The following is a 56,828-nucleotide window of genomic DNA, read 5'->3' as shown; positions in this document are numbered from 1 at the left end:
GACGGCCTGCGGGCCGATCTCCACGACGTGAGTGGGCGCCTGCTGGGCGAGCAGGCTCCGCGCGGCGTCGGCGAACCGGACCGGGGCGGTGATCTGTTCGGCCCAGTACGGGGCGTAGAGCGGCTCGTTGGTGAGGCGGCCGTACACCGTCGAGTAGAACGGCACCTGGGCGGCGCCGCCGGGCGTCTTGCGCAGGACGGCCTCGAACTTGGGGACCACGGGCGCCATCAGCGGGGAGTGGAAGGCGTGCGAGACGGCCAGGTGGCGGCAGCGGATGCCGCGCTCGGCGAGGCGGGCCTCGATGCGGTGCAGCGCGGTCCGGTCGCCGGAGAGCACGATCGCCTTGGCGGCGTTGATGGCGCTGATGCCCACGTCCGGTTCCGCCGAGACCAGTTCGGCGGCCTCGTACGGGGTGATGCAGACCGCCATCATGCCGCCGCCCGGCGGCAGGTACTGCATGAAGGCGCCCCGCATGGACACCAGCTTCGCGGCGTCGGCCAGCGTCAGCGCGCCGGCGATCGTGGCGGCGGCGAACTCCCCCACGCCGTGGCCCAGGACGGCCGCCGGGCGCACCCCGGCCTCCTCCAGCGTCCGGGCCAGGGCGTACTCGACGGCGAACAGGGCGGGCTGGGTGAGCGCGGTGCGGTGGATGCGCGGGTCGTCGGAAAGGATCAGCTCGACCATGGACTCCTTGGTCCACGGGCGGATCGCCGCGTCGGCCTCGTCCAGAAAGGTGCGGTATCCGGTGGAGTTCAGATAGAGACCGGAGGTCATCCCGGGGTGCTGGGACCCCTGGCCCGTGAAGACGAACGCGGCCCTGACCTGGCCGGCGCCCCGGCCTGCGTCGCGCATCGCCAGAACGTTCGCGAGCTGACGCACCGTGGGGAACGCCCAGATGTCCTCCGGTTCGATCAGCGAACCGAACTCCTCCTCGATGTCTCCGTAAAGGCTGAGGGCCGCCACCGAGTCGAGGCCCTCCTCGGTCAGCGGCACGGTGTCCTCCACCGGGTGGCCGAGGTAGTGGGCGACCCTCTCGGTCAGCCATTCGCGGTGCGCGACGGCGAAGTCTTCCTGGGCGCCGGGGAATTGCTCCTGCATGGGTGTGCTCCCTGTCGGGCGGGGGGGTGGGGGGCGAGGTCAGGCGAGCGGCGAGGCGTAGAGGTCGTAGCTGCGGTGGTTGTGCAGCCGTGCGACGACCTCTTCGAGCACCAGCCGCTGCGCGGCGACGGGCCGGTCGGGCAGCGGCAGCCCGAGCCGTGCGACCAGCCGGTAGAGGACGGCGGTGACCCAGGCGGGAGCGGCGAGGAACGCATCCGGCCGGCCGGCGGGCGCGGAGCGTTGCTCGCGCCACACGCCGAGGCAGGCCGCCGCCGCGAGGACCAGGGTGTACCGGTCGGCGAGGCCGAAACTCTGCGGGCTGGACAGGGCCTCGCGGTCGCCCTCCGCGACGTTCTCGAACGCCTTCTTCAGCTCGGCGAGTTCACCGGTGAGGACTCGGGTGAGGAAGCGCAGGGCCGGGCCGCCCAGGCCGTCGCCGGCCCCGTCGATGGATCGCGGCTCCGCGGCTTCGAGGAGGTCGGTGCAGGCGACCAGGGTCGCGGCGAGCGGGTCGCCGTCGCCGAGCAGCACGGGCTGGGACAGGTCCAGCGGCGGCAGCTCCCGGTCCGGCCGGAACAGGTCCGGCGGCGGTTCGGGGTCGGCGAACCAGGCGTGCCGTGCGAAGTACGGGAGTTGAGGCAGGATGCTGACCTGCCGTCCGGCGCTGCCCGCGTGCCCCAGCGAGGTGACCGGCAGGTCGCGCCGCTGCTTCTGGAACATCGCGTACGCGCCGTCCTCGGCGAACGTCTCCTCCCCGAGCACCGAAGACATCTCGTCCATGCTCTCGGCCACGAGCTTCGGGGCGAGGTAGGCGGCCGCCGCCGCGTAGGCGCTCATCTGCCGGGGCAGCAGATGCAGCGCCCGGGTCGCGACCAGGGCGAGGCAGTCGATGATCAGCAGGTCGAGGAAGCCGCCCGTGAGCACGTCCCGCACATGCCGCACGTCCAGGGACGAACGGCCGTCCGCCCGGCTGCGGCTCGCGAACCGGGCGACGGTGCGCAGCGCTGTGTCGGCGCCCGCGAGGACGATGGACGGGATGAGACCGCGGATGAGCAGGGAGGAACGCAGCGAGAGCTCGTAGCCGTCGCCGACCCCTCCGAGGACGGCGCCGGGGGGCACGAGGCAGTCGGTGATCCGCAGTCCGCCGAACTCCGCGCTGCGCATGCCGGTCGTCGTGCGGCGGGCCAGGTTCTCCACGGAGCCGGCGGGCAGTTCGTCCCGGTCGAGCAGCAGGACGGTGTGGCTGCGCCCCCGGGCGGCTCCCTCGGTGCGGGCGAAGATGACCAGGCCGGTGGCGCGTGAGGCGTTGGCGATGGCGGACTTGCTGCCGTCGATGACCAGACCGTCCGGGACGACCCTGGCGGTGAACTCGTCGCGGACGAAGTCGTTCCCGTGGGCGACCTCGTGCCGGGCCACGGCGAGCCGCCTGCCGCTCAGGAGCAGCCGGGCGGCGAGGCGGCGCTGCGCGTCGTCGCCCGCCGTCCACACCGGGGTGGCGGCGAAGAAGCAGTTGAGTCCGTAGCCGAAACCGAGGGAGGCGTCCCGGCGGAACACCGGGCGCAGGAGCCGGCCGAGCAGGTCCATCCGCTCCAGCCTGCCCCCGACGTCCGCGGGCACGAACTCGGCGTTGAGGCCGAAGTCGTCGAGGACCTTCTCGGCCTCCGGCAGCACCGCGCCGGCCGCGTCGGCGGCGAGCAGGGCGGCCGCGCCGAGCGGGTTCCCGGGGTCGTCGAGAGAGCCGAACGCCAGCTCCAGGGCATCGATCCGGTCCTCTGCCGTCGTCATCGCCGGCTCCCGGCCGCCATCAGCTCCTCGACCTCGGGTTCCATCCGCTGGTGCAGCGGGGTGAGCTCGCCGCGCAGGAAGAGTCGTCGCATGGCCGCCCGTTCCACCTTGCCGCTCGTGGTCCGGCGGACCGTGCCCGGCCTGACGAGCACGACACCGGCGGTCCGTACCTCGTACTCCTCGCTGATCCGCTGCTGGACGGCGGCCGCGAGCCCGGCGAGGTCGATGTCGTAGCGGCTGCCGGAGCGCAGTTCCTGGATGATGACGATCTGTTCCCTGACGCCGGGCAGCGCGAAGGCGGTGGCCGCACCGAAGAGGCCGCTGACCTGCTGCGCCGTGCGCTCCAGGTCCTGCGGGTAGAGATTGCGTCCGGCGATGACGACCATGTCCTTGAGCCGGCCGGTGACATGGAGCAGGCCGTCCTGGAGGGCGCCGAGGTCACCGGTGCGCAGATAGCCGCTGCCGCCGCCGCGGATCCGGCAGTTGAACGCCGCGGCGGTCTCGGCCGGGCGGGCCCAGTAGCCGGGTCCGACGCTCTCGCCGCGGACCCAGATCTCGCCGATCCGGCCGTCCGGCACCTCGGCGCAGGTGTCCGGGTCCACGATCGCCACGTCGACGGAGGCGGGCGGGCCGCAGTGCGTGACGGTGCGGGCCGGGCCGACGGGGTCGGTCAGCCGGCCCTTCTCCAGGGCGGCGGCGTCAACGGCGCGTCCGGCGGGGGCCGTTCGCGTGCCCGAGACGATGAGGGTCGCTTCGGCCAGGCCGTAGCAGGGCGCCAGGGCCCCGGGGCGCAGCCCGGCGGGGGCGAACCGCTCGGCGAACGCGTCCAGCGTCGCGGCGTCTATGGGCTCGCCGCCGTTGACCGCGGTCTCCCAGCCGGACAGGTCGAGGCCCGCCAGCTGCGTGTCGTTGACGCGGCGCACGCACATCTCGTACGCGAAGTCGGGGGCGGCGCTGACGGTCAGGCCGTACCGCGAGACGGTCTCCAGCCAGTTCGCCGGACGCTTCACGAACGCGGTCGGGGTCAGCAGGACGGCGGTGCCGCCGAGCCACAGCGCGTGCAGCAACTGGCCGACGAGGCCCATGTCGTGGTGCAGGGGCAGCCAGCCGCCGAGCCGCGTGCCGGGGCGGGTACCGAGTGCCTCCTGGATGGCCCGCTGGTTGGCGAGCAGGCTGCGGTGGGTGACGATCACGCCGCGCGGGTCCCGGGTCGAGCCGGAGGTGTATTGGAGGTAGGCGACGGTGTCGGGGTCCGGCGCGAAGGGCTCCCAGGGCCCGGCGGCGGCCGCCGCGGCGGGGCCGTCGGCCGGCAGACAGACGACGTCGCCGTGTCCGGTGCGGGCGAGCAGCTGGGAGACGTCGGCCGCTTCCGTGGTGGAAGTGAGCACGCACGCCACAGCGGCTTCCTTCAGGATGCCGGCGAAGCGGTCGTCGTGGTGGCCGTGTCCGCCGGCCGGGGCGACGGGGACGGCGATCGCTCCCGAGTACAGGCAGGCGAGGAAGCTCGTGACGAACAGCGCGCGGGAGCGGTGTGCGATGAGCACCCGGTCCCCCGGGCCGACGTGCCGGCCGAGCACGGCCGCCAACTGGCGTGCCCGGCTGTCCAGTTGGCCGTAGGTGATCGTCTCGGGCCGCAAGGTGCCCTCATGCTCGGTGAGGAGGATCAACGCCTCCTGGTCCGGCGTCTCCGCTGCCTGGGCCTGGATGTGCTCCGTAAAGGTCTGGTGACCGCTCACGCCTCCCCCTCCCGTGCCGTGGCGCCGTCCCCGGGGACGGCCTACGGCCGGCTCTGCTGTCGGCGAGGCGGCGGTGTGCCCCTGGATGGGGCCTGCGCCTCGCCGGTGGATGTACGGCGAACCCGCGTTCACGGCGTGCCCCCGACAGCACGGGGCACGTGTCCGCCGCCCTTGACGGTCCAGCCCGCGTAGGCGGCCTTGGTCTCGTCGTCGGGCTCACCCGCGCGCCGCACGAGGGCGAGCAGCACGGCGGTCACGGCCGCCAGCTCGGCCTCGTCGGGCAGGCCGCGGACCACAGTGATACACATCTGGTTCACCATGAGGACACTGTGCGCGCACCCGCTAGAAGCGGGCTCGCGCCCCGGACGCACCGGAGCCGAGGACCTGATGGCCCCCGGCTCCGGTGCGGGTGGAGTGCCGCTGGTGTCAGACGACGACGCGTTCGTACGCGACGTGCCGGCCCCGTGCCACCTCGACGTCCGCGGTGCGGCGCAACTGCTCGGCCAGCGCACGGTGACCGCTGTCGGCCAGGGCCCGCTCGCAGTCCGCGGTGTCCCGCCACCACTGGATGGCCGTGTAGTTGTCGGGGCGGAGCGTCGAGCGCAGCAGATCGCCGCCGCCGAAGCCGCCGAGCCGGTCGAAGTGCTCATTGCTCTCGGCGAACAGCCGCTCGAACGAGGACGACGTGGCACCCAAGGTCCTGGCCTGGGTCAGGAGGACGTTCTCCGCTCCCACGACGGCGTCCTCCTTGAGCACCCGCTCCACGCTCACGGCCTGGTCCACCTCGGTGTTGACGAGCGGGCCGAGCTTTTTGACGTGGGTCTGGAAGGTGTCGTCGTGGACGGTGTCGAGGAAGCCCCGCATCGTCCGCCAGTGCCCGAGGTGGACGTACACGTCAGGGCGTTCGACGAGCTGGACGGTCACCAGGAAGTCGAAGCCCTCCCGCCTGCGCAGGTACTGGGAGTGATCCCGGAACTCGCGCTCGAACCATGCGGGGTCGCCCTTGACCTCGAACCGGTTGACCACCGTGAGCGGTGTGTCCTGACTACGACTGTGCACGCGCTTCCTCCGCGAACTGCTTGGCATGACGCAAAGTGGTGGAGCTGTTGGTCCCGAGCGCCTTGCGCACCAGGGCGCGGGCCTCGGCGAGCGTGGCGTCGGGGCCCAGCGCGGTGCGTACACCCCCCGGGTCCAGGGTCACGGTGTGCCACGACGTGGCCCGGACGCTGCCGTCACCCAGCGGTTCGATCACCCAGCGTCCGGTGTGGCCGCTCATCGCGACCGGCACCCTGAGCTGCTTGTAGACGATGACCTTGCGGTCCTCGAAGCAGACGCGGACCGAGGTGGTGTTGTGCGTCGATCCGTCCGGGCTCGCGGTGTCCATGTCCATGTGCTGGATGCCGGCCTCGTCCTCGGTGAGGTCGAGGCGGGCCACGTGCGGCAGCCGCTGGGGCCACAGGTCGGCGCGGTCCAGGAAGGCGAAGACGTCGCCGGCCGCGCCGAAGACGGTCTCGGAGTCGCTGAAGGTGAAGTGGAGTTCCTCGCGCGCGTCGGCCAGCTCGGCGGTGTTCTTGAGGGCGAGGAGCTCGGCGCGGCTGTTGCCGTCGACGGCCCGCTCGATGAGTTCCTCGGCGGCCGGGTCGCCGTCCACGGCACGGTAGTCGTGCAGCAGCGTGACACGGGTGGTGCCGTCCTCCAGCTCCTGGACGCGCCACTCGCCGCCCATCTCGGCGACGGGGGCGGCCGTGACCACCTGGCGGAAGGTGATGGTGCGGGCGGCCGGGTCCAGGACCCGGCGCGAGGTCCAGGTGCGCACCTTGTCGCCGGCGACGGCCCAGATGCGCAGGAGCTGCTCGCCGCCTCCGGCCGGGGCCTCCTCGAGCACCTCGACGTGCACGGTGGGGCCGAACACCTGTGGCCACTCGGCGACATCGGCCACCAGCGCGTACACGGCGGCGGGAGACGCGGCCACGGTGATGGAGTGCTCCGTGACGTGGAGCGCTGCGGTCTCGGACGTGGTGGTGGTCGGCGCCACGGCAAATTCCCTTCGGACTGTCCGCTGCAAGGCGGATCACAAGGTTGGCACGGGGTGATCGAGCGGGACTGGAGAACCGGTGGACCCGTGGTCAACTACCGGGCCCAGTCGGGGCGTTCGAGGATGTCGAGCACGGCACAGCCCCAGCTGTATCCGGCGCCCACGCTGACCAGGACGACCCGGTCGCCGGGCGCCGCGCGCCCGGAGACGGTCAGGTGGTCGAGGCCGGCGAACTGGTCGCCCGCGCCGAGGTGCCCGACCGTGCGGCTGTAGTCCCAGGTGGTGCGGGCGGGGTCGATGCCGAACGGCTTGTAGTAGATGGACGTCAGGCGCCGTTTGCCGAAGTGCGGCAGTACCACCCAGTCGGCTTCGGCGAGTTCGGAGCCGGCGTCGGCCAACGCCTGCTTGATCACCGTCTGCTGGCCGCTGTGGGCCCGGGAGATCGCGTACGACATTCCGGCGCGGCCGACGAAGGCACGCTTGGCCGCCTCGAAGTCGACGGGGATGCGGTGGCCGAACGGCGCCTTGGTGAAGGGGTCGTCGCCGCGGTGCAGCGGCTCGAGGTCGGGGTCCGCGTGCAGCGCGAGCGAGACGAGGCGGGCATAGCCGCCGCGCTTGGAGAGCACCAGCGAGGTGGCGCCGTCTGCGTAGGGCGTTCCGGGGTCGGTGTTCCAGCGGTCGATGCCCGGGGCGCAGAAGCGGTCGGCCGTGGTGATGAGGGCGTCGCTGTGGCCGTGGCCGGCGGTGAGGTAGGCGCTCGCCAGGTCGAGGGCGGCGAGCCCGCCGTTGGACATCTGCCGTATCTCGACGGCCTGACAGGTGTTGCCGAGTGCCTCGCGCTGGATGTACGAGGCGACCGGCCAGAGGTCCTGGCCCTGGTGATAGGTGTCCGCGTGCAGCAGGAGATCCACGTCGCCGCCCTGTGTGCCGGCCCGGCTCAGAGCGGTGCGTGCGGCGGCCGCGGCCATTTCGGCAGCCGACTCGTCGGGCGAGTGGGCCACCGACTCCATGCCGGTGGCCGCGGCCGTCCGGGGCGGGCAGGCCCCGGAGGCGACGGCGTCGGCGATCGTGATGCGGGTGGGAAGCCGTGTGGAGGTCCCCCGTATGTAGACGTCTTCCAGACGCACAGTCTCTCCAAGGAAGGTCAGGGGCGGGTCGGTTCGACCGAGGCCATGACGCGGTGGGCGGGCGCGTCCGGGGCCCGGCCCGGCGGTTCGTCGAGCAGGACGTAGTGGACGGCGTCGAGCAGCGCGTGCCAGCTGGCCGCTGTCGTGTTCGGGCCGACGCCGACGGTGCCCCAGCGGCGGCTGCCGGCCTGGTAGGAGATGAGGACGCGGGCGTCGGCGCTGCTGCCGGTCTCGCCGCTGAGCACGCGGACCCGGTAGTCGACCAGCTCCAGCCGGGACAGGGCCGGGAAGCAGGGGTCGAGAGCGGCGTGCAGCGCGGTGTCCAGAGCGTTGACCGGACCGTTGCCGTGTCCGGTCGCGGTGATGGTCCGGCCCTGGACGGACAGGCGCACGGTGGCCTCGGTGCGGACCTCGTCGTCGTGCGCGCCGGGGACGCCGTGGACGCCGTGGACACTGACGGACCACGACTCGACCTCGAACGGCTGGGGCCGCGGGGCGCCCGTCAGCTCCTCGCGCAGCAGCAGTTCGAACGAGGCGTCGGCGGACTCGAAGCTGTAGCCGGAGTTCTCCAGTTCCTTGACGCGGGTCGCGGCGCGGGCCACTTCGTCGGACCCCGCCTCGACGTCGTAGCCCAGCTCGCGCGCCTTGAGCTCGATGGAGGAGCGGCCGCCCATGTCGGAGACGAGCGTGCGCATCGCGTTGCCCACCAGTGCCGGGCGGGTGTGCTGGTAGAGGTCGGGGTCGACCCGCAGGGCCGAGGCGTGCAGTCCGGCCTTGTGCGTGAAGGCCGATTCGCCGATGTAGGGCGCGGCTCCGCTGCCGGGCAGTTCGGTCAGTTCGGCGATGGCCCGGCCGGTCGCGGCCAGGCCGGCCAGCCGCTCCAGCGGGACGACCTCGCGGCCGCGCTTGAGCACGAGGTTGGCGATGACGGTGAACAGGTCCGCGTTGCCGCACCGTTCGCCGTAGCCGTGGGCGGTGCCCTGGGCCTGGACGGCGCCGGCGTCGACGGCCGCCATGGTGTTGGCGACGGCGCAGCCGGTGTCGTTGTGGCAGTGGATGCCGAGCTGTACGCCGGTCAGGGCGCGGGTCTCGGCGACGACGGCCGCCACCTCGTCGGGCAGGGAGCCGCCGTTGGTGTCGCACAGGACGACGGTCTCCGCGCCGGCCTCGGCCGCGGTGCGTACGACGGCGAGGGCGTACTCGCGGTTGAGCTGATAGCCGTCGAAGTAGTGCTCCGCGTCGACGAAGACCCGCCGCCCCGCGTGCACCAGGTGGCGTACGGTGCCGCCGATCATGGCGAGGTTCTCGGCGAGGGTGGTGCGCAGCGCGTCGCGGACATGGCCCGTGTGGCTCTTGGCGACGAGGGTCACCACGGGGGTCTCGGCCGCGAGCAGGGCTCGTACCTGCGGGTCGACGGATGCCGGGACGCCGGCCCTGCGGGTGGCTCCGAACGCGGCCAGCACGGCGTGCTTCAGGTCGAGTTCGGTGCGGGCCCGGCGGAAGAACTCGGTGTCCCTCGGTACGGCCCCGGGCCAGCCGCCCTCGATGAAGCCGACCCCGAGTCCGTCGAGCTCACGTGCGACGGCGAGCTTGTCCTCGACCGTCAGCACCATGCCTTCCTGCTGGGCGCCGTCGCGCAGGGTCGTGTCGTAGAGCTGGAAGCTCTGCTCGGCCATCGCCCCTCCCTTGTCCTGTATGCGCCGGTGATACCGGCCTCCGGATGGTGACCCCACCGTCCGGCCGCGGACCGGAGAACCGCTGGAGCGGTGATGGACCGTGGGCCGACGGCCGTCAGGGGAGCTCCGCCTGAGTGCGGCCGAAGCGCGGGGCTGCTGCGGCGGGGCCGCTGCCGCGTGCCTGGTGGTGCGGATGCGAGGCGGCCTCGGCGGCGCTCAGGACCGGCGTCACGCACGCCTCGGTTCCCTCGAAGCGCTGCTCCCAGTGGTCGCGACTCGCGCCGACGAAGCGGTACGCCAACTCCCGTCGCAGAGCTGGCCAGTTGCGCGGGTCGTCACGGTCGGGCAGCGCCGCCGCGTCGAGTCCGAGACCGTGGAGCAGCGCCGCGTAGAAGCGCTCCTCGAGGGCGCCGACCGCGACGTATCCGCCGTCGGCGCACGCGTAGCAGGTGTAGAACGGGGCGCCGCCGTCGAGCAGGTTCGTACCGCGCTCGTGCCGCCACTGTCCCGCCGACCGCATGCCGACGAGCATGCCGAGCATCGCACCGACGCCGTCCACGATCGCCGCGTCGACGACCCGGCCGGCGCCGGTCGACCCGCGTTCGTACAGGGCCGCGAGGACACCGGCGAGCAGGAACATGGAGCCGCCGCCGAAGTCCCCCAGGAAGTTCACCGGGACGACGGGCGGGCCGCCGGACTCGCCGATCGCGAACAGGGCGCCGGTCAGGGCGAGGTAGTTGATGTCGTGACCGGGGGCCGCGGCGAGCGGCCCGTCCTGGCCCCAGCCCGTCATCCGGGCGTACACCAGCGCCGGGTTGCGCTCCAGGCACACCTCGGGCCCGATGCCGAGCCGCTCCGCCACGCCCGGCCGGAAGCCCTCGACCAGGACGTCGGAGCTCTCCAGAAGACTCAGGAGCTCCTCGACGTCGTCGGGACTCTTCAGGTCCAGGGCGATGCGATGCCGGCCCCGGTCGAGTTCCTGGTGCCATTCTGCGAAGGAGCGCCGTCCGTCGGCCCGGTCGACCCGGATCACCTCGGCGCCGAGATCGGCGAGGATCATGCAGGCGAAGGGCACCGGCCCGATCGCCGCCAGTTCGACCACCCGCAGCCCGCTCAGCGGGCCGGTCCCGCGGGACCGGCCCCCACTTGTCGCTATGCCCATGCCGTGAGGCTAGGGAGGCGCGCCCGAACCCCTCTCGCGCCCGGCTGGAGCGCGGGCGGCGCCGACTCCACCTGTGCCCGAGCGCGCGCTGGCAGCGTGCTCCAAGAACTGCTGTCTGTCCGGTTCTTCATGAGGAAACTCCCCCAGGAGGAAGGATTCACTGTGACCACCAGTGCCACGGAGCAGGGCGCCGCAGAGGCGGAGACCAAACCCTTTCCCTACGCGCGGCAGTGCCCGTTCACACCCCCGAAGGAGTACGGGGAGATCGTCGAGAAGGACGTCTCCCAGGTCACGCTCAGGGGATCCGGCCTGCGGATATGGACGGTCGCCGGTTACGAGACCATCCGCCGCCTGCTCACCGACCCGCGGGTCAGCGCGTCCCGCAAGCACGACAACTTCCCCTTCTACTTCATCGCTCCGCCGGAGTACCGCACCGAGACGTCGTTCATCGGATACGACGGCAAGGAGCACAGCGAAACCCGCCGCAAGGCCGCTCTGACGTTCACCAGCCGGCAGGTGCGGCGGCTGCGGCCGCGCATCGAGGAGATCGTCGACGACCACCTCGACAAGCTCCTCGCGATGACGCCCGTCGTGGACTTCCACCACGCGTTCTCGCTGTCGGTGCCCATGACGGTCATCTGCGAACTCCTCGGGATCCCGCAGGACCGGCACGAGTTCTTCATCAAGCACGGCACGGCGCTGCTCGGCGGCCACAGCTCCACGGAGGAGCGGCAGGCGGCCATCGTCGAGGTGAACGAGTACGTCAACGACCTCATCCAGCTGAAGAAGCGCGAGCCGGGCGAGGATCTGCTGAGCCGCGCGATGGCCGACTACGAGGCGTCCGGCGAGGCGTACACCGACCGCGATCTGTTCAACATGGTGCGGCTGCTGATGAACGGCGGCCACGAGACCACCGCCAGCCAGATCTCGCTCGGTACCGCCTGCCTCCTGGAGAACCCCGACCAGCTGCAACTCCTGCTCTCCGACCCCTCGTTGGTCAAGCCGGCCGTCGAGGAGCTGGTGCGGTACGCCACGATCGGTGACACGGCGGTGCCCCGGGTCGCCCTGGAGGACATCGAGATCGGCGGCCAGGTCATCCGCAAGGGCGACGGCATCCTCTGCCTCGGTCTCGCGGCCAACCGTGACCCGGAGGTCTTCCCCGAGCCGGAGAAGCTCGACATCACCCGCGGCAGCCGCAAGCACCTCGGCTTCGGGCACGGCGTGCACCACTGCATCGGCGCCGACCTCGCCCGCCTGGAGCTGGAGATCGTGTGGAGCAAGCTGTTCCAGCGGATCCCCACCCTCGAACTCGCCAAGCCCTTCCTGGAGATACCCCGCAAGGAAGGGGCCGTGATCTACGGGCTGTGGGAGCTGCCCGTGAAGTGGTGAGTCCAGCAGGGCCGCGCCTGGGCCGCCGACCGCACAAGCGGTCGGCGGCCCAGGCGCATTGCCCCTCTACTGCTTGCGGACCGGGACGAAGAGCGCGGCGACAAACCCCGCGAGGGCGAACAGCGCGGCGCCGGTGAGGGCCAGACCGTAGCCGGCGGCCCTGGCGTCGACGGCGCCCGCGCCGGCCCCGGTCCGGGCGTCGATGCGGGCCGCGGACAGCGCGGCCAGGGTCACCAGGCCGACGGCGCTGCCGAGTTGGCGGGTGGTGTTGAGGAGCCCGGAGGCCAGGCCGGCCTGGTGGGGGGCGAGCCCGGCGGTCGCGGCGTTCGTCGTGGCGTTGAGCACCACGCCCATTCCCGATCCGAGGAGGACACAGGGCCCGAGCACGTCGGCCAGATAGTCGGCGCCCACGTCCACGGAGGACAGCCAGAACAGGGCGCCCGCGGCGAGGGCGAGGCCGCCGAGCAGGATCGGGCGCGGGCCGATCCTCGGCACGAGGGGCGCGATCCCCCAGCCGCCCAGGGCCATGCCGACGGAGAGCGGGAGGTAGCTGAGCCCGGTGTGCAACGGGCTGTAGCCGAGGACCTGTTGGAGGACCAACGTGAAGAAGTAGAAGGTGCTGAAGAGGGCGGCGATGCCGAAGAAGGCCACCAGGTTGGCGGCGGCGACCGACCGGTTCCGGAAGATGCCGAGCGGCACCAGGGGATGGCGGGCGAACCTCGCCTGGATCACCAGGAACGCGGCGATCAGGAGCGCCCCGGCCAGCAGCGGGCCGAGGACCCGTGGCGACCCCCAGCCGTGTGCGGCGTACTGGGAGACACCGTAGACGGCGGACATCAGGCCGAGGGTGACGGTCACCGCGCCGGGCAGGTCGAGGCCGCTGCCCTTCATGCCCGTCCGGCGGGGGCGGGTCTCCGGGACCACCCAGCGGACGGTGGCGAACAGCACGAGGCCGATCGGGACGTTCACCAGGAAGATCCAGCGCCAGGAGAACCACTCGATGATCACTCCGCCGGCCAGCACGCCGATCGCGCCCGCGGCTCCGGAGACTGCGCTCCACCAGCCGAACGCCCTTGCGCGGGCGGCCGGTTCGGTGAACGTCGTGCCGAGCACGGTGAGGGTGGCGGGTGCCATGACGGCGGCGCCGAGCCCCTGGAAGGCGCGGGCGAGGACCAGGGTGAGCGGGGCGTCCGCGGCTCCCCCGACGAGGCTGGCCAGCGTGAACAGGCCGACCCCGCAGGCGAAGATCCGGCGCTGGCCGAACAGGTCCGCGAGCCGCCCGCCGAGCAGCAGGAAGCCGCAGACGACCACCGTGTAGGCGTTGTTCACGAGTTGCAGGTTGTGCTGGGTGAAGTGCAGGTCCGCGGCGATGACGGGCAGGGCCACGTTCACCACCGAGGCGTCCAGCACGTTCATGAACTGGCCCAGGCAGCAGGCGGCCAGCACGAGGGAGAGCCGGTGGCCCGCCCTCCCCTTGCCGGGCTCGGCGGCCGTCTCTCGGGTCCCTTCGGTCACAGTCATGGCAGGCACGCTGCGCCGGACCGGTCGACCGGCGGTAGCGATCCGGTCGAGCCCGCGCGGGCGGTCGAGAGTTCCTCCACCGCGATTGCAGGGCCTCTCGCCACAGTCCGTTGCGGTACCTCCGCACGGATGGCCGATATTCCCCTAGGAGAGCTCACCATGGCCAAGATCACCTACAAGCATCCGAACGGCACCGTCACCATCCTCGACGTCGAGGCGCCCAACACGGTCATGCGCGCGGCGAAGCTCAACAACGTCGACGGCATCGAGGCCCAGTGCGGCGGCTCCGCGCAGTGCGGCACCTGCCATGTGTACGTCGACGCGGAGAGTTCCGTGCCGCTGCCCGGGATGGACCCCGTCGAGGACGACGTGCTGTACGGAACGGCGTGCGAGCGCACCGAGTTCAGCAGGCTCAGCTGCCAGCTGCCGGTCTCCGAGGACCTGGACGGCCTGGTGGTCCACCTGCCCGAGGCGCAGAGCTGATGGCCTCGCACTCGGTGGTGGTCGTCGGCGCGGGCCAGGCCGGCCTCGAAACAGCGGCGGCCCTGCGCGGCCGTGGCTACGAGGGCCGGATCTCACTCGTCGGGGACGAGCCGTCCGGCCCCTGCGACCGCCCGCCCCTGTCGAAGGGCTATCTGGCCGGCACGGTCCCGGCCGCGGACATCGCGCTGCGCCCGCCGTCGTTCTACGCCGCGCAGGACATCGAGCTGCTGTCGGGCGACCGGGGCGCCTCGGTCGACCGGGAGCGGCGCACGGTCCTGCTGGAGTCCGGGCTGCGCCTGCCGTACGGCGCGCTGGTCCTGGCGACCGGCTGCCGCCCGCGCACGCTGCCCGTGCCCGGCGCCTCGCTGACCGGGGTCCTCACCCTGCGCGGCCTGGCCGACGCGGAGGACCTGCGGCTGCGGCTCAGCGGGCCGTCCCGCAGCGTCGTCGTGGTCGGCGCCGGGTTCATCGGTCTCGAGGTGGCGGCCACCGCGCGTGGCCTCGGCCACGACGTGACCGTGGTCGAGGCCCAGCCGAGGGCCCTGGCCCGCGCGCTGACGCCGCAGATGTCGGCCCGGGTCGTGGCCGAGCACCGCGCCCAGGGGGTGCGGGTGCTGCTCGGCCGGGAGGTGTCCGCGCTCTACGGCGACGCGGAGGGCCGGGTCCAGGTCATGGAGCTGGGCGACGGTGAGCGGATCGCCGCCGATCTCGTCGTGGTCGGTGTCGGTGTCCTGCCCAACACCCGCCTCGCGCTCACCGCGGACCTGGTCGTCGGCGACGGCGTCGTCGTGGACGAGCGGCTGCGGACCGAGGACCCGGACATCTACGCGGTCGGTGACTGCGCCCGCTTCCCCAGCCCGCACGCCGGTCGGCACATCCGGCTCGAGTCCGTCCAGAACGCCACCGACCAGGCGCGCTGCGTGGCCGCCGCGATCTGCGGCGAGCCGTACGCGTACACCGCCGTGCCCTGGTTCTGGTCGGAGCAGTACGCGATGCGGCTCCAGATGGCCGGTCTGACGGCCGCCCACGACGAGACCGTGACCGTGGGCGACCCGGACGGCGGGCGGTTCTCCGTCCTCTGTTTCCGCGCCGGCCGGCTGATCGGTGCCGAGTCCATGAACCGTCCTGCGGACCACGGCATCGCCCGCCGGCTGCTGACCAACGGCACGCGTCTGACCCCGGAGACGGCCCGGGAGCCGGGCTTCGACCTCAAGAAGCTCCCCCGTACGCCTGCCGTGTCCACCGGCTCACCCGCGATGTCCGTCCCCGCCTGACCAGCGTTTCCTGCTTCCTGCTTCCTGCGAGTACGGCGAAGGGGGCGTCCGTGGTGCGGACGCCCCCTTCGCCGTGCGCAGGGGATCAGCTCTCCGGGCCGAGCAGCACCGCGGAGTAGTTCTTGCGGGCGGCGGTGTCGTACTGGAGCGCCACGTGGCTCGTCGCCGACGTGATGTCCCGCCAGAAGCGCTGGAGTGCGTGGCCCTCGCCGAGGCCGCCGGTCCCGGCGGCGCCGACCAGCAGGGCCACGGCCTCGCGGAGCATCTCGGCGGCGAACGGGGCGTTGCGCTCGTTGCGCGCCATGCACTCGGGGGTGAACTGCCGCCGGTCGAGGACCCGGGCGCTCTCCTCGACGAGATGACGTGCGGCGTCGATCCGGCCGGAGGCACGTACGACGGTGAGCTCGGCGGTGTCGTTGCGCCGGCGCCCGGTGATCGATCCCGTACAGGCGGCGAGCGCGCCGGTGGCGGCGCCGACGACGGGGGCGATGAAGGTGAGTCCGCCCACCGCCTGGAAGGGCACGTTGTGGGCGGGCAGGCCGGAGGCGCCGTTGCGGCCGGTGAGCATGTCGGCGCGGTCGAGGGTCAGATGCGCCGGCACGAACACGTCGTCGACCACGACGGTGTGGCTGCCGGTGGCCCGCATCCCCACGCTGTCCCAGGTCTCGCGCACCGTGTACGCGCCACGCGGCAGCGTGAAGAAGCGCAGCTGCGGCGGGCCCTCACCGCCCGCGACCGCCGCGCAGACCATCACCCAGTCGGCGAAGTCGACGGCGCTGACATAGGCCCACTCGCCGGTGACCCGCCAGCCGCCGTCGGCCGGCCTGGCCCGCCCGGCGGGCATCAGACCGGTCGCCACGAACGTGTCGGGCCCCGCGCCCCACAGCTCCTGGTGCCCCTGCTCGGGCAGGTGCGAGGCGAAGCGCGCCGAGTACGCGGCGAGCGAGGCACACCACGCGGAGGCGGCGCAGCCCTCGCCGACGGAGATGACGGCCCGCGTCAGGTCTTCGAACGAACCCTCCGTGCCGCCGAATCGCGCGGCCACGAAATGCCGGGCGAACCCGGCCTCCCGTATCGCGTCGGTGACCTCGCGGGACAGGCTGCGGCCCGCGTCCGCGTCGGCCGCGTGGCTGGCCGCGAGCAGGCGGAGCCGGTCGGCGGCGGGGACGAGCCCGGCGGCGGGAGCGGCCGGGGCGGCGTCGGGAGCGGCGATCGCGCCGACGTCGACGCTCACGATCCGGACCCGTTCGCGACGGCGCGGGCGAAGAGTTCGAGCGTCTCGCCGGGGCTCGGCCCGTCGAGCGCCTTGAAGATCCGCTCGGCGCCCGGACCGTGCTGGTCCAGCTTGACGTGGGCGAGCGAGACGCGGGTGTGTCCCGCGTCGACGGCCTCGAAGTCGACCTCGATCTGGCTGGCGCCTTCGTCGGTGGGGAGGGACTGCCAGTTGGGGTCGATCCGCCAGGTCATGACGACGCGGCGGCCCGGCTCCCACTCCAGCACGCGGCCCCAGGCGATCTCGGTGCCCTCCACGTCCCACTCGTAGTAGCGCCCGCCCACTTCGCCTTCGAAGGCGAGGCCGGCCCGCTCCTTGCGCACCAGGATGTGGCTCGGTGGCCACCAGTCCGCCGGGCGCTCGGTGAAGACCTTGAAGCACTCGCCGGGCGTCGCCGCCACGGTCACCGACTTCCTGACGTCGGGCAGGGTCTGCGTCTGCTCGGGCACGGGGCCTCCTCGCTCCGGCCAGGTATCCGCCCGGCCACGGCATCCAATGCCCCCAAGCTGACCGGCCCCGCTAGGCCCCGTGTCGAGTACGGCTCGAACAGCCGGACTCCAGCCCGGCTCCACCCCGGTGCGAGAAACCCGCAAGGCGACGGGCCCACCGTCGAGCCGACGTGGACCGGATCGACACGAGCGATACCGACCTGAGCGATGGGGAGAGCACGATGACAGACACGGGACGACGAGTGGCCTTCGTCACCGGGGCGACCAGCGGCATCGGCCTGGCCGTGACCCAGCTGCTGGCCCGGCAGGGCGTCGCGGTGTTCGGCGTGGCGCGTGACGCGGAGAACGTCGCCGCCATGGTCAAGGAAGAGCGCGAGCTGGGCCACGAGGTGGCCGGCACGGTGTGCGACGTGACGTGCCTGACGCAGATCCAGGAGGCCGTGGCCGCCGCCGTGGCCGAGTACGGCCGCATCGACATCCTCGTCAACAACGCGGGCCGCGGCGGTGGCGGCGTGACGGCCGAGCTGGCCGACTCCCTCTGGGACGACGTGATCGAGACCAACCTGAACGGCACCTTCCGTGTCACCCGGGAGGTACTCAGCACGGGCCTGATGCGCGAAGGGTCCTGGGGACGGATCATCAACATCGCCTCCACCGGCGGCAAGCAGGGCGTCGAGCTCGCCGCGCCCTACTCCGCCTCCAAGCACGGCGTGATCGGCTTCACCAAGGCCGTCGGCAAGGAACTCGCCGCGACGGGTATCACCGTGAACGCCGTCTGCCCCGGATACGTCGAGACGCCCATGGCCCAGCGCGTGCGGCAGGGCTACGCGGGCCACTACGGGGTCAGCGAGCAGGAGATCCAGGAGAAGTTCAACGCGAAGATCCCGCTCGGCCGTTACTCCACTCCCGAAGAGGTCGCCGGGCTCGTCGGCTACCTCGCGTCGGACCCGGCCGGGTCCATCACCGCCCAGGCGATGAACGTCTGCGGCGGGCTCGGCAACTACTGATGGCCCGGACCGACGAGCCGAACGAGCAGAAGAACAAGCAGAAGAACGAGCAGAAAAGGAGTGTCTGACATGGCTGCTGTGACCTCCGGCGCGCTGCTGGCCGAACCCGACGTGGCCGCGTTCCGGGCCGCGATGGCCCGATTCCCGACCGGCGTCACCCTGCTCACCCAGGGGAGCGGCGACGAGACCGTCGTGATGACGCTCAACACCCTGACCTCGGTCTCGCTCGACCCGCTGCTGATCCTCGTGTCCGTCAAGGCCGCCGGCCGGATGCGCCCGCGGATATCGAAGGCGGGCAGCTTCGCCGTGAACGTGCTCGGCGAGGCGCAGCTGGATCTGGCGCTGGAGTTCTGCCGGCCCGACCGGCCGGAGGGCCGCGCCGCGATGCTGCGTCTCGGTGCCGAGGAGGGCGTCACCGGCAACGCCGTGGTGCCCGCCTCGGAGACGTACGTCGAGTGCGTGCTGGACGCGGAGTACACGGCCGGCGACCACACGCTGCTGATCGGCCGGGTCGTCGCCCTGTCCGGCGGCTCCGCGTCCCCGGACCCGCTCCTGTTCCACCAGGGCAAGTTCGGCCGCATGTCGTCCGGCGAGCAGCGGGGGGCGGCCGCATGACGGCGACAACAGCGTCCTCGGTGGCGGCGCCGGGCACCCTGCACCCGGTCGCCGACGGGGTGTACGCCTTCGTCCAGCCGGAGGGCGGCTGGTGCCTGAACAACGCCGGTCTCGTCGCCGGCGGCGGCCAGGCGGTCCTGGTCGACACGGCGGCGACCGAATCCCGCACGCGTCGGCTGCGGGAGGAGGTGGAGCGCGTCGTGCCGAGCGGCCCGGACTATGTGGTCAACACCCACTTCCACGGCGACCACACCTTCGGTAACGGACAGTTCACGCCGCGTGCGGCCGTCGTGGCGCACGCGGGCACCCGGTCCGACACGCAGGAGGCGGGCCTCGGCCTGCGCCATCTGTGGCCGGACGTCGAGTGGGGCGAGACCCCGCTGACCCTGCCCACGCTCACCTTCCGGGACGAACTCACCCTGCACGCGGACGGCGGTCTGCGCACCGAGCTGCTCCACGTGGGCCCCGCGCACACCGCGAACGACGTGATCGCGTGGGTGCCGGAGCGCGGCGTGCTGTTCACCGGCGACGTGGTGTGGTCGGGGGTGACCCCGTACCTCCTGATGGGCTCCGTCACCGGGTCGCTGCGGGCCCTGGAGCGCATGCGTGCGCTCGGTGCCTCCGTGGTCGTCCCCGGGCACGGTCCGGTCGGCGGCCCCGAGCTCCTCGACGCGACGGAGGCATACGTCCGCCGGCTCCAGGACATCGCGCGGGACGGCCTGCGACGCGGCGTGGGACCGCTCCAGGCGGCGCGGGACGCGGACCTCGGCGCGTTCGCCCAGCTCCTGGACTCCGAACGTCTGGTCGGAAACCTGCACCGCGCGTACGCCGAACTCGAGGGGCTGGCACCGGGCGCCCGTATCGATGTCGCGGCGTCCTTCAAGGAGATGGTCGCCTACCACGACGCCCTGCCCTCCTGCCACGCCTGACCACACAGCCCGCAAGCTCACACCTCGGAGGCCGAAACCCCGCACCGACGAAACCCCGCCGTACTGAAAGGACTCGTCGATGGAGACGATTCTGCTGGACCGCGAGACGCACGTGACCCCACCGACGCACCTGGAATTCCACGGGGTGCCGTGCCGGATACCTCTGCTGCTGGCCGGGGACCTCGACGACGACGGGAGCGAACCGCACATCTGCCGGAGCATCGACTGAGCGGCCGCACAGGACATGTCACCGGCCGCCGCATGGCTGAGGGGCCCCTCGACAGGGGCCCCTCAGCCATGCGCCGGATCTCCGGGTAGCCGGATCCCCGTGTGGAGGCCGGTCAGGAAGCCGCGGGAGCGGCAGGGCTGTCGCGGTGGATGACGCGGGAGCGGGTCAGCAGCCGGCCGTCGCGGCGCACGAGCACGTCGTCGACGGTGAATGTCGGCTGGAAGGACACCTTCCCCTCGCGGTCGGTCTGGGTGACCAGCGTGTAGTACGAGACCCGCACGGTGTCCTCGTCCTGCGGGTCGGCCTCTATGAGGAGGTGGCCGAACCAGTGCCGTACGGCGATGTCCTTGTAGCGCGGCAGGTTGGCGCGCATCCCGGCGATCATCTCCACCCGGCCGCTCTGGCGCTGACCGCCCGCGTGGACGACCTCCCCGTCGTCGGTGAAGGTGTCGGCGAAACCCTCGATGTCCAGGGCGTCGACCCGTCGCATCTGCTGGGCGTAGAACGTCTGCACCTCGGCGTACAGGTCACCTGTGACCTGCTGACGGAGGGTCCCGACGGACTGAGACATGGCGAACTCCCTTCGCGGCGGCCCTTCCGGCCGCCCGTCGTCGGCAGCAGCCTGCCGGGCGCGGCTGCAGCGGCGCTGGAGAGGCGCTCGCGGTGACCGGCCGGCGCCCCTGGCCGGCACGACGTGTGAACCGGCGCCCCTGGCCAGCACGGCGAGTGCAATGGCAGGATCGCCCGCATGTCCAAGGCCCTCCCCCGTATCAGCAGGCGCCGAGCCCTGGAGGGCTCGGCCGCCGCCCTCGTGGTCCTCGGGCTGCTCCTGTGGTGGCTGCTGCCGCTGGACGACGGGACGCCGGGGGGCAGCGTGACCTTCAGCACGGGCCAGCGGACCGGGGTGTACGAGCGCTACGGCAAGCTCCTCAAGACCGCGCTCGGCCACGACCTGCCCGGCCTCGACGTGCGCCTGACGAACAGCGAGGGGTCCCAGGAGAACGTCGAACGGGTCGCCACGGGGAAGGCCGATTTCACGGTCGCGGCCGCCGACGCCGTGGAGAAGTACAAGCTTCAGGGCGGCGCCGGAGGGGACCGGCTGCGCGGCTGCGCCCGCCTGTACGACGACTACGTGCAGCTGGTCGTGCCCCGCTCGTCGTCGATCAGGTCGGTCCAGGACCTGCGCGGCCGCAAGGTCGCCGTGGGCGGCAAGGGCTCCGGGGTGCGGCTCATCGCGGAGCGCGTGGCCAAGGCCGCCGGGCTCGACCTGGAGAAGGACATGAAGCCGGTCTCCACGGGGATAGACGGCATGCCCCGGGCGCTCAAGGACGGCGACATCGACGCCTTCTTCTGGTCGGGCGGCCTGCCGACGAACCATGTGCGCACGCTGTCGGAGAACTACCCCATCCGTCTCGTCGAGCTCGGCAACCTCGTCGACGCGCTCCACAAGCAGGGCGGCGCGTCCCGCTACTACCGGGCCGCCGTGATGCCCCCGGACGCCTATCCGGACGCACAGCAGGGTGTCTCGGTCCCCACGCTGGCCGTGGCGAATCTGCTGGTCACCACGGACCGGGCGGACCCCCGCCTCACGGAGGCGCTGACGCGCACGGTGATAGACAGCCGCGACCACATCGGCGCGCAGGTGCACGCGGCGCAGCTCGTGGACCTGCGGACGGCGCTCTACACGGATCCGCTGGCCCTGCACGAGGGCGCCCGCCGCTACTACCGCTCGGTGAAGCCGTAGGGCCCCTGGCCAGCCGCGTCAGCCTTCCCGGTGGGTCCGGGGCACCGCCACCGTCACGCACAGCCCGTGCGGCTCGTGAGGGGCGAACGAGAGGGAGCCGCCGCCCGCCGCGAGCAGCGCGCGCGAGATGGACAGGCCGAGGCCCGAGCCCTTGACGTTCTGGTGGCCCGCGCTGCGCCAGAACCGGTCGCCGACGCGCGCGAGTTCGTCCTCGCGCAGGCCCGGCCCCCGGTCCGCGACGACGATCTCGGTGGACTCTCCGTTACGGGCGACGCAGACCCGTACCTCCTCGCCGGAGGGGGTGAACTTCAGGGCGTTGTCGATCACCGCGTCCAGAGCGCTCGACAGCGTCACGGGGTCCGCCCAGCCGGTGACCGCGGGGCAGTCCTCGGCCAGCCGTACGCCCTTCTCGTCGGCGACCGGCCGCCAGGCTCCCACGCGTTCCCTCACCAGCTCGCCGATGTCGGTGAGTCGCAGGTCCGCCTCGGTGTGTTCGGCGAGGGCCAGGTCCAGCAGGTCGTCGAGGACCGAGGCGAGCCGCTTGCCCTCCGTGCGCACGGAGGCGATCTCCTCGTTCCCCTCGGGCAGTTCGAAGGCCAGGAGCTCGATGCGCAGGAGCAGGGCGGCGAGCGGATTGCGCAGTTGGTGCGAGGCGTCGGCGACGAAGGCGCGCTGCTGCTCCAGGACGTCCTCGACGTTGTCGGCCATCTCGTTGAACGACCGGGCCAGGCGCTGGAGTTCCGGCGGTCCGCCGGCCGAGGCGACGCGGGACTTCAGGCGCCCGGTCGCGATGTCGTGGGTGGTCGCGTCGAGGACCCGCACGGGCCGCAGGACCCAGCCCGTCAGGCGCAGGGCCGCGCCGACGGCCAGAAGCATCGCGGCCGCCTCGCCCGCCGCGATGAGCAGCCACCCCTGAAGCGTCTTGGAGCGCATCTTGCCGGTGGGCGAGTCGGTGACGACGACCGCGACGACATCGCCGTCGCTGATGACCGGTGACGCGACGACGAGCCGGCCGTGCCCCCAGGGCCACACCTGCTGGGGGTCGTGGCTGCCGCGCGAGAACAGGGCCTCGTCGAAGGCCTCGCGCACGGCCCCCTCGCGGGGCAGCTGCCAGTCGTCCGGGGCGCGCCCCATGGGGTCGCTGTTGCGGTAGAAGACGCCCGCGCGGATCCCGTACACCTCGTAGTAGCGCGTGAGTTCGTTCTGGAGGGTCTGCTGGCGCTCGTCCGTGACGCGCACGCGCGAGCCCGCCGAGCGCTTGGTGACGAACTGGGCCAGCGCGGCAAAGCGTGCCGTGTCGTCGATGCGGTCGACGACGACCTTCTGCTGCTGGGCGGCGGCCACGCTCGCGGCGAGCGGGAAACCGAGCGCGAGCAGCACGCCCGCCATGAGGACGATGAGCAGCGGGAGGAGTCGAGCGCGCACCCGCGGCCTCTAGGCGGCCGGCGCGACGAGCCGGTACCCGACGCCGCGCACGGTCTCGATGAGGGCGGGCATGCGCAACTTGGAGCGCAGGGAGGCGACATGCACCTCCAGGGTGCGGCCCGTCCCCTCCCAACTGGTGCGCCAGACCTCGCTGATGATCTGTTCCCGGCGGAACACCACCCCGGGGCGCTGCGCGAGTAGCGCCAGGAGGTCGAACTCCTTGCGGGTTAGTTGGACAACCGAACCGTCCACACTGACCTGGCGGGTGGGCAGTTCGATGCGCACGGGCCCCAGCCGCAGACCGTCCTCGGCCGGCGCGGAGGCCTCGTCCGGCACGCTGCGCCGGCTGACCGCGTGGATGCGGGCGAGCAACTCCCCGGTGTCGTACGGCTTCACCACGTAGTCGTCGGCGCCGAGGTTGAGGCCGTGGATGCGGGAGCGTACGTCCGCGCGCGCGGTCACCATGATCACGGGTGTCGATGTGCGCTTGCGGATCTTGCCGCACACCTCGTAGCCGTCCTGGTCGGGCAGTCCGAGATCAAGAAGTACGACTCCGAAGGCGTCCGCCTCGGGAACGAGCGCCCGGAGCGCTTCCTCACCGCTGCGGGCGTGCACCACCGCGAAGCCGTGCCGGGCGAGAACCGCCGACAGAGCGGCGGCGACATGGTCGTCGTCCTCGACGAGAAGCAGTCTCATCACGGCCCCCTTCGGTTCATCGGTCGTTCGGCCCGAGCACGCCGGCGGGCGCTGGTCGCGCACGCGTGTGCGGCGCACCAGGGCATCCACTCCGATAGATAAGGACGCCGTCAAGAGCGTTCCGGTTACAGGCACCTTCCGTTATCCAGCCGGTACGCGCGGGGCCACCCCCTTCACGCATCGTGGCCGGTTGAAGCCGGATCGTTATGCTCAAGTTCCCCTCAGATGTAATGACGCTGGTCGTACGGCATTACTACTGTCCTCCCAACCGAGGAGGATGGAGCAAGACCCCGATGACCGATGTATCGGTGACCAAGGACGCCATTCCCGCGGCCGACGAGCTGGTCGTGCTGAACCAAGTCAACAAGCACTTCGGCGCGCTGCACGTGCTCCAGGACATCGACCTGACCATCGCGCGTGGTGAGGTCGTCGTCGTCATCGGACCCTCGGGTTCCGGAAAGTCGACGCTGTGCCGCACGATCAACCGCCTGGAGACCGTCGACACGGGTTCCATCACGATCGACGGGAAGCCGCTGCCCCAGGAGGGCAAGGAGCTGGCCCGCCTCCGCGCGGACGTGGGCATGGTCTTCCAGTCCTTCAACCTCTTCGCGCACAAGACCGTGCTCGAGAACGTGATGCTGGGGCAGATCAAGGTCCGCAAGGCCGACAAGAAGGCGGCCGAGGACAAGGCACGCACCCTGCTCGACCGGGTGGGCGTCGGCACGCAGGCGGACAAGTACCCCGCGCAGCTCTCCGGCGGGCAGCAGCAACGCGTCGCGATCGCACGGGCGTTGGCGATGGACCCCAAGGTCATGCTCTTCGACGAGCCGACGTCGGCTCTCGACCCGGAGATGATCAACGAGGTCCTCGAGGTCATGCAGCAGCTCGCCCGCGACGGCATGACGATGATCGTCGTCACGCACGAGATGGGCTTCGCACGCTCGGCGGCCAACCGCGTGGTCTTCATGGCGGACGGACGGATCGTCGAAGAGGCCACCCCCGACCAGTTCTTCAGCAACCCGCGCAGCGACCGGGCCAAGGACTTCCTGTCGAAGATCCTGCACCACTGACGCTGACGCACCGGCGTCCGACTTTCCCACGGCCGCAATCTGCCGACACGAAGGATGTTCACCATGAAGCTCCGCAAGTCCGCTGCCGCGGCGGCCACCGTCGCCGTGCTCGCCCTCACCGCCACCGCGTGTGGCGGCGACTCCGGCAACGCCGGTGACAAGCCCGCCGGTGCCGCCGGCGGCAAGGACCAGCCGAAGCTGCCCACGTACACGGTCGCCTCGGGCGTGAAGCTGGACTCCGCGACGCTGAAGCGGGCGCAGAAGGCCGGCAAGCTCGTCATCGGCGCCAAGAACGACCAGCCGTACCTGGGCTTCCAGGACACCGACGGCAAGCGCTCGGGCTTCGACATCGAGATCGCCAAGATGGTCGCCGCCGACCTCGGCTTCAAGCCGTCGCAGATCGAGTTCAAGACGATCGACTCGAACGTCCGTGAGACGACCATCTCCAAGGGCGAGGTGGACCTCTACGTGGGCACCTACACGATCAACGACGAGCGCAAGAAGCAGGTCGGTTTCGCAGGCCCGTACTTCATGGCCGGCGCCGACCTCCTCGTCCGCGGCGACGAGAAGGGCATCACGGGTCCGGAGTCCGTCAAGGGCAAGACGGTCTGCTCCATCAAGGGCTCGACCCCGCTCCAGGAGATCAAGAAGCCCAAGTACGGCGCCAAGACCGTCGAGCTGTCCAAGTACTCCGAGTGCGTGCAGCAGCTGCTCAACAACGAGGTCGACGCCGTCACCACGGACGACGCGATCCTCAAGGGCTACGCCGCCCAGCGCCCGGGCAAGCTGAAGGTCGTCGGCAAGCCGTTCACCGAGGAGCCGTACGGCGTCGGCATGAACAAGGACGACAAGGCGCTGCGCGAGGCCGTCTCGAACGCCATCGAGGCCCACGAGAAGAACGGCGACTACAAGAAGGCGTACGACGCGACGCTCGGCCTGTCCAAGTCCGCGTACACCGCGCCGCCGGCGCTCGAGCGCTACTGACGCGCTGACGGTGCGGGCCACGGCCCGCACCGTACGACCCCCCGGCAGTGAACGGCCCACCACGGGCGCAACCGCACAGTGCGCTCGTGGCACGGTCTCCGCTGCCTGTCCGCCGCCGCCCACGAGGACATCCCCGTGAACGTATTGCTCGACCATCTCGCGGAATTCCGCGAGGGGTTCATAGGCACCGTCCTGCTGACCCTGGCCAGCGGGCTCCTCGCGATGGTCCTGGGTGTCATCATCGCCGGGTTCCGTGTCTCACCCGTGCCCCCGCTGCGCTTCTTCGGCACCGCCTGGGTCACGCTCTTCAGGAACACCCCGCTGACCCTGCTCTTCCTTGTGGCGTGGTTCGTCGTTCCGGTCATCTTCATGCCGGGCCTCAGCCCGTGGGCCAAGGCCCTCATGGCGTTGAGCTTCTACACCTCGGCGTTCGTGTGCGAGGCCGTCCGGTCCGGCATCAGCACGGTGCCACTGGGCCAGGCCGAGGCCGCCCGGTCCATCGGGATGAGCTTCTTCCAGACGCTGCGCCTGATCATCCTTCCGCAGGCCACCCGGACCGTCCTGCCGCCGCTCAGCTCGATCTTCATCGCGCTGACGAAGAACTCGGCGATCGCGGGCGCGTTCAGCGTCACCGAGCTGTTCGGCGTGCAGAAGCTGCTCAGCGACCAGGGCTTCGCCATCGCCTGGATCTTCCTCTGGGTGGCTCTCGGCTACCTGGTCATCACCTTCACCATCAGCGGTCTCTTCCGGCTGCTCGAGCGGCGCATGGGGGTCGCACGATGAGTTCGAGCGTCCTGTACGACACACCGGGCCCCAAGGCCCGGGTGCGCAACCGCATCTACACGGTCGTCGGCTCCCTGGCCGTGCTCGGCCTGATCGCGTTCACCCTCTACCGGATGAACGTCAAGGGGCAGCTGGAGCCCGAGGTCTGGAACATCTTCAACAACGCCGGTGTGCGGACCAGCATCCGTGACGGCGTGCTCACCACGCTGAAGGTGTTCGCCGTCGCCGGCGTGCTCTCCCTGGTGCTCGGCCTGCTTCTGGCCGTCGCGCGCCTGTCCGAGCACAAGACCGTCCGCTGGGTGGCGACGGGCTTCATCGAACTGTTCCGCGCGATCCCGCTGCTGATCACGATCTACGCCCTGTGGTTCCTGTTCCTGACCTACAAGAACAGCCTCGGTGCCGTAGGGGACAACACCGCCTTCTGGGCGCTCGTCATCGGTCTGACCGTCTACAACGGCTGCGTACAGGCCGAGGTGATCCGGGCGGGCGTCAACGCCGTGCCGCGCGGACAGGTGGAAGCCGCTTACGCGCTGGGGCTGCGCAAGTCGCAGGTCATGACGATGCTGCTGCTGCCGCAGGCCGTGCGCTCCATGCTGCCGGCGATGATCAGCCAGTTGGTGGTGACCCTCAAGGACACCTCGCTCGGCTACATCATCACGTATGACGAGCTGCTGTTCGCGGCCCGCAGGATGGCCAACACCATCCTCGTCAACGGCGACTACCCGATCACTGCGGTGGTCATCGTCGTGGGTGCGATCTACGTGGCACTGTGCCTGGCCCTGGCCGGGCTCGCCACCTGGATCGAGCGGCGCGGCCGACGCGCGAGGACCGGCATCGCGGTGGCGTCCGCGACCGAGCCCTCCGTCGCGGACTCGACCGACTGAGCTGCTCTGCAGAAGAACTGACGAGATGTGAGCAAACGGAGGCAGTGGCATGATCGCCACTGCCTCCGTCACTTGACGCAAGCACCCGCAATGGGTTGCATACGTTCTGTGATCGTGCACCCCGCTCCAACTGCCCTTTCCTGTACGCCTCCCACCGCACTCCCCGGGGCAGGAGGAGCCGCGCCGTGGACCCGGTGATCGTCGTCGGCGCCGGGCCCGTCGGGCTCACGCTCTCCCTCGCTCTCGCCCGCCACGGAGTGCCCTCCGTAGTGCTCGACGAGGGCCCCGGCAAGGACGAACAACGCCCCGCACGGACCGTCGTCCTCCGTGAGGACACCGCCGCCCTCGTGGAGCGGCTCGCCCGGACGTCGTTCGACGCGACGGGCGCGCGCTGGACCGGCTGGCGTTCGTTGCGGCGCAAACAGGTGATGCGGGAGCTCACCTTCGGTGAGCAGATGCCGTCGCCGCTGCATCTGGCCCAGCACGAACTGACGGGCGCCCTGCGGGAGGCCGCCGCCGGCGAGCGGCTCATCAAGGTCGCCGTGAACAGCCGCCTCGACTCGATCGAGCAGGAGCACGGCGCACTGACCGCGCACACCCGCGGCCCCAAGGGCACCTGGTGGCGCGGAAGCTTCCTGGTGGGCTGCGACGGTCCGCGTTCCACGGTCCGCAAGCTTCTCGACATCCGCTTTCCCGGCCGCACGTCCGTCGAGCGACACGCCGTCGCCGCGCTGCGCACGGAACTTCCCTGGCCCGGTGAGGCGTTGCTCCATCGGAGCCTTCCCTGGCGGACGTCGGGCCCGTCCGGCGGAGAGGTCGTCGGCCGTCCCCTCGCCGACGGCGTCTGGCGCCTCGACTGGCTGCTGCCGCCCCGCAGCGAGCTGGTCACGCCCGACATCCTGGTGACCCGCATCCGGGAGACGCTGGCCGGCTGGTGCGCCGGCTCGACCCCGCCGTACGAGCTGCTCGACACGGGCGTGCACACGGTTCACCACCGTCTGGCCCGGCGGTGGCGGGTCGGCCGGGTCTTCCTCGCGGGTGACGCGGCGCACCTGCTCGGCGCGCTCGGCACCCAGGGTCTCGACGAGGGCCTGAGGGACGCGGACAACCTCGCCTGGAAACTGGCCCTCGCCTGGCACGAGGGCCCGCACGAGGCTCTCCTCGACAGCTATCAGGCCGAGCGCCGCGCAGTCGTCGCGGGCCGGCTGCGCGCCGCCGACCAGGCGCTGCCGATACTGCGCGGCGGCAAGGGCCTGCGCTCGTACGTCGCGGGATCCGCACGCGGCCATGACGTGCTGCTCACGGACGGTCACCTGGGGCACGGCGCGCTGGGCGCCCCGGGCACGTACGCCGACTCGCCGCTCGCGCCGGAGCCGGCCGAGTCCGAGGCCGGCGTGGGCACGGCTCCGGGCGCGCCCGTCCGGGACGTGCGGGTCACGGCGCCCGACGGGTCCTTCGTCCGGCTGCGGGACCGGCTCGGCCTCGGGCACCTGCTCGTCGTCCTGATCGCGCCCGGCACGGGTGTGTGGGAGCGGCGGCACTGGGTCTCGGCCGGGGTCATGCCACGGCTCGCGGCCGCCGTCGCGGCGCTGCCGCACGAGGCGGAGCTCCTGGTCGCGGAGAGTTACCCCGGCGCCCCGGCACACTCCGTACTCCTCGTACGTCCGGACGGACACCTGGTCACGGCCCTGAGCGGGGTGCATCCCGCTCAGCTGTACACGGCCGCGCAAGCCGCGCTCGGAGGGTCCGTGGAGAACGGTGCGAAGGCCGGGAGCGCCGCCGGAACGAGTTGACCGACCATTTGGATAGCGACGCCGCATGACTCGTGACGAGGTACCTGCGTATGCCCCATTTGGGATTCGGACGTAATAGACGGTACTTATGGACGACGATTGCGACCGACCGCGTTTCGAAGCTCAAATCTTCCCCAACTCCTCGCACCAACACGACAGTTGATCTACGGTGTGGGGGTGTCCCCAGATCTTGCCGACCGATCTGACCAAACGGTCGCCTGGGTGAGACTGCACCAGAAAACGGGAGGAACAGTGAAGAAGATTCTGCGAGGCCTGGGAATAGGCTCCGTCGCCCTTGCCTGTGTATTCGTGTCCAGCGGCGGGGCCCAGGCGGCCACCACGGGGCACGGAAAGTCGTACCACGCCTGCAAGAACTACGTGAAGATCTGGCGTAGCCACGGCAAGGTGTACGCATACGGGACGCAGGTCTGCAGCAAGAAGCGCAGCATTCAGCGCCCCGAGGCCGCGATCAGCGCATACAAGAACGGGGAGTTCAAAGACATCTCGAAGGGTCAGTTGGGCAGCTGCCACAACAAGAAGACCTGCAAGAGTCCGAAGGCCTCACTGAAGGTTCACAAGGGTTACACCTACAGGGCACTGAACGCTGGAACCGCGTCGATCGGCATTCCCGACGAGGGCGATTACCTCTGGCCGAAGAAGACCCAGGCCCAGGCGTACTACAAGGCTAGGTAAGAGCCTTCGACAGCGCCAAGTAATACCTTTTTCAAATGGACAGGTTCTCCCCATAATGGAGAACCTGTCCATACCTGTTGGTGACGTTGACCATTCCGGCACATTAATGTCGCACAAGTCACTGCAAGCAGAGCGCGGCAGTCCCGGAAGCTCCTCGGGCACGACCTCGGGATGCTGACGGAATTGCCCAAACGGCCGGAAGTGCCGCCGGAACGAGTTGACCGACCCCCTCCGCCATGGTGTACTCCGGAGCGTGACCGACACCGATGTGCGCCTGTGGCGGAGGGTCCATATGGACCTCGTCCGCTATGCGGGCTGCGTGTGTCGCCCGTCCTGCTGAATTCGCCTCTTCCCTCTGCGCGCCCCCCCTTTTTTCCGGGTTCACCGGTTCTTCGGGGCCTTGTCGCGCGCTTTCCGCGAACCTTCAGGACGGTACCCGTGTCTGCCTCGCCCTCCCCTTCCCTGGTGACCGCTGCGCCCACGCAGCGTGACCTCCTCGACTTCGTACGCCGTACCGCCGAGGACCACGACCTCATCGCCTCGCTCCCGCTGGATCCCGAGGGCCGCACGTGGGTGCGGCTCGAAGGGCCCGGCGGCAGCGAGGCCTGGCTCATCGGCTGGCCGCCCGGCACAGGCACCGGCTGGCACGACCACGCCGAATCCGTCGGCGCCTTCCTCACGGCGTCGGGCGAACTCAAGGAGAACTCACTCACGGCCCGGCTGCCCACCGACGGCTGGAAGACGCTGGAGCTGTCCGAAGACGTCGACCGCGAGCGGACGTTGACCGCGGGCAAGGGCAGGGCCTTCGGACAGCACCATGTGCACGAGGTCCTCAACGAGTCCACGAGCGAGCACGCGGTCTCCGTCCACGCCTACTACCCGCCGCTCCCGCAGATCCGCCGCTACAGCCGCACGGGCGCGGTGCTGCGGCTCGAGTCGGTGGAGCGGCCGGGGGACTGGCAGTGAGCGGAGGGGGCAGGGTGGGTGACGTGACTACTGGGGTGAGTGGCGGCGTGAGCGGCGCGGGTGCCGTGGGTGGCACGGGTGGCTTGAGCGGTTCGCGGAGTGAACGGCCCGAGGGAATCGACGAGTTGCTCGACCGGGTGCGCCTCGATCTGGACCGGGTCGAGGCCGCTGAGGCCTACGCGTCCGCCACGGCGGGCGACGCGCTCCTGGTCGACATCCGGTACGCGGCGCTGCGTGAGCGGGACGGCCTGATCCCCGGGGCGCTCGTGGTGGAGCGCAACGAACTGGAGTGGCGGCTCGATCCGCAGGGCAGCCACCGCGCGGCCGAGGCCACGAGCCACGATCTGCGCGTCGTGGTCGTCTGCAACGAGGGGTACGCGTCCAGTCTCGCCGCCGTCTCCCTGCGGCAGTTGGGGCTGCACCGGGCCACGGATCTGGTGGGCGGCTTCCAGGCGTGGAAGGCGGCGGGGCTGCCGGTGTCCGAGTGACGGACGCGCGCAGTTGTACGTGTCCATAGGCGTGTATGCGTGCGCGTGCATGTATGTGTACGTGGATGCGATGGTGGGCGCCCCTGAGGTAAGGGGCGCCCACCATCGCGTACTGCCCCTTACTCCTTGGCTGTTGCCACCTCCACCGGACGGGGCTTCAGGGCGGCGCGGCCGGGCAGCGCGGTCGCGGTGAGCGCGAGGAGTCCGGCTGCGGCGACCACGGCCACGTAGACAAGGGGTGTGACGGCGGGGGCGGCGCGGCCTGTCATGCCGACACTGAAGGCCGTCAGGACGGCCAGCGCGATACCGCTGCCCAGGGTCGCGCCGAGGAACAGGACGGCGAGGGCCTCGGTGCGCAGCATCCGCAGGACCTGACGGCGGGTGGCGCCGGCGAGACGGAGCATCGCGAACTCCCGGATGCGTTCGGAGACCGACATCGCGAGGGTGTTGACGACGGCGATCGCGGTGAACGCGAGGATCAGGCCCATGGCGAGGAGGTTGACCTCGGCGTTGTCCTGCTGGCGTTCGGCCTGGAGGCCGTCGGCCGCCTCGGGGGCAAGGACGCGCAGCCCCGGGAACTCCCGGACGGTGCTTGCGAGTTGTTCCTGTGTACGGCTGGTTCTGACGAGTACGGAGGAGGCGAGGGGATTGTCGACGTGCCGGGCCACCAGGTCATGGGCCAGGGTCAGATCGCCGAAGCCGAGGCCCTTCGCGTAGACGGCCGCGACGGTGAGGGTGGCCGGCGTGCCGTCCCCGAGCGTCAGCTTCAGCCTGTCGCCGGGCTTCAAGTGAAGCTGGTCAGCGGCGAGTTCGCTGACGGCGACACCGTCCTGCCGGAAGCCCTTCAGTGATCCCACGGTGACGTCGGGGTCCCATGTACGCATGAGGCCTGCGCGGGTGACTCCCTGAGCCGGGTACTTGTCGAGTCCCACGCGCACGGTGGTGCGGACGACCTCGGTCGCGACGGTGCCCTTGGCCGTACGGAGCTTGCGCGCGGCCTCGGCGGGGACGCCGGGGCCCTGTGCCGCGACGATCCAGTCGGCCCGGATTCCTTCGCGCGCCTGGGCACGTGCCGCGTTGCCCAGGGTCGGCTGGGTGAACAGGACCGTGCAGGTCATGCCGATGAGCAGGGCGAGCGGGGTGACTGCGGCGGCCATCCGGGCGGCGTTGCCGCGGAGGTTGGCGGTGGCCAGCTTGCCACCGGGTCCCGCAAGGCGCAGCGGTCCGGCGAGGAGGGCCGCGGCACCCTTCACCAGGAGCGGGCCGAGCAGCGCGACCGAGGAGGCGAGGACGACAACAGCCAGGAAGGTCACGGGAGTTGACGCGGGTTCGGTGCGCAACGCACTGAGGAGGGCGATGAGGACGGCGCCGCCCGCGAGGAGCGCGATCCCGGCTGCGATCCGGCCCCAGGCGGGGCGCGCCCGCTCGACCCTCGCCTCGGTGAGCGCTTCGGCGGGGCGGATACGGGCGATACGGCGGGCGGAGATCCGGGCGGCGGCCCAGGCTCCGAGCAGCGTGGCACCGATGGCCGCGAACAAGGGGAAGACGCTCACGGTCCGTTCGAGAGTCGGCGGCACCGCTCCGAGGGCGACGAAGCGGTGATACAGCCACCCTCCGAGCGGAAGCCCGGCGAGGGAGCCGAGGACACCCGCGGCGGCACCGACGATCAGCGCCTCACGGCCGAGGAGCTTGCGGATCTGCCGGGGCGTGGCGGCGATGGCGCGCAGCAGGGCGAGTTCGCGGTGACGTTGCTGGACGGACAGCGCGAAGGTGCCGACCACTACGAGGACAGCGACAAGGAGGGAGGTGCCGCCCATCGCGCCACCCATGCTCACGAGCTTGATACGGGCCCCCGCGGCGTCGAGGAACTCGACGGGGCCGCGGGCGTCGCCGGCGCTGACCTGCGCGGTCGTGCCGTCGAGGGCCTTGGCGACGGCCCGCGCGAGCTCTGCCGGCGCCTGGCCGGGGGCGGGCATGACGCCGAGGGCCGTGACCTGGCCGGGGTGGTCGGCGAGGCGGCGGGCCTCCGAGGCGGTGAAGAACAGGGAGGTCTGGTGGGTCACCGACGCGGGCCCGGCGGGCGCGGCGATTCCGGTGACACGGTAGGTGCGCGGCGCCTGGGTGGACTGGACGGTGAGGCTGTCTCCGGGTGCCAGGTGGGCGCGGTCCGCCAGGTCCCGGTCCACGACGAGATCCTCGGGCTTGGTGGGTGCGGTGCCGGCTGTCAGGGCGTAGGGGGTCAGCGCGGCGGAGTCCCAGGCGTGCCCGTACGCGGGCCTGTCGGGGGCGGCGGCTCCTGGCGCCAAGGGCTGCGCCAGGAAGGTGAGTTCGGGGACGACCCGCTCGACGCCCGGGAGGTCGCGGAGCCGTCGCGCCGTGTCCTGCGGCAACCAGGCCCGCTCGGCGATCGGTTTGGCCTTGTGTTTGACCTTGGTCTTGCCCTTCTTGTGCTTGACCGTGGTCTTGTGGACGTTCTGGTCGGCGGAGACGACGACGGGGGCGGCCGCGTACCGCTCGGTGCGGATGGTGCCGCGCAGGCCGGTTTCCAGAAGGGTGCCGCAGGCCGCGATGAGGGCTGCCGCGCACATGAGGGCCAGGAAGGCGCCGAGGAACCCCCCTTTGCGGTCCCGGACGGTGTGCAGTGCGTAGCGCAGCATCATGGTGTGTCCGTCTCTTTGCTGTTGTCGGCGGCCTGGGCCTGGATCACCTCGGCCGGAGCCGGATTCCCCTCGGCGGCCGGGGCCGGATGCGCCGGGGCGTCGTCGGCGCGGGCCGGTGCGGGGAAGGCGAGCAGGCGGGTCAGGACGGTGCGTGCGCCGGCCGGGGTCTCGCCGTCGGGGCGCTTGTAGCGGTTGAGGAGGGCGATGAACTCCTCGAAGAACGCCTGGAGTTCGGGCAGCGTGAGCCGGATCGTGCCGCGCGAGTAGGGGAAGGCGTCGGCCCACTCCCCCAGGCCCTGCCCCTCCCGCTGGAGCCGCTCGAAGAGTTCGAGGTCGGCGGCGTACGAGAGGTGGTTCAACTCGTCCATGACGAGCCGGGTTTCGGCGTTCTGGCGGCTGCGGGGCGGAAAGCGGCGGTCGCCCGGGACCGCCCGCCACCAGCGCTCGCGCCCGCCCACGCTCCGGCCCTCGTCCCCGCTCGAGCTCTCCTCGGCGAATCCGTAGCGGGCCAGCTCACGCAGGTGGTAGCTGGTGGCGCCGGTGTTGAGCCCGAGGGCACGGGCCAGCGTCGCGGAGGTCGCGGGGCCGTGGAGGGTGAGGTGCTGGAGGATCTGCTGGCGACGGGGCTGAGCCAGCGCCTTCAGAGTGCTGAGATCGCTCAGCTCCTGGCCGCCGGCGGGAGCGGCGGAGCCGGGTTCCGGTGTCATGCGTACACACTCGCCTGTGCACATACCCCTGTGCACTGCGGTGACCAGGCGTCATGACCCGGGGGTTAACCCCACCTGGGTGAGGGCGAGGGCGGCGTCGGACCCCCGTACCGACGCCGCCCTCCCCCTCACCAGGCGGAGCTCGAACACTCCCACCAGGAGGAGCTCAGAAGTCCCCCGAGGCGGATCCCAGAAATCCCTCACGCGGCGGAGCTCACAAGCCCCCACGAGCCGGAGCTCAGAAGTCCCCCAACCCGAGGTCCTCGGTCTCTTCGCCCTCTTCCTCCAGGGCCTGGCGGACCACCCTGAGCGCCATACCCTCCGGGTATCCCTTGCGGGCGAGCATGCCTGCGAGGCGGCGCAGGCGCTTGTCGCGGTCGAGGCCGCGTGTGGAGCGGAGCTTGCGGGCCACGAGCTCGCGGGCGGTCTCCTCCTCCTGCTCGGAGTCGAGCTGCCCGACGGCCTCGTCGATCACCGCCGAGTCCACCCCCTTGGTCCGCAGCTCCCGGGCGAGCGCCCGCCGGGCCAGCCCCCGGCCGTGGTGACGCGACTCCACCCAGGCGTCCGCGAAGGCGCCGTCGTTGATCAGACCGACCTCCTCGAAGCGGGACAGCACTTCCTCCGCCACCTCATCGGGGATGTCCCGCTTCGCCAGCGCGTCGGCGAGCTGCTTGCGCGTGCGCGGCTGTCCGGTGAGCAGGCGCAGGCAGATGCCCCGCGCCCGCTCGGCCGGATCCGCAGGCGGCTCCCCCTTCTCGGCCCTCGACGAGGACAGGGAGCCGCTGTCCTGTTGCCCTCCGTCGGCTTCGCCGAAGCCGCCGCGCCGTCGGCGGCCACGGCTGCGCCCGCCGCCACGGGTAGTGCCACCGCCCCGTGGACCGTCGCCGTCACTCGGTACGTCGCCGTCACGCGGCGCCCCGTGCCCGTCCAGGTCGCCCAGGCCCCCGTCGCCCAGGTCCGTCGGGGAGGTGGGGTAGGCGTGATCGGCCCAGTCGGTTCGTCGCGTCACGGACTAGCTCTTGGCCGCCGCGGTCTTGGACTTGGCGGCCTTGCTCGCGGGCGCGGGCACCGTCTTGGCCGCGTCCTCGGCGGGGGTGGCACCCGCCGCGTCAGCGCCGGGCTCGGCCGCGGGCGCCTCCGGCTTCACACCGACGCCCAGCTTCTCCTTGATCTTCTTCTCGATCTCGTTGGCCAGGTCGGGGTTGTCCTTCAGGAAGTTACGTGCGTTCTCCTTGCCCTGACCGAGCTGGTCGCCCTCGTACGTGTACCAGGCACCGGCCTTGCGCACGAAGCCGTTCTCCACGCCCATGTCGATCAGGCCGCCCTCGCGGCTGATGCCGTGGCCGTAGAGGATGTCGAACTCGGCCTGCTTGAACGGCGGCGCGACCTTGTTCTTGACGACCTTGACGCGCGTGCGGTTACCGACCGCGTCGGTGCCGTCCTTCAGCGTCTCGATACGGCGGATGTCGAGTCGCACCGAGGCGTAGAACTTCAGCGCACGGCCACCGGTCGTCGTCTCCGGGGAGCCGAACATCACGCCGATCTTCTCGCGCAGCTGGTTGATGAAGATCGCGGTGGTCTTCGACTGGTTGAGCGCGCTGGTGATCTTCCGGAGCGCCTGGCTCATCAGGCGGGCCTGCAGACCCACGTGCGAGTCGCCCATCTCGCCCTCGATCTCCGCGCGCGGCACCAGGGCGGCCACGGAGTCGATGACGATCAGGTCGAGCGCGCCCGAGCGGACCAGCATGTCGACGATCTCGAGTGCCTGCTCACCGTTGTCCGGCTGGGACAGGATGAGGTTGTCGATGTCGACGCCGAGCTTCTTCGCGTACTCCGGGTCAAGGGCGTGCTCGGCGTCGACGAACGCCACCGCGCCGCCCGCCTTCTGCGCGTTGGCCACGGCGTGCAGCGTCAGGGTCGTCTTACCGGAGGACTCCGGCCCGTACACCTCCACCACGCGGCCGCGCGGCAGGCCGCCGACACCGAGGGCCACGTCGAGCGCGGTCGACCCGGTGGGGATGACCTCGATGGGCTCATTCGGCCGCTCGCCCATGCGCATCACTGCGCCCTTGCCGAATTGCCGTTCAATCTGTGCGAGTGCGGCTTCGAGCGCCTTCTCGCGGTCAGTTCCTGCCATGGGTTCCACCCGATTTGCTTGAGTCGATCGCTTCACGTCAAAGACGCTAACGCCTGCCACTGACAATCGGCCTCGACGCCCGTCCGCCTGTGGATAACTCGAGGCTCACAGCCCTGCCACTCTCACCAGATTCCCCGGAAACACTGGGGAGAGAGCCGCCGGACACTCCATAAGAATGGATGTTCGATTTTGGTGTCAAGCGCACCACGCGCACCACGCGCCCTGCGCTGGGGGCTCGCAGACTCTGGGGCTCCCGAGGCTACTCCGGGGCTCCCGGAGGCCTGGAGGCCCGCAGATGCCTTTGCCCATACGCTGCGGGACCGCGGTGCTGTCCGCCGCGCTCCTCCTCTCTCTGGCCGGGTGCGGGCAGGATGCGAGCGGCTCCGGGAAGGCCTCACGCCCGCCTGCTCCACCCACGCCGGCCTCGCCGTCCGCCGGGCCGCCGCAGGGGGGAGAGCTGGTGCAGCGCGTGCGTCAGCGAGTCCGACGACGCCGAGATCATGGATGTCGCCGCCGCCTCCGCCACCGAGGTCTGGGCGATCGGCCGCGACCGGGCCCACGTCAGTACCGCCGCCGAGAAGGCCGCCGGGTACTCGACGTTCTACGTTCTTCCTCCACTACGACGGAAAGAAGTGGCGAACCGTCAACGCCGCCGCCACCGCCGCCGCCACCGCCGCCGCCGAGCTGCCGGAGCTCGCCACCCTCGGGCTGACCGTCCTGGAGGCATCCGGCCCGGACAACGTCTGGCTGTTCAGCACCGACCTTCCGCTGGGCACCCTTCCGCTGCTCGCCGGCAAGCAGCCAGACGTCATCGGGGGCGAAGACCTCCCTCCAGGACACCAGCCGGCGAGCGAGCAGGCGGCGTGGCACTGGGACGGCAGCCGGTGGACCTCCGTCCCGCTGCCCGCCCAGGCCGAGGCCATAGAGGTGCGGTCAGGGGACGACATCTGGGCGGTGGGCAACGCCCCGGCCCCTCACCGGCAGCCCCGCGGGCGCCTGGCCGCTCCCGGCGGCTACTCCCCATGGCGTACGAGCGGTGTCTTCGGCCGGGGGACGACGGCTCGGCCCCCGTTCGCGAGGCTTGTGCCATGGAGAACGCGCCGAACCACCGCCCGGGGATCCCGCAGGGCCAGCTCCTGGAGAGCCCGCGAGAGCGCCATTCGGTCCGGCGGCCCCGCCGTCGTCGTCACGCTCGCCTCCCTGGGCGCTGCTCGCGCTGTCGATCGTCGGCCAGATCGCGGCCGGCGCCGACCACCCCGCCGTACCGCCCGGCATCGTCATCCCGGTGGCGGCCACCATCCTGCTCGCCCGGCGGCCGGACCCCTGGACCGCCGACTCGCCCTGGCCGTCGGGCTGTTCGTCAGCTCGGCGTCGTCGTCACCTCCGACGCCGGCGACCACCTCTCCACCCTCTCCCCCGGCGACTGCCTCCTCCTCGTCTCCACTCCGGCCGAACTCCTCGCCCTCACCGGCATGGTCGTGGCCGGCGCCGCGTCCGTGCCGCGGTTCGACCGCCCCAAGGAGGTACGGGTCTGATGTCCTCGCCCACCGCAGCCACTCCCCTGCCGGGCCCGCGCCCCGCCCTGACCGGCGCGGTACGCGCCGTGTGGCGAGCCGCCCGCCCCTGTGAGCGCGTCTGCTACGCCACCGGCACCGTCCTCACGCTCTCCGGCCTCGCCCACCTGCTGGTCTTCGCGGTCGACGGAGGGCCGTGGGACGGGCCTGTCTCGTGGCGCAAGCCGGTCACGTTCGGCGTCTCCTTCGGCCTGACTCTGATCGCGCTCACCTGGGTGACGTCGTATCTGCGGATCGGCGCCCGTACCAGGAACGTCCTGCTCGTCGTGTTCGCCGCCGACTGCGTCCTGGAGGTCGGCGGCATCACCCTCCAGGCGTGGCGGCGGGTTCCGTCGCACCTCAACATGGAGTCCGGATTCAACACCGCCGTGTCCATGTCCCTCGCGGTGGGCGGCGGGATCCTGGTCGTACTGCTCTCCGTGTTCGCGGTCGCCTCGTTCCGGCGCCGGCCGTCGGGGCCCACGGGGATGCCGCTCGCTCTGCGGTCCGGGTTCGCGATTCTGCTGGTCGCACTGGCGTCCGGCGCCGCGATGATCGCGCGCGGGGTGATCCTCACGAAGACCGGCCACCAGGAGGCGGCCTACCACTCGACGGCACCGCTCAAGCCGCTGCACGGCGTCAGCCTGCACGCCGTGCTCGTCCTGCCCGCGCTGGCCTGGCTGATGTCCCGTACGGCTTGGAGCGAGAGGACCAGGAACGGCGTGATGCGCGGTGCGGTCACCTGTTACGCGGCCGCTGTCGCCGCCGCCGGGGTCTGGGCGACGATCACGTACTGAGAGCCGTCCGCCGGTAGGTGTCCCCACCGGTAGGCGTTCCCGTCGGCAGCAGTCCCTCGGCAGCAGTCTGCGGAGAGCTGCCTACCGGGAGTCGTCCCGGGTGTCGTCCGCGCCCTCTTCCCGTTCCGGCCCGCGCAAGGCGGCCCGCAGGCGCGCGAGAAGGGAGGAACCGGATCTGGTCCGATGGCCGTGCACCCGTGGGTCGTCCGTGACGGCGTAGCGCTTCACGTACGCCCCGAGGAAGGCCTGCAGTGTCGCCACCGCGGGGATGGCGATCAGCGCGCCGACCGCGCCGAGGAGCGCCGTGCCCGCGATGACGGAGCCGAAGGCGACCGCCGGGTGGATGTCCACGGTCTTCGCGGTCAGCTTGGGCTGGAGCACATAGTTCTCGAACTGCTGGTAGACGACTACGAAGATCAGCACCCACAGCGCGTACCAGGGGTCGACCGTGAAGGCGATCAGCATCGGCAGGGCGCCCGCCAGATACGTGCCGATGGTCGGGATGAACTGGGACACGAGACCGACCCAGACGGCGAGCACGGGCGCGTAGGGCACGCCCAGGGCCTCGAGCAGGATGTAGTGCGCGATCCCGGAGATCAGTGCCATCAGACCGCGCGAGTAGAGATAGCCGCCGGTCTTGTCGACCGCGATCTCCCAGGCGCGCAGCACCTCGGCCTGCTTGGCGGGCGGCAGTACCGAGCACAGCGCGCGCCGGAGCCGGGGGCCGTCGGCGGCGAAGTAGAACGAGAACAGCAGTATGGTCAGCAGCCGGAACAGGCCTCCTAGGACCTGCCCCGACACGTCGAGGACACCGCTCGCGCTGTTCTGCACGTACTTCTGGAGCCAGTCGGAGTGCAGCAGGCTGTCCTGGACCGCGACCCTGCTCAGGTCCGTGTGGAACGTCCGGTTGATCCAGTTGATCACCGAGTCGAGGTAGGCGGGAAAGTCCTCGACCATGCTGACGATCTGGCCCGCGAGCATCGAGCCGAGCAGAACCATGAAACCCAGGCCGACGATCGTGACGCCCAGGAAGACGATCCCGGTGGCCAAGCCCCGGCGCATGCCGCGCCCGGCCATCCAGCTGACCGCCGGCTCCACGGCGAGTGCCAGGAAGAACGCGATCAATACGTTGATCAACAGCCCGGTGAGCTGGTGGAACGCCCAACTGCCCAGCTGGAAGCAGGCGATGAGGGCCAGGGCGAGCACCAAGGCCCGCGGCAGCCAGCCCGGCATCCGCGCACGCGCGCTCGCGGCCCCGCCCCCCGGGGGCTTCGGGCCGGGCGGGAAGGCGTCGGCTGCTGCCGGCAAGGTCTCGTCAGTGGGTGCCACGGAGCCAGTCTCGCCCACTCCACCGACAGCCGGTCACCGCCCCCGCTCGTTCGAGCAGGTCAGCGGTTCTCCGACGGAACATTCACAGTGGCGCACACCACACGCCACACGTCCTTGGCCTCCCAGCCGGCGTCGAGCGCCTCGTGCACGGTGCGCCCACCGAGTTCCGTCATCACATGATCACGCGCGAATGTGTCGGCGTAGCCAGGACCGAAGTGATCCGCCATCCGCTGCCAGAAGACCGTCAACCGCATGACACCAGTATCCCGCCCCTGAGAGTGCAGCCCGGCACGGAAGGCTCACCGAGAACGCTTTCCGTCCTACGGTCGGTGCATGGCCGAAAACGGAGCATCCCCACTCCCTCAGACCACCTCGGCGCCCTCCCCGCTCTCCCGTGCCGAGCACTTCATCTGGCTGACCGCGCGCGTGCTGGAGCAGCGCCGCTTCGCCTACCACTTCCTCGGCGCGGGCCGGGCGGGCGCAGACGCCGTCGAGACCGCCCTCGCCGCGTACCGCAATGAGGACGAGGGCTACGGCCACGCCCTCGAACCCGATCTCCGCGGCCCGGTGAGCCAGCCGCTGCACACCGGGCACGCACTGCGAGTCCTCGACTCGATCGGCCGTTGCAGCGGCCAGCGCGTGGAGCGCGTGTGCCGCTATCTGACGTCCGTCTCGACCGCCGAGGGCGCTCTCCCGGCGATCCATCCCAGCCAGCGCGGCTACCCGTGCGCGCCCTTCGTGCCAGTGGTGGACGACCCGCCGAGCGAACTGCTCTCCACGGGCCCCGTGGTCGGCCTGCTGCACCGTAACCAGGTGTGGCACGCGTGGCTGTTCCGGGCGACCGACTTCTGCTGGGCCGCGGTCGAGTCCCTGAAGAAGTCCCATCCCTACGAGATCGAGGCGGCCGTCGCCTTCCTGGACGGCGCGCCCGACCGCCCGCGCGCGCAGGCGGCCGCCGACCGGCTCGGCCGTCTCGTGCGCGAGCAGCGGCTTGCGCTGCTCGATCCCGGGCGGCCGGAGGCGTACTCCGTAGCGCCCGGGTACGCGCCGGGTGAGCACCACCTTCCGCACGACTACGCGAAGACTCCGGAGTCGCTGGCGCGCGCGTGGTTCACGGATGAGGAGATGGCGCGCTCTCTGGACTTCCTCGCGGGCGATCAGCAGGACGACGGCGGGTGGCCGATCCGCTGGCGCCAGTGGGCTCCGGTGGTCGCGCTGGAGGCGCGCCCGATGGTGACGGTCGAGGCACTGCGCACGCTGCGGGCGTACGGGCGGCCCGTCGCCTGACGCTTTCGTGGGCGGCGCCTCAGGAGGCGTCGGCCGCCGCGTCCCTGAGCAGCAGCGCGGCGATGGCGAGCGCCGTCCCGCGCGGAGCGGACAGGTCGATGCCCGTCTGCTCGCCGATGCGGGCGAGCCGGTTGTCGACCGTGTTGGGATGCAGGCCGAGCACCGCGGCTGTCGCCCTGCGGTCCTGTTGGTGGGCGAGATGGGTCCGCAGGGTGTCCAGGAGTTCCGGCCGGTCGGCCACCGGGTCCAGGAGAGCCGCTATCCGGTGGCTCGTCTCGCTGGGACGGGACAGGTGGTACTCCAGGAGCACGTCGTCCAGGCGGTGCAGCCCGGCAGGGATGCCGCACGCGCGCGTGATGCGCAGGATCTCGGTGGCGGTGCGGGCCGCCGCGGTCACCTCCTCGGGTCCGGCCGCCTGCACGGCGGCCACCCGGACCTCGAACCCGCCGGCTTTGGCGAGGCGGCCGGCCAGATCGTCCGGAGCCTGGCAGTCCCTGGGCACGATGACCCGCCCGCCGTCGGCCTCCAGGAGGGCGAGCACTTCCACCCCGAAGGTGTGGTCCAGGACGGTCTGCACCCGACGCAGCCTGCGCCGCACAGCGACCGGTCCCTCGGCGGGATCCGCATCGATGCCCAGGGCCAGGACGAGCGCGGGCCCTTCGAGGCGGAGCTGGTCCAGGAGGACATGTCCGGGCGGGACCATCCCGTCGAGCAGCCCGCGCACCAGGGAGCGCACTTGGGCCCGCTGCTCGGCCTCCAGGGCGGACCGTTCGTCGAGATACGTCTCGGCCACGGCCCCCACGATCCCCTGGTGCGACTGCAGCAGTACGTCCACGAGCTCGACCAGCGCGCCTTCCTCACCGGGGCCCGCAGCGTCGCGCAAGGCCTGCCACAGGACGTAGACGCCCTGCGCGTGGGTGCGCAGGAGGAGGTGCAGCGGCATGCCCTCCTCGGCCCGCTGGGCGGCGCGCTCGCGGAACAGTCGGTGACTGCCGGGCTGGGCCAGGTCCGGCTCGCTGACACTGCGCAGGAAGAGCCGTACGCCGTGCCGGGCGGTCGCGGCGACTTCCAAGTCCTTCACGTCATCCGGGAGTTCGGCGTATCCGGGCAGTTCCTCGAACGACTCGCGAGCCATGCGGCGGGCGAGTTCGTTGACTCCGGGTTCGCAGCGCGCGGCCAGGGAGCGGGCCTCGGGCGACAGGGCCACTGTTCCTCCATTCCCCCATGGACATGGACGGGCACTGCGTTTGTGACGCGTCACATTACCCACGGGTCGGACGTGTGACGTGAGGCGGTGTTCGATCTCACATCGGGGGCCGAAACTCGTGGCCGGTGGCAATCGACCGCACTGCACACGAGGAGCCGAGGACATGACCGAACACAAAGAGCGGGACCACACCGAGTACACCGACTACATCGACCGGGTCTGGCAGGGCGCCGAGACGCTGCTGCCTCATCTGGCGGGCACGTACTCCGGGAGGGAACTGGTGCGCCTGCGTGACCGTGTGGGCTTCTTCCCCGCGTTCGCCAACGTGGCGGCCTTCGACACGGGCGACGGTGTGGTCCTCGTCGACTCGGGTGACTTCCGTACGGCGGGCCAACTGCACGAGGCCGTCGCCGGGTTCGGCGCGGGACCGGTGCGCTCCGTGGTGTACACACATGGTCACGTGGACCACGTCTTCGGAGTGGCCCCCTTCGACCAGGAGGCCGACGAGAGCGGCGGACCGCGCCCCGAGGTGATCGCTCACGAGGCCGTCCCCGCACGGTTCGACCGCTACATAAGGACGGCGGGTTACAACTCCTGGATCAATCGCAGGCAGTTCGGGGTGCCCTCCCTGGAGTGGCCCACCACATACCGGTATCCGGACGTCGTCTACCGGGACCGTCTCACCGTGCGGCGCGGGGAGCTGACGTTCGAGCTCGTGCACGCGCGCGGGGAGACCGACGACCACACCTACGTATGGATCCCCGAGCTCAGGACGCTGTGCACGGGCGACCTGTTCATCTGGAACACGCCCAACGCGGGCAACCCCCAGAAGGTGCAGCGCTATCCGGAGGACTGGGCGCGCGCCCTGCGCGCCATGCAGGAACTCGGCGCCGAACTCCTGCTCCCTGGGCACGGCGTCCCCGTGGTCGGCTCCGACCGCGTGCACCAGGCTCTCGACGACACCGCGCGCCTCCTGGAGTCGCTGTGCGAGCAGACCAGGGCGCTGATGAACGCGGGCCACCGCCTCGACGCGGTCATCCACGGGGTGAAGGCCCCCGAGGACCTGCTGGCGAAGCCGTACCTCCACCCGGCCTACGACGAGCCGGAGTTCGTCGTACGCAATCTGTGGCGCCTGTGGGGCGGCTGGTACGACCAGAACCCCGCGCACCTCAAGCCCGCCCCGGAGGCGGACGTCGCGGCCGAGTTCGCGCGAGCTGCCGGTGGGGCGTCCGCACTGGCGCTGCGCGCCTCCGAGCTGCTCGCCGCCGGGGAACTGCGTCTCGCCTCGCATCTGGCGGAGACGGCGGCCCTCGCGGCGCCCGCCGACCAAGAGGTGGCACGCGTGCGTGCCGACGTGTTCGCACGGCGCGCCCTCCAGGAGACGTCGACCATGGCCCGCGGTGTCTTCCACTGGGCCGCCGCAGAGTCGGCCGCCGTGGCCGCCGGCACTGACGTGCAGACGGAGTTGACGCGCTCCCCCGAGGGACGCAGGCGGGCCGAGGGGGCCATCAGCGTCGGTGTGGTCGACGACGAAGACGGCTGCTGCTGATGAGCCGGGCGTGGCGCACCACGTGGCTGCTGCTCGCCTTCATGCTCGTGAACTTCGCGGACAAGGCCGTGCTCGGGCTCGCGGGCCCGGAGATCCGGGCGGACTTCGGCATCACCCGGCAGGAGTTCGGCACGGCGCAGTCGGCCTTCTTCGCGCTGTTCTCGCTGGCCGCTCTCGGGGTCTCGGCCCTGACGCGGCGCGTGCGGACGACGACCCTCCTCCTGGTGCTCGCGCTGCTCTGGTCGGTCGCGCAACTGCCGATGCTGTGGGGAGCCGCGGGGTTCGGCACGCTACTGGCCACGCGCGTGCTCCTCGGCGCGGCGGAGGGGCCGGCCGCCCCGGTCGCCATGCACCACGTCCACGGCTGGTTCCCGCAGCGGGAGCGGGCCCTGCCGACCGCGGTCCTGCTGGTCGGCGCGGCGGCCGGAGTGGCCGTCGCCGCGCCCGTGCTCACATGGGTGATCACGCACTGGGGCTGGCGCTGGTCGTTCGGTGCCGTCGGTCTGGCGGGTCTCCTCTGGGCTGTCTGCTGGCGGCTGTGGGGCGCGGACGGGCCGCTGGCACCGGCGGTCGCCAGGAAGCCGTACGAGGACGCCGCGAAGCCGTACGAGGACGCTGAGCGGGCACCGGTCGCCAGGAAGCCGTCCGAGGCCGCCGAGCAGACCTCCACGACCACGACGAGCACGGTGCCGTTGCGCGCCGTCCTGCTGTCCGGCACGTTCCTCACCGCCGCGTTCGGCTCGTTCGCCGCCTACTGGTCGATGAGCACCATGCTGACGTGGGCACCGGACTATCTGGAGAGCGTCGTCGGCTGGGACCTGCATCAGGCGGGCACCATGGTCGGCCTGGGCGCCCTCGCCAACGGGGCGGTCCTCCTCGGGCACGGCCTGATCGCCCAGCGCTCCGCCCGCAAGGACACACCCCGGCGCCTGCCCCCGGACGCAGGCGCGGGTCTCCTCGTCATCGTCGCGGGCTGCGCCACCGCCGTGTACGGCACGACAGGCACCCTGGCGGTCAAGGTGCCCATGATGCTCGGCCCCATGGCACTCGCCATGGTCATGCTGACGGTGGCGTCCACGGCCTGCGCCCGGATCGCTCCGCCGCCCCAACGCGGCGTCGTCCTGGGCGCCTTGACCTTCGTCTACGCGCTGGGCGGCATCCTGTCGCCCCTCGTGCTCGGCGGCATGGTGGACCGCGCGAGGACGGTGTCGGCAGGCTACGAAGAGGGCTGGCTTCTCACCGCCGGGCTGCTGGTGACGGCGGGGGTGCTGGCCGCGCTCTTCTGCCGCCCGGAGACGACGGCCCGGCGACTCGGCCTTCCGGAGCCCGCGGCGGGGTCGACGCCGCAGGTGCCGGTGGCTCACTGAGTGGGGCCGGCCGCCGCACAAGGGGTTCACGCGCGCGTGGGGCTCATCCCGTCACGGCGCGCAGCCCGGCCGTGACCACGACGGCCGCCGCGACGACGACCAGGAACGGCGCGCGCAGTATCAGCGCGACCGCAGCCGCGGCCAGCCCGGCCGCCTTCACGTCGAGAAGGGGCGTGGTGCCTTCGGCGAAGGTCTGCTGGGCCGTGAGCGCGGCCAGCAGGGCCACAGGGAGCAGCGCCGCCAGCCGCCGGACCAGTGGCCGTTCCAGGACACCGGCGGGCACGAGAAGGCCGATGAGCTTGACGGCGTAACAGCCGACTGCGGTCACCGCGACCGCGATCCAGATGTTCATCGGCCCTCTCCTTGTCGGCCGGCGGCCTTCTGCGAGTTCTCCTGTGAGTTCTCTTGCGCGTTTTCTCGCGGGTTCTCCTGCGGGTTCTCCTGCGGGTTCTCCTGCGCGTTCTCCTGCGCGTTCTCCTGCGGGTGCTCTCCGGTCGCTCTCCGTGCCGCCCGGCGCCCCTCTACGTAGAGCACGGCCGGCGCGGCGAGCGCGGCCACCAGGACCGGGACGCCCGCCGGCAGGACGGGCAACAGCCCCAGGCCGAGGATGACGGCGATACCGGCCACCGTCCGATCCGTGGAGGTCCGCAGCATCGGCGCGAGCAGCGCCAGGAAGACCGCGGGTCCGGCCGCGTCGAGCCCCCAGGCGTCGGTGTCCCCGATGGCCTCCGCGCCGAGCGCCCCGAGCAGGGTCGTGAGGTTCCACAGCACGTAAAGGGTGAGTCCCGTGACGGTGAAGCCGATGCGGGCGCTGCGGCGCGTGGGCTGGGCGAGCCCGACGGCGGCGGTCTCGTCGATGACCCAGTGCGCGGCGAAGGGGCGCACCACGCGCGGGAGGGCGAGCAGCTGGGACAGGCGCAGCCCGTAGAAGGAGTTGCGCACGCCGAGGAAGAAGGCGCCCGCCGCGGCGGTGAGCGGGTTGCCGCCGGCCGCGATGGCGCCGACGAGGGCGAACTGCGAGGCCCCGGTGAAGACGAGCAGGCTGAGCGCGCAGGTCTGGAGCACGCTGAGGCCGCTGCCGGCCGAGGTCACGCCGAAGGCGAACCCGGAGAGTCCGACGGCGACACCGACACCGAGTGCGTCCCGGACGACGGCGGAATCGGCCTTCTCAGCCCCTCCGCCCGCAGGCCTGCCTGCTTCGGACCTTCCGTCCCCATGCCTCCCAGCAAGCCCAGGCGCGCCCGGCTCCCGTGCTGATCCGGCGCGTTCTGATCCGGCGCCTTGTGATCCGGCGCGTATCGCTGCGGATGTTGTCTGTTCTGCCACGCCTCCGACGGTACGAGGGAGCCGGCGGCCGGGTCTTGTACGTTCTTGCGCTCCCGCTGGTAGGCGCCGGGCGGTACGCCCACGATCCGCGTGAAGTGCCGGTTCAGGTGCGGCTGGTCCGTGAAGCCGACCGCCACGGCCGCGTCGGCCGGCACCGTGCCGACGTCCAGGAGGCGGCGCGCAGCCCGCACGCGCGCGTTGGTGAGCCAGGTGTGCGGCGGCATGCCGTACGCGTCCCTGAAGGCGCGCAGCAGGGCGAACGGACTGGTGCCGAGTTCGGTGGCGAGGGCCTCCAGGGACGGCGGCTCGGCCATCCGCTCGACGAGTACGGCACGCGCGCGTGCCGCGATCGTGGTGCCGGCGGACGGCACGGGGCGCGCGGTCATGGGCTGCCCGTGATCGCGCAGCAGCCGGGCGACGACGATGCGCAGCAGGCTGTCGGCGGCGAGCGCGTTGCCTTCCTCGGCCGCGCGGTGCACCTCGCGGATGAGGTGGGCCGCGTGCGGGTCACCCACGATCGGCTCGGCGAACGCGGCCGTCCCGCGGACCGACGTGGTCTCGCCGGCGATCTCCGCTATGACATCGGCCGACGGATAGAGCGTGTGGTACGCCCAGCCCTCGGGTTCTCCGGCCCTGGCGGTGTGGGCCACCTCGGGATTGATCATGACGACACTCCCGGGTCCTGCGTGCACAGTGCCGGTCGGCAGTCCCACGTCCTCGATGCCGCTGGCGACCGCGCCGAAGACGTACCCGTCGTGGCTGTGGCGGGGGAAGGTGTGGCGGACGTAGCGCGCCCGCAGCAGGTCGAGGCCCGGCAGCTGTTCGTAGCGCCAGTGCCTGGCCCATTCCTTCGTTCCCGACCCCGCCATGGGTCCCATTCTGCGCCACGACCGGGCCGCGCCGCCCGCCGCCGGGGACCGGACGCGGAGCGTTTGCGCAGGTCCGGGCCGTTGTCAGTGGGGAGGTGCACGATGGGTGCATGGTCAGGTCCGCACGCAGCCCGCTCGACGGTTTCTCCCCCGCGACCCGCAGTTGGTTCACGGGGGCGTTCTCCGCGCCCACGTCCGCGCAGGCCGGGGCGTGGCAGGCCATCGGCGAGGGCTCGGACGTGCTGGTCGTCGCGCCGACGGGTTCCGGCAAGACCCTGGCCGCGTTCCTGGCCGCCCTGGACCAGCTGGCGTCGACGCCACCCCCGGCCGACCCGAAGAAGCGCTGCCGCGTCCTGTACGTCTCGCCCCTCAAAGCCCTCGCGGTCGACGTGGAGCGCAATCTGCGCAGCCCGCTCACCGGTATCCGGCAGGAGTCGGTGCGCCTCGGACTGCCAGAGCCCGAGGTGAAGGTCGGCATCCGCTCCGGGGACACACCCCCGGCCGAGCGCCGCGCCCTGTCGACCAGGCCGCCGGACATTCTGATCACGACGCCCGAGTCGCTGTTCCTGATGCTCACGTCCGCCGCGCGTGACGCGCTCACGGGCATCGAGACGGTGATTCTCGACGAGGTGCACGCGGTCGCCGGCACCAAGCGCGGCGCCCATCTCGCGCTGTCCCTGGAGCGGCTCGACGAGCTGCTGCCCCGGCCCGCCCGCCGGATCGGCCTCTCGGCGACGGTCCGTCCCGTCGACGAAGTGGCGCGCTACCTGTCGCCGCAGCGCAAGGTGGAGATCGTCCAGCCCCGCTCGGGCAAGGAGTTCGACCTCTCGGTGGTCGTCCCCGTGGAGGACCTGGGCGAGCTCGGCGGCTCGCCCGTCGCCGACTCGGACCAGGGCGCGGAGCGGCCGTCCATCTGGCCGCACGTCGAGGAGCGCATCGCCGACCTGGTCCAGTCGCACCGCTCGACGATCGTCTTCGCCAACTCCCGCCGCCTGGCCGAGCGCCTGTGCAACCGGCTGAACGAGATCGCGTACGAGCGGGCGACGGGCGAGACCCTCCCCGAGGACCACACACCGGCCGAGCTGATGGGCGGCTCGGGCGCGGCGACCGGAGCGCCGGCGGTCATCGCCCGCGCCCATCACGGATCGGTCTCCAAGGAGCAGCGCGCCCTCGTCGAGGAGGATCTGAAGGCGGGCCGCCTGCCCGCCGTTGTCGCCACGTCCAGCCTTGAGCTGGGCATCGACATGGGCGCGGTGGACCTCGTCGTCCAGGTGGAGTCCCCGCCCTCCGTAGCCTCCGGCCTCCAGCGCGTGGGGCGCGCGGGACACCAGGTGGGCGCGGTCTCCACCGGCGTGGTCTTCCCGAAGTACCGGGGCGACCTCGTCCAGGCGGCGGTCGTCACCGAGCGCATGCGCACGGGCTCCATCGAGTCCCTTCGTGTCCCCGCCAACCCCCTGGACGTGCTGGCCCAGCAGCTGGTCGCGATCACGGCGCTCGACACATGGCAGGTGGACGACCTGCTCGCCCTCGTCCGCCGTGCGGCGCCCTTCGCATCGCTTCCGGAGTCCGCGTTCACGGGCGTCCTCGACATGCTCGCAGGCCGCTACCCCTCCGACGCGTTCGCCGAGCTGCGTCCACGCGTGGTGTGGGACCGCATCGCCGGCACGGTCACCGGACGCCCCGGTGCCCAGCGCCTGGCCGTCACCTCCGGAGGCACGATTCCGGACCGCGGCCTCTTCGGGGTGTTCCTCGCCGGATCCGACCCCAAGAAGGGCGGCGGGCGGGTAGGGGAGCTCGACGAGGAGATGGTCTACGAGTCCCGGGTCGGCGACGTGTTCACGCTCGGCACGAGTTCCTGGCGCATCGAGGACATCACGCGCGACCGCGTGCTGGTCTCCCCCGCGCCCGGCGTCCCGGGCCGGCTCCCGTTCTGGAAGGGCGACCAGCTCGGCCGCCCGCTCGAACTGGGGCGCGCGGTGGGCGCGTTCCTGCGCGAGGTCGGCTCCCTCTCCCCGGAAGACGCCCGGCTCCGGCTGTTCGCGGCGGGCCTCGACGCCTGGGCCGCCGACAATGTGCTGGCCTATCTGTCCGAGCAGCGCGAGGCCTGCGGCCACATCCCGGACGACCGCACCATCGTGGTCGAGCGGTTCCGTGACGAGCTGGGCGACTGGCGGGTCGTCGTGCACTCCCCCTTCGGCGCGCAGGTGCACGCGCCCTGGGCGCTCGCTCTCGGTGCGAGGCTCGGCGAGAAGTACGGCATGGACGCCCAGGTCATGCACGCCGACGACGGCATCGTGCTGCGCCTTCCCGACGCCGACCTCATGAGCCTCGACCTCCTGGACCAGGAGCCCTCCAAGGCCGGTTCGGAGTACGACGCCGACCAGGCGCCCCTCGGGGCCGCCGACGTCGCCTTCGACAAGGGAGACGTCAGCCAGATCGTCACCGACCAGGTCGGTGGATCGGCCCTGTTCGCCGCCCGCTTCCGCGAGTGCGCGGCCCGCGCCCTCCTGCTGCCCCGCCGCAACCCCGGCAAGCGCACCCCCCTGTGGCAGCAGCGCCAGCGCGCCTCCCAACTCCTCCAGGTGGCCAGCGAGTTCGGCTCGTTCCCGATCGTCCTCGAAGCCGTACGGGAGTGCCTCCAGGACGTGTTCGACGTGCCCGGCCTCGCCGAGCTGATGGGTGACATCGAGTCCCGCAAGGTCCGCCTCGTCGAGGTGACCACCCCGGAGGCCTCCCCGTTCGCCCGCTCCCTCCTGTTCGGCTACGTCGCGCAGTTCCTGTACGAGGGCGACTCCCCGCTCGCCGAGCGGCGCGCCGCGGCCCTCTCGCTGGACTCGCGGCTGCTCGCCGAACTGCTCGGCCAGGCCGAGCTGCGCGAGCTCCTCGACGCGGACGTGCTCGCCGAGCTGGAGCAGGAGCTCCAGTGGCGCACCGACGACCGCCGCATCAAGGACGTCGAGGGCGTCGCGGACCTGTTGCGCGTCCTCGGGCCGCTCACGGAAGCCGAGTTGGCGGAGCGGGGCGCCGAGCCGGGGTGGGCCGCAGAGCTGGGTTCCGCCCGCCGCGCCATCCGGGTCCGTATCGCGGGCGCCGACCACTGGGCGGCCATCGAGGACGCGGGCCGGCTGCGGGACGCGCTCGGCACCGCGCTGCCCGTCGGTGTCCCCGAGGCCTTCATGGAGCCCGTAAAGGATCCCCTGGGCGACCTTCTCGCCCGGTACGCGCGCACGCACGGCCCGTTCACCTCGGCCGCGGCCGCCGCCCGCTTCGGCCTCGGCGCGGCGGTCACGGACGGCGCGCTGCAACGCCTGGCGGCGACCGGGCGAGTGGTGCAAGGCGAGTTCCACCCGGCCGGCATCGGCCAGGAGTGGTGCGACGCGACGGTGCTCCGCCGACTGCGCCGGCGTTCCCTCGCGGCCCTGCGGCACGAGCTGGAGCCGGTCCCGCCCGCCGCCCTCGCCCAGTTCCTGCCCCAGTGGCAGCACATGGGAGGGCACGGGCTGCGCGGTGTCGACGGTCTGGTGCGCGCGGTCGAGCAGTTGCAGGGCGCGTCCGTACCGGCGTCCGCCCTGGAGAAGCTCGTCCTGCCGTCCCGGGTCTCGGGCTACGCCCCCGCGATGCTCGACGAACTCACGGCGTCGGGCGAGGTCGTGTGGGCGGGCGCGGGTTCCCTGCCCGGCAAGGACGGCTGGGTCTCCCTGTATCTGGCCGACACGGCCCCCCTGCTGCTCCCCGCACCGCACCCTCTGGAGCTCACCGCACTCCACCAGTCCGTCCTGGACACGCTCTCCGGTGGCTACGGCCTGTTCTTCCGCCAGATCGCCGACCAGGTCCGCGCGACGACGCACCCCGACGCCGCCGATCCCCAACTGGCGGACGCGCTCTGGGATCTGGCCTGGTCCGGGCGGCTCACGAACGACACGCTGGCTCCGATGCGCTCGCTCCTCGGGTCGGGCCGCACCGCGGGATCCACGGCTCATCGCGCCCGCCGCGCGATCCCGCGCGGGCGCTACGGAGGCCTCACCTCCGCCGCGCGGACCGCCTCCCGTTCGGGCCCGCCGACCGTCGCGGGCCGCTGGTCTCTGCTGCCCGCCATCGACCCCGACCCGACGGTGCGCGCTCACGCCCTGGCCCGCACCCTCCTCGACCGGCACGGCGTGGTGACCCGGGGCGCAGTCGCCGCGGAAGGCGTGGAGGGCGGCTTCTCCGCGGTGTACCGCATCCTGTCCGCCTTCGAGGAGAGCGGCCAGGCCCGGCGGGGGTACGTCGTCGAGGGCCTCGGCGCCGCGCAGTTCGCGATGGACGGCGCGGTGGACCGCCTGCGCGCGGCCGCGAACGCCCGCGACCGCGGCGACGCCCCGCCCGACCCCTACGCAGGCTCGCCCAGCACGCCGACGAACCCCGCACCCGACCCGTCAGCCGCCTGGGACCCGTCCTGGTCCACCGCCACCGGACCGCACGCCGTCCCGGACTTCCCGCCGGACCTCCCCTCGCACGGGGTCCCGGACTTCCCTGCGGACCTTCCCCCCGGCTTCTCCCCGGACGCCGTCCCGGACTTCCCCCCGGACTTCGCGGAACGCAACGCCTGGCCCGCACCCGGCCGCCCAGGCCCCGGCCCGGATCGCACCCCGCGCCGCCGAAGAGCCGCGTCCCGAGCCGTCGTCCTCGCCGCCGCCGACCCGGCGAACGCCTATGGAGCGGCCCTGCCCTGGCCCGACTCCCCCACCGGCGCCGGACACAAGCCGGGCCGCAAGGCGGGCTCCCTGGTCGTGCTCGTCGACGGCGAGCTGACCCTGTACATGGAGCGCGGCGGCAAGACCCTGCTGGCCTGGCCCGCCTCCGAAGGCGACCCCGGCGCGCTCACCGCGGCCGACCTGGCCGAGGACTCCCGACTGCCCGCCGCGGCAGAGGCGCTGGCCGACGCCGCCAGGGCGGGTTCCCTCGGCACGATCACCGTGGAGCGGATCAACGGCTCCGCCGCTCTGACCTCCCCGTTCTCATCCCTCCTGGAGACAGCCGGCTTCCACGCAACCCCGCGAGGCCTACGCCTGCGCGCGTAGTCCCGACGTCATACCGAACGCACTCACCCGAACCCTCACGACATCACCGGCCCACCGCTCCCCCTCCATGGCCACCCACGCCAGCCTTCCCCCGCTGCCACCCGTACCGCCCCGTACCTCCCGTGCCACCCTTGACCCATGCCCGAAGGAGACACCGTCCTGCAGACCGCGCGGCGTCTGCACACCGCCCTCGCGGGCCAGGTGCTCATCCGCTCCGACCTGCGCGTACCCCGCTTCGCCACGGCCGACCTGACCGGCCGCACCATCCTCGACGTCACCCCGCGCGGCAAGCACCTCCTCACCCGCATCGAGGGCGGCCTCACCCTGCACTCGCACCTCCGCATGGACGGCTCCTGGAAGGTGTACGCACCCGGAGAGCGCTGGACCGGCGGCCCCGGCCACCAGATCCGCGCGGTCCTCGGCAACGCCAACCGCACCGCCGTGGGATATCGCCTCCCCGTCCTCGAACTCCTGCGCACGACCGACGAGATCAAGGTGGTCGGCCACCTCGGCCCCGACCTGCTCGGCCCGGACTGGGACGCAGCCACGGCCCTGCGCAACCTCCTCCGTGACCCGGCCCGCCCCCTCGGCGAGGCACTCCTCGACCAGCGCAATCTCGCGGGCATCGGCAACGTCTACAAGTCCGAGCTGTGCTTCCTCCTCCAGGTCACCCCCTGGCTGCCCGTCGGCGACCTCCCGGCCGACATCGCCGCCCGCCTCCCCGAACTCGCCAAGCGGCTCCTCGAAGCCAATCGCGACCGCCCCGCACGCGTCACCACCGGCAGCGGCCGCCCCGGCCAGCGGCTCTACGTCTACGGCCGGGCTCCTCGCCCCTGCCTGCGCTGCCGCACCCCGATCCGCGTGGCCGACCAGGGCGACGGCTCCCGCGACCGCCCCACCTACTGGTGCCCCTCCTGCCAACACGGCCCGGCCCCACGCCCGTACGCCAAGCAGCCCGCGCACGCCAGATAGCGCAGCCCCCTCCGAAACCACACCAGATAGCCCGTACAAGCTAATTGACGATCCGTCAGAAATGCTCGTACGGTCCCCTCATGCCCGTCACCGCGTACGACCTCACCGGACGCACCGCATTCGTCACCGGCGCCGCGAGCGGCATCGGACGCGCTTCCGCCCTGCTGTTGGCCGATGCCGGAGCCACCGTGCACTGTGCCGACCGCGACGCGCAGGGCCTGCACGAGACGGAGACGCTGATCAAGGCCAGGGGCGGCACGGCCCGCACCCACGCCCTCGACGTCGCGGACCGCACCCAGCTCGCCGAGGCGGTGACCTCGGCCGTCGACGCGACGGGCCGTCTCGACGTCATGGCCGCGATCGCCGGGATCATGCACAGCAGCCCCGTCCTGGAGACCCGCGACGAGGACCTCGACCGCGTCCTCGGCATCAACTTCAAGGGCGTGCTGTACGCCTGCCAGGAGGCCGCCCGCGCCATGATCGCGACGGGCACGCGCGGCAGCATCGTCACGATGGCGTCGGGAGCCGTGGACACCGGCGGCCCCGGGCTGCTCTGCTACGGGGTCTCGAAGGCCGCGGTCGTCCAGCTGACCAAGACGCTTGCGACCGAGGTCGGCCCACAGGGCATCCGCGTCAACGCGGTCGCGCCCGGCTGGATCCGTACACCCATGACCGGCCGGCACGATGCGGCGGAGCAGTCGCACACCGAGGCCCTGATGGTCCGGATGTCCCCGCTGGGCCGCGTAGGCGAGGCGGACGACATCGCACACGCCGTTCTGCACCTGGCGTCGGACGCGTCCTCGTTCACGACGGGTCAGATCCTCCGCCCGAACGGCGGCGTCGCCATGCCCTGGTAAGCCACCCACCCCCAGCCCTCACCCACCGCGTCGGCCCCACAGACGCACCACCAGGCCGCACGGCTCCCGCGGCCCCGGCGGCTCGCGACTTGGGCACGCAGTGCACCGGCAACAGGCTCAGCCCCCACCCACCGGCCGCCACGGTCCCCTCGAACGCTCCCGCGTCCGGCGAGAAGGCCAGCCGCAGCACACCCCACCACCACAGCACCCCGAAGGCCACGCCCGGTATCCAGCGCGCGTTCCGCCACACCCCGGCCGGTATTCCGCGCACGGTCCGCCATGCCACGGCCGCCACCTCCTGCCCGATGCCGGATCGGATCGAACCCGAACGCCGGCGCCACCCGGCGGCAGGGCGCTCCGGAGGCATTTCCGCACACCGAAGGCGCTCCCGCACACGTCGAAATCCCCTTCACCATGGCACGAATGCCCTGATCCGGGCATGTCGAGCCCGCCCGGCGCCCCTGGCTCCGCCCCCGCTCGGCATGCAAAAGCCCCGGCCGATCTCCCGGCCGGGGCTTTCACACACTTATGAGTGACACCTGCACGAGGCGTCACGCCGCGCGAAATCACGCAGCGACGACGTCCACCGCTTCCGCAGGCGCCTTGATGGTCACCCGTTCCGGTGGGACACCGGCCACGGAGACAGAATTGAGCCGCGGGCGAACCGGTGCGGGCACCGGATCAGTGGCCGCTGCCGACTCGGCCAGCTCGGCGAGAGCGAGCTCGTCGCTCACCTCGCGCATGAGCTCGGACATCCGTACGTCAAGCGCGTCGCAAATAGCGGACAGCAGCTCGGAGGATGCCTCCTTCTGCCCCCGCTCCACCTCGGAGAGATAGCCGAGCGAGACTCGGGCGGACGAGGAGACTTCGCGCAGAGTACGGCCCTGGCGCTGGCGCTGCCGACGCAGCACGTCACCCAGCAGGCGACGGAGCAGAATCATCGGTGGCTCCCTCCTCGGACCGCGTAGCCGCATCCTTCACGCCCCACCGTACCGCCTTGCGCCGCGGCCGTGCGGGGAGCGATGTCGTGTTCACTCAGGGCTGCAAACATCAAAACCCCCCGTTCTGTTCCGTATCCTGTGCCCGCTCATTCTCTGCGCGTTCGCTCAAGAGCCGCTCAAGCAGCAGCTCAAGCACACTCCGTACACTCTCCATACGGATTTCCGAACGGTCGCCGTTCAACCGCAACGCGGCCACTTTCCGGCTACGAGCGAAACTGCCGGCCTGAGCCCCGGACCCCTCGACCCCGGCGTCGGCTCCCGCGTCAGCCCCTGCGGAACCCGTCTCGAAGGCCGTGGAATCCCCCGGACCGGCGACGGCCACGAAGACCGTCCCCACCGGCTGCCCGTCCTGCTCGTCGGGCCCGGCGACGCCTGTGGTCGCGATCCCCCAGTCCGCGCCGAGGACCCCGCGCACCCCGGTCGCCATCTGCAGGGCCACCTCGGGATCCACCGCCCCTCGCTCGGCCAGGAGAGTGCCGTCGACGCCGAGGACGTCCCGTTTCAGGTCGGTCGCGTACGAGGTCACGGATCCGCGGAAGACGCGCGAGGCGCCCGGCACCGAGGTGATACCGGCCGCCACGAGGCCACCGGTGAGTGACTCGGCGACCGCGAGCGTCTCGCCGCGCTCGGCGAGCAGCCGGAGCACCACGGCGGCGGGGGGGGGGGCCGCCCCCCCCCCCCCCCCCCCCCCCCCCCCCCCCACACCCCCCCCCCCCCCCCCCCCCCCCCCCCCCCCCCCACCCCCCCCCCCACCCCCCCCCCCCCCCCCCCCCCCCCCCCCCCACCCCCCCCCCCCCCCCCCCCCCACACCCCCCCCCCCCCCCCCCCCCCCGCCC

Annotated in this window: 50 protein-coding genes and 1 pseudogene (1 of these 51 running past the window's edge); 24 read left to right on the top strand and 27 right to left on the bottom strand. The window is 71.8% G+C overall.

The window, feature by feature from the left end; genetic code table 11:
• The 9 genes from AC07EJ_RS42420 to AC07EJ_RS42380 form a co-directional block, all read right to left on the bottom strand.
• Window positions 1-1,098, bottom strand: partial view of an acyltransferase domain-containing protein gene (locus AC07EJ_RS42420; RefSeq protein ID WP_478886235.1) — the 5' portion only. Its footprint begins 153 nt before the window's first position; the window shows 1,098 of its 1,251 coding nt (coding positions 1-1,098); its start codon is at window positions 1,096-1,098; the stop codon falls past the left edge of the window.
• Between the two features lie 39 nt (window positions 1,099-1,137).
• Complete coding sequence (locus AC07EJ_RS42415) at window positions 1,138-2,883, bottom strand: acyl-CoA dehydrogenase family protein (protein WP_389490979.1); 1,746 nt, start codon at window positions 2,881-2,883, stop codon at window positions 1,138-1,140.
• On the bottom strand, window positions 2,880-4,619 hold the full coding sequence (locus tag AC07EJ_RS42410) for a fatty acyl-AMP ligase (RefSeq protein WP_393587438.1): 1,740 nt from the start codon (window positions 4,617-4,619) through the stop codon (window positions 2,880-2,882). Before AC07EJ_RS42410 ends, AC07EJ_RS42415 begins: the two co-directional genes overlap by 4 nt.
• A gap of 128 nt (window positions 4,620-4,747) precedes the next feature.
• Window positions 4,748-4,927 (bottom strand): acyl-CoA carboxylase subunit epsilon, encoded by a 180-nt coding sequence (locus AC07EJ_RS42405; protein WP_389490985.1) that lies wholly within the window; start codon window positions 4,925-4,927, stop codon window positions 4,748-4,750.
• A gap of 118 nt (window positions 4,928-5,045) precedes the next feature.
• Window positions 5,046-5,678, bottom strand: a complete 633-nt coding sequence (locus AC07EJ_RS42400; protein ID WP_389490988.1) for a hypothetical protein — start codon at window positions 5,676-5,678, stop codon at window positions 5,046-5,048.
• On the bottom strand, window positions 5,665-6,654 hold the full coding sequence (locus tag AC07EJ_RS42395; protein WP_393587441.1) for an aromatase/cyclase: 990 nt from the start codon (window positions 6,652-6,654) through the stop codon (window positions 5,665-5,667). The genes AC07EJ_RS42400 and AC07EJ_RS42395 overlap by 14 nt, the downstream gene beginning before the upstream one ends.
• A gap of 95 nt (window positions 6,655-6,749) precedes the next feature.
• Window positions 6,750-7,781, bottom strand: a complete 1,032-nt coding sequence (locus tag AC07EJ_RS42390; protein ID WP_389490994.1) for a ketoacyl-ACP synthase III family protein — start codon at window positions 7,779-7,781, stop codon at window positions 6,750-6,752.
• Between the two features lie 17 nt (window positions 7,782-7,798).
• Window positions 7,799-9,457: a citramalate synthase gene (cimA, locus tag AC07EJ_RS42385; protein ID WP_389490997.1), complete on the bottom strand. Its 1,659-nt coding sequence runs from the start codon at window positions 9,455-9,457 to the stop codon at window positions 7,799-7,801.
• Window positions 9,458-9,572: 115 nt separating this feature from the next.
• On the bottom strand, window positions 9,573-10,619 hold the full coding sequence (locus tag AC07EJ_RS42380) for a CaiB/BaiF CoA transferase family protein (protein ID WP_478886234.1): 1,047 nt from the start codon (window positions 10,617-10,619) through the stop codon (window positions 9,573-9,575).
• A gap of 162 nt (window positions 10,620-10,781) precedes the next feature.
• Between AC07EJ_RS42380 and AC07EJ_RS42375 the strand changes: the two genes are divergently transcribed.
• Window positions 10,782-12,008, top strand: a complete 1,227-nt coding sequence (locus AC07EJ_RS42375) for a cytochrome P450 (protein ID WP_389491003.1) — start codon at window positions 10,782-10,784, stop codon at window positions 12,006-12,008.
• A 66-nt stretch (window positions 12,009-12,074) separates the two neighbouring features.
• Here AC07EJ_RS42375 and AC07EJ_RS42370 read toward each other — a convergent pair whose 3' ends face one another.
• Entirely contained in the window at window positions 12,075-13,529 is a 1,455-nt protein-coding gene (locus AC07EJ_RS42370) for an MFS transporter (RefSeq protein WP_389488470.1), read from the bottom strand.
• Window positions 13,530-13,688: 159 nt separating this feature from the next.
• Here AC07EJ_RS42370 and AC07EJ_RS42365 point away from each other — a divergent pair, with 159 nt between their 5' ends.
• Together AC07EJ_RS42365 and AC07EJ_RS42360 are read left to right on the top strand one after the other, a co-directional pair.
• Window positions 13,689-14,012, top strand: coding sequence for a 2Fe-2S iron-sulfur cluster-binding protein (locus AC07EJ_RS42365; RefSeq protein ID WP_389488467.1), 324 nt, complete (start codon window positions 13,689-13,691; stop codon window positions 14,010-14,012).
• Window positions 14,012-15,286 (top strand): NAD(P)/FAD-dependent oxidoreductase, encoded by a 1,275-nt coding sequence (locus AC07EJ_RS42360; RefSeq protein WP_389488465.1) that lies wholly within the window; start codon window positions 14,012-14,014, stop codon window positions 15,284-15,286. Before AC07EJ_RS42365 ends, AC07EJ_RS42360 begins: the two co-directional genes overlap by 1 nt.
• Window positions 15,287-15,371: 85 nt before the next feature.
• Here the strand turns inward: AC07EJ_RS42360 and AC07EJ_RS42355 are convergent, their stop codons facing one another.
• Window positions 15,372-16,520, bottom strand: coding sequence for an acyl-CoA dehydrogenase family protein (locus AC07EJ_RS42355; protein ID WP_478886233.1), 1,149 nt, complete (start codon window positions 16,518-16,520; stop codon window positions 15,372-15,374).
• Window positions 16,517-17,008 (bottom strand): SRPBCC domain-containing protein, encoded by a 492-nt coding sequence (locus AC07EJ_RS42350; RefSeq protein WP_165914608.1) that lies wholly within the window; start codon window positions 17,006-17,008, stop codon window positions 16,517-16,519. Before AC07EJ_RS42350 ends, AC07EJ_RS42355 begins: the two co-directional genes overlap by 4 nt.
• Before the next feature lie 221 nt (window positions 17,009-17,229).
• Here AC07EJ_RS42350 and AC07EJ_RS42345 point away from each other — a divergent pair, with 221 nt between their 5' ends.
• The 4 genes from AC07EJ_RS42345 to AC07EJ_RS42330 all read left to right on the top strand — a co-directional run bounded on the left by AC07EJ_RS42345 (window position 17,230) and on the right by AC07EJ_RS42330 (window position 19,788).
• Window positions 17,230-18,015 (top strand): SDR family NAD(P)-dependent oxidoreductase, encoded by a 786-nt coding sequence (locus tag AC07EJ_RS42345; RefSeq protein WP_389488461.1) that lies wholly within the window; start codon window positions 17,230-17,232, stop codon window positions 18,013-18,015.
• Window positions 18,016-18,084: 69 nt separating this feature from the next.
• Window positions 18,085-18,630, top strand: coding sequence for a flavin reductase family protein (locus AC07EJ_RS42340; protein WP_478886232.1), 546 nt, complete (start codon window positions 18,085-18,087; stop codon window positions 18,628-18,630).
• Window positions 18,627-19,559, top strand: a complete 933-nt coding sequence (locus tag AC07EJ_RS42335) for an MBL fold metallo-hydrolase (RefSeq protein ID WP_478886231.1) — start codon at window positions 18,627-18,629, stop codon at window positions 19,557-19,559. The genes AC07EJ_RS42340 and AC07EJ_RS42335 overlap by 4 nt, the downstream gene beginning before the upstream one ends.
• 79 nt (window positions 19,560-19,638) lie before the next feature.
• Window positions 19,639-19,788, top strand: a complete 150-nt coding sequence (locus AC07EJ_RS42330; protein ID WP_389488455.1) for a hypothetical protein — start codon at window positions 19,639-19,641, stop codon at window positions 19,786-19,788.
• 112 nt (window positions 19,789-19,900) lie between these two features.
• Here the strand turns inward: AC07EJ_RS42330 and AC07EJ_RS42325 are convergent, their stop codons facing one another.
• Complete coding sequence (locus AC07EJ_RS42325; RefSeq protein ID WP_383896899.1) at window positions 19,901-20,359, bottom strand: nuclear transport factor 2 family protein; 459 nt, start codon at window positions 20,357-20,359, stop codon at window positions 19,901-19,903.
• A 177-nt stretch (window positions 20,360-20,536) separates the two neighbouring features.
• Here AC07EJ_RS42325 and AC07EJ_RS42320 point away from each other — a divergent pair, with 177 nt between their 5' ends.
• Window positions 20,537-21,532, top strand: a complete 996-nt coding sequence (locus AC07EJ_RS42320; protein ID WP_389488453.1) for a TAXI family TRAP transporter solute-binding subunit — start codon at window positions 20,537-20,539, stop codon at window positions 21,530-21,532.
• A gap of 18 nt (window positions 21,533-21,550) precedes the next feature.
• Here the strand turns inward: AC07EJ_RS42320 and AC07EJ_RS42315 are convergent, their stop codons facing one another.
• Together AC07EJ_RS42315 and AC07EJ_RS42310 are read right to left on the bottom strand one after the other, a co-directional pair.
• The gene (locus AC07EJ_RS42315; RefSeq protein WP_389488450.1) at window positions 21,551-22,957 is read right to left on the bottom strand and encodes a sensor histidine kinase; all 1,407 of its coding nucleotides are present in this window, start codon (window positions 22,955-22,957) and stop codon (window positions 21,551-21,553) included.
• 9 nt (window positions 22,958-22,966) lie between these two features.
• Entirely contained in the window at window positions 22,967-23,653 is a 687-nt protein-coding gene (locus AC07EJ_RS42310) for a response regulator transcription factor (RefSeq protein ID WP_389488448.1), read from the bottom strand.
• A 293-nt stretch (window positions 23,654-23,946) separates the two neighbouring features.
• Here AC07EJ_RS42310 and AC07EJ_RS42305 point away from each other — a divergent pair, with 293 nt between their 5' ends.
• The 9 genes from AC07EJ_RS42305 to AC07EJ_RS42265 all read left to right on the top strand — a co-directional run bounded on the left by AC07EJ_RS42305 (window position 23,947) and on the right by AC07EJ_RS42265 (window position 31,314).
• A complete protein-coding gene (locus tag AC07EJ_RS42305; protein WP_389488445.1) occupies window positions 23,947-24,723 on the top strand; it encodes an amino acid ABC transporter ATP-binding protein in 777 nt (258 codons plus the stop codon).
• A gap of 63 nt (window positions 24,724-24,786) precedes the next feature.
• Window positions 24,787-25,707, top strand: coding sequence for a glutamate ABC transporter substrate-binding protein (locus AC07EJ_RS42300; RefSeq protein WP_389488443.1), 921 nt, complete (start codon window positions 24,787-24,789; stop codon window positions 25,705-25,707).
• 135 nt (window positions 25,708-25,842) lie between these two features.
• Entirely contained in the window at window positions 25,843-26,490 is a 648-nt protein-coding gene (locus AC07EJ_RS42295) for an amino acid ABC transporter permease (RefSeq protein WP_362909266.1), read from the top strand.
• Window positions 26,487-27,374, top strand: a complete 888-nt coding sequence (locus AC07EJ_RS42290; RefSeq protein WP_478886230.1) for an amino acid ABC transporter permease — start codon at window positions 26,487-26,489, stop codon at window positions 27,372-27,374. Before AC07EJ_RS42295 ends, AC07EJ_RS42290 begins: the two co-directional genes overlap by 4 nt.
• Window positions 27,375-27,559: 185 nt before the next feature.
• On the top strand, window positions 27,560-29,167 hold the full coding sequence (locus tag AC07EJ_RS42285) for an FAD-dependent monooxygenase (RefSeq protein WP_389488439.1): 1,608 nt from the start codon (window positions 27,560-27,562) through the stop codon (window positions 29,165-29,167).
• Window positions 29,168-29,419: 252 nt separating this feature from the next.
• Window positions 29,420-29,860: a hypothetical protein gene (locus AC07EJ_RS42280; RefSeq protein ID WP_389488436.1), complete on the top strand. Its 441-nt coding sequence runs from the start codon at window positions 29,420-29,422 to the stop codon at window positions 29,858-29,860.
• A gap of 292 nt (window positions 29,861-30,152) precedes the next feature.
• Entirely contained in the window at window positions 30,153-30,200 is a 48-nt protein-coding gene (locus tag AC07EJ_RS42275; RefSeq protein WP_309506048.1) for a hypothetical protein, read from the top strand.
• 98 nt (window positions 30,201-30,298) lie between these two features.
• Window positions 30,299-30,826: a cupin domain-containing protein gene (locus AC07EJ_RS42270; protein WP_362909260.1), complete on the top strand. Its 528-nt coding sequence runs from the start codon at window positions 30,299-30,301 to the stop codon at window positions 30,824-30,826.
• A 47-nt stretch (window positions 30,827-30,873) separates the two neighbouring features.
• On the top strand, window positions 30,874-31,314 hold the full coding sequence (locus AC07EJ_RS42265) for a rhodanese-like domain-containing protein (RefSeq protein ID WP_389488475.1): 441 nt from the start codon (window positions 30,874-30,876) through the stop codon (window positions 31,312-31,314).
• A 119-nt stretch (window positions 31,315-31,433) separates the two neighbouring features.
• Here AC07EJ_RS42265 and AC07EJ_RS42260 read toward each other — a convergent pair whose 3' ends face one another.
• From AC07EJ_RS42260 to recA, 4 genes are all read right to left on the bottom strand, one after another.
• Window positions 31,434-33,974, bottom strand: coding sequence for an FtsX-like permease family protein (locus tag AC07EJ_RS42260; protein ID WP_478886229.1), 2,541 nt, complete (start codon window positions 33,972-33,974; stop codon window positions 31,434-31,436).
• The gene (locus AC07EJ_RS42255) at window positions 33,971-34,681 is read right to left on the bottom strand and encodes an ArsR/SmtB family transcription factor (RefSeq protein ID WP_389488431.1); all 711 of its coding nucleotides are present in this window, start codon (window positions 34,679-34,681) and stop codon (window positions 33,971-33,973) included. Before AC07EJ_RS42255 ends, AC07EJ_RS42260 begins: the two co-directional genes overlap by 4 nt.
• 238 nt (window positions 34,682-34,919) lie before the next feature.
• Window positions 34,920-35,690 carry a recombination regulator RecX gene (gene recX, locus AC07EJ_RS42250; RefSeq protein ID WP_389488429.1) on the bottom strand — a complete coding sequence of 257 codons (771 nt, stop codon included), beginning with the start codon at window positions 35,688-35,690 and terminating at the stop codon, window positions 34,920-34,922.
• Between the two features lie 3 nt (window positions 35,691-35,693).
• Window positions 35,694-36,818 carry a recombinase RecA gene (gene recA, locus AC07EJ_RS42245; RefSeq protein WP_389488427.1) on the bottom strand — a complete coding sequence of 375 codons (1,125 nt, stop codon included), beginning with the start codon at window positions 36,816-36,818 and terminating at the stop codon, window positions 35,694-35,696.
• A 1,534-nt stretch (window positions 36,819-38,352) separates the two neighbouring features.
• Between recA and AC07EJ_RS42240 the strand changes: the two genes are divergently transcribed.
• Window positions 38,353-39,168 carry a hypothetical protein gene (locus AC07EJ_RS42240; RefSeq protein ID WP_389488424.1) on the top strand — a complete coding sequence of 272 codons (816 nt, stop codon included), beginning with the start codon at window positions 38,353-38,355 and terminating at the stop codon, window positions 39,166-39,168.
• An 81-nt stretch (window positions 39,169-39,249) separates the two neighbouring features.
• Here AC07EJ_RS42240 and AC07EJ_RS42235 read toward each other — a convergent pair whose 3' ends face one another.
• A complete protein-coding gene (locus AC07EJ_RS42235; RefSeq protein WP_389488422.1) occupies window positions 39,250-40,497 on the bottom strand; it encodes an AI-2E family transporter in 1,248 nt (415 codons plus the stop codon).
• 59 nt (window positions 40,498-40,556) lie between these two features.
• The gene (locus AC07EJ_RS42230) at window positions 40,557-40,751 is read right to left on the bottom strand and encodes a DUF3046 domain-containing protein (RefSeq protein ID WP_362909248.1); all 195 of its coding nucleotides are present in this window, start codon (window positions 40,749-40,751) and stop codon (window positions 40,557-40,559) included.
• A gap of 79 nt (window positions 40,752-40,830) precedes the next feature.
• On the opposite strand from AC07EJ_RS42230, the gene AC07EJ_RS42225 reads away from it, so the two are divergent.
• Window positions 40,831-41,784: a hypothetical protein gene (locus AC07EJ_RS42225; RefSeq protein ID WP_393587469.1), complete on the top strand. Its 954-nt coding sequence runs from the start codon at window positions 40,831-40,833 to the stop codon at window positions 41,782-41,784.
• 19 nt (window positions 41,785-41,803) lie between these two features.
• Here AC07EJ_RS42225 and AC07EJ_RS42220 read toward each other — a convergent pair whose 3' ends face one another.
• Window positions 41,804-42,991: an RsbRD N-terminal domain-containing protein gene (locus AC07EJ_RS42220; protein WP_393587470.1), complete on the bottom strand. Its 1,188-nt coding sequence runs from the start codon at window positions 42,989-42,991 to the stop codon at window positions 41,804-41,806.
• 163 nt (window positions 42,992-43,154) lie between these two features.
• On the opposite strand from AC07EJ_RS42220, the gene AC07EJ_RS42215 reads away from it, so the two are divergent.
• Together AC07EJ_RS42215 and AC07EJ_RS42210 are read left to right on the top strand one after the other, a co-directional pair.
• Window positions 43,155-44,540: an alkyl sulfatase dimerization domain-containing protein gene (locus tag AC07EJ_RS42215; protein ID WP_478886228.1), complete on the top strand. Its 1,386-nt coding sequence runs from the start codon at window positions 43,155-43,157 to the stop codon at window positions 44,538-44,540.
• Complete coding sequence (locus tag AC07EJ_RS42210) at window positions 44,540-45,907, top strand: MFS transporter (RefSeq protein WP_478886227.1); 1,368 nt, start codon at window positions 44,540-44,542, stop codon at window positions 45,905-45,907. Before AC07EJ_RS42215 ends, AC07EJ_RS42210 begins: the two co-directional genes overlap by 1 nt.
• 43 nt (window positions 45,908-45,950) lie before the next feature.
• Here AC07EJ_RS42210 and AC07EJ_RS42205 read toward each other — a convergent pair whose 3' ends face one another.
• The 3 genes and pseudogenes from AC07EJ_RS42205 to AC07EJ_RS42195 form a co-directional block, all read right to left on the bottom strand.
• The gene (locus AC07EJ_RS42205) at window positions 45,951-46,259 is read right to left on the bottom strand and encodes an AzlD domain-containing protein (protein WP_478886226.1); all 309 of its coding nucleotides are present in this window, start codon (window positions 46,257-46,259) and stop codon (window positions 45,951-45,953) included.
• Complete coding sequence (locus AC07EJ_RS42200) at window positions 46,256-47,206, bottom strand: AzlC family ABC transporter permease (RefSeq protein WP_478886240.1); 951 nt, start codon at window positions 47,204-47,206, stop codon at window positions 46,256-46,258. The genes AC07EJ_RS42205 and AC07EJ_RS42200 overlap by 4 nt, the downstream gene beginning before the upstream one ends.
• Window positions 47,207-47,346: 140 nt before the next feature.
• Window positions 47,347-48,102, bottom strand: a pseudogene (locus tag AC07EJ_RS42195) (AraC family transcriptional regulator); the annotation flags it as partial.
• A gap of 110 nt (window positions 48,103-48,212) precedes the next feature.
• Here AC07EJ_RS42195 and AC07EJ_RS42190 point away from each other — a divergent pair.
• The 3 genes from AC07EJ_RS42190 (at window position 48,213) to AC07EJ_RS42180 (ending at window position 54,991) form a co-directional block, all read left to right on the top strand.
• Window positions 48,213-53,162, top strand: a complete 4,950-nt coding sequence (locus AC07EJ_RS42190) for an ATP-dependent helicase (RefSeq protein ID WP_478886225.1) — start codon at window positions 48,213-48,215, stop codon at window positions 53,160-53,162.
• A 138-nt stretch (window positions 53,163-53,300) separates the two neighbouring features.
• The gene (locus AC07EJ_RS42185) at window positions 53,301-54,134 is read left to right on the top strand and encodes an Fpg/Nei family DNA glycosylase (RefSeq protein ID WP_389488405.1); all 834 of its coding nucleotides are present in this window, start codon (window positions 53,301-53,303) and stop codon (window positions 54,132-54,134) included.
• A gap of 80 nt (window positions 54,135-54,214) precedes the next feature.
• Window positions 54,215-54,991, top strand: coding sequence for an SDR family NAD(P)-dependent oxidoreductase (locus tag AC07EJ_RS42180; protein WP_389488402.1), 777 nt, complete (start codon window positions 54,215-54,217; stop codon window positions 54,989-54,991).
• Between the two features lie 566 nt (window positions 54,992-55,557).
• On the opposite strand, the gene AC07EJ_RS42175 is transcribed toward AC07EJ_RS42180, so the two are convergent.
• Window positions 55,558-55,932 (bottom strand): helix-turn-helix domain-containing protein, encoded by a 375-nt coding sequence (locus tag AC07EJ_RS42175; protein ID WP_100591071.1) that lies wholly within the window; start codon window positions 55,930-55,932, stop codon window positions 55,558-55,560.
• Window positions 55,933-56,041: 109 nt separating this feature from the next.
• Window positions 56,042-56,638 carry a CinA family protein gene (locus AC07EJ_RS42170; protein ID WP_478886239.1) on the bottom strand — a complete coding sequence of 199 codons (597 nt, stop codon included), beginning with the start codon at window positions 56,636-56,638 and terminating at the stop codon, window positions 56,042-56,044.
• Between the last annotated feature and the right edge of the window lie 190 nt (window positions 56,639-56,828).

It is taken from the genome of Streptomyces sp. NPDC045026 (genome assembly GCF_056432625.1).
This window is presented reverse-complemented; position numbering and strand designations above follow the sequence as displayed.

Excerpts from the sequence above, each read along its gene's own strand:
- AC07EJ_RS42305 (WP_389488445.1), top strand. The coding sequence starts at position 23,947 with ATGACCGATGTATCGGTGACCAAGGACGCCATTCCCGCGGCCGACGAG.
- AC07EJ_RS42225 (WP_393587469.1), top strand. The coding sequence starts at position 40,831 with ATGGCCGAAAACGGAGCATCCCCACTCCCTCAGACCACCTCGGCGCCC.
- cimA (WP_389490997.1), bottom strand. The coding sequence starts at position 9,457 with ATGGCCGAGCAGAGCTTCCAGCTCTACGACACGACCCTGCGCGACGGC.
- AC07EJ_RS42380 (WP_478886234.1), bottom strand. The coding sequence starts at position 10,619 with ATGGGCATAGCGACAAGTGGGGGCCGGTCCCGCGGGACCGGCCCGCTG.
- AC07EJ_RS42325 (WP_383896899.1), bottom strand. The coding sequence starts at position 20,359 with ATGTCTCAGTCCGTCGGGACCCTCCGTCAGCAGGTCACAGGTGACCTG.
- AC07EJ_RS42260 (WP_478886229.1), bottom strand. The coding sequence starts at position 33,974 with ATGATGCTGCGCTACGCACTGCACACCGTCCGGGACCGCAAAGGGGGG.
- AC07EJ_RS42215 (WP_478886228.1), top strand. The coding sequence starts at position 43,155 with ATGACCGAACACAAAGAGCGGGACCACACCGAGTACACCGACTACATC.
- AC07EJ_RS42365 (WP_389488467.1), top strand. The coding sequence starts at position 13,689 with ATGGCCAAGATCACCTACAAGCATCCGAACGGCACCGTCACCATCCTC.
- AC07EJ_RS42340 (WP_478886232.1), top strand. The coding sequence starts at position 18,085 with ATGGCTGCTGTGACCTCCGGCGCGCTGCTGGCCGAACCCGACGTGGCC.
- AC07EJ_RS42210 (WP_478886227.1), top strand. The coding sequence starts at position 44,540 with ATGAGCCGGGCGTGGCGCACCACGTGGCTGCTGCTCGCCTTCATGCTC.
- AC07EJ_RS42300 (WP_389488443.1), top strand. The coding sequence starts at position 24,787 with ATGAAGCTCCGCAAGTCCGCTGCCGCGGCGGCCACCGTCGCCGTGCTC.
- AC07EJ_RS42175 (WP_100591071.1), bottom strand. The coding sequence starts at position 55,932 with ATGATTCTGCTCCGTCGCCTGCTGGGTGACGTGCTGCGTCGGCAGCGC.
- AC07EJ_RS42180 (WP_389488402.1), top strand. The coding sequence starts at position 54,215 with ATGCCCGTCACCGCGTACGACCTCACCGGACGCACCGCATTCGTCACC.
- AC07EJ_RS42185 (WP_389488405.1), top strand. The coding sequence starts at position 53,301 with ATGCCCGAAGGAGACACCGTCCTGCAGACCGCGCGGCGTCTGCACACC.
- AC07EJ_RS42370 (WP_389488470.1), bottom strand. The coding sequence starts at position 13,529 with ATGACTGTGACCGAAGGGACCCGAGAGACGGCCGCCGAGCCCGGCAAG.
- AC07EJ_RS42190 (WP_478886225.1), top strand. The coding sequence starts at position 48,213 with ATGGTCAGGTCCGCACGCAGCCCGCTCGACGGTTTCTCCCCCGCGACC.
- AC07EJ_RS42405 (WP_389490985.1), bottom strand. The coding sequence starts at position 4,927 with ATGTGTATCACTGTGGTCCGCGGCCTGCCCGACGAGGCCGAGCTGGCG.
- AC07EJ_RS42255 (WP_389488431.1), bottom strand. The coding sequence starts at position 34,681 with ATGACACCGGAACCCGGCTCCGCCGCTCCCGCCGGCGGCCAGGAGCTG.
- AC07EJ_RS42330 (WP_389488455.1), top strand. The coding sequence starts at position 19,639 with ATGGAGACGATTCTGCTGGACCGCGAGACGCACGTGACCCCACCGACG.
- AC07EJ_RS42205 (WP_478886226.1), bottom strand. The coding sequence starts at position 46,259 with ATGAACATCTGGATCGCGGTCGCGGTGACCGCAGTCGGCTGTTACGCC.
- AC07EJ_RS42345 (WP_389488461.1), top strand. The coding sequence starts at position 17,230 with ATGACAGACACGGGACGACGAGTGGCCTTCGTCACCGGGGCGACCAGC.
- AC07EJ_RS42230 (WP_362909248.1), bottom strand. The coding sequence starts at position 40,751 with ATGCGGTTGACGGTCTTCTGGCAGCGGATGGCGGATCACTTCGGTCCT.
- AC07EJ_RS42310 (WP_389488448.1), bottom strand. The coding sequence starts at position 23,653 with ATGAGACTGCTTCTCGTCGAGGACGACGACCATGTCGCCGCCGCTCTG.
- AC07EJ_RS42415 (WP_389490979.1), bottom strand. The coding sequence starts at position 2,883 with ATGACGACGGCAGAGGACCGGATCGATGCCCTGGAGCTGGCGTTCGGC.
- AC07EJ_RS42335 (WP_478886231.1), top strand. The coding sequence starts at position 18,627 with ATGACGGCGACAACAGCGTCCTCGGTGGCGGCGCCGGGCACCCTGCAC.
- AC07EJ_RS42290 (WP_478886230.1), top strand. The coding sequence starts at position 26,487 with ATGAGTTCGAGCGTCCTGTACGACACACCGGGCCCCAAGGCCCGGGTG.
- AC07EJ_RS42240 (WP_389488424.1), top strand. The coding sequence starts at position 38,353 with ATGTCCTCGCCCACCGCAGCCACTCCCCTGCCGGGCCCGCGCCCCGCC.
- AC07EJ_RS42320 (WP_389488453.1), top strand. The coding sequence starts at position 20,537 with ATGTCCAAGGCCCTCCCCCGTATCAGCAGGCGCCGAGCCCTGGAGGGC.
- AC07EJ_RS42360 (WP_389488465.1), top strand. The coding sequence starts at position 14,012 with ATGGCCTCGCACTCGGTGGTGGTCGTCGGCGCGGGCCAGGCCGGCCTC.
- recA (WP_389488427.1), bottom strand. The coding sequence starts at position 36,818 with ATGGCAGGAACTGACCGCGAGAAGGCGCTCGAAGCCGCACTCGCACAG.